This is a genomic window from Catenulispora sp. EB89 (assembly GCF_041261445.1).
GTDB lineage: Bacteria > Actinomycetota > Actinomycetes > Streptomycetales > Catenulisporaceae > Catenulispora.
On sequence record NZ_JBGCCU010000022.1, the window covers coordinates 1 to 57,463 of the forward strand.

45 protein-coding genes (1 of these 45 cut by a window edge) are annotated in these 57,463 nt (G+C 71.4%); 24 read left to right on the plus strand and 21 right to left on the minus strand.

Annotation, left to right across the window (positions count from 1 at the left end):
* Positions 1-205: 205 nt before the first annotated feature.
* Complete coding sequence (locus ABH920_RS35665; RefSeq protein WP_370353669.1) at positions 206-2,116, plus strand: hypothetical protein; 1,911 nt, start codon at positions 206-208, stop codon at positions 2,114-2,116.
* A 130-nt stretch (positions 2,117-2,246) separates the two neighbouring features.
* Here the strand turns inward: ABH920_RS35665 and ABH920_RS35670 are convergent, their stop codons facing one another.
* A complete protein-coding gene (locus ABH920_RS35670) occupies positions 2,247-4,862 on the minus strand; it encodes a PQQ-dependent sugar dehydrogenase (RefSeq protein ID WP_370353670.1) in 2,616 nt (871 codons plus the stop codon).
* A gap of 271 nt (positions 4,863-5,133) precedes the next feature.
* Here ABH920_RS35670 and ABH920_RS35675 point away from each other — a divergent pair, with 271 nt between their 5' ends.
* Genes ABH920_RS35675 through ABH920_RS35705 form a run of 7 tightly spaced genes read left to right on the plus strand, consistent with a single transcriptional unit; the run spans position 5,134 to position 12,132 of the window.
* Positions 5,134-6,330 (plus strand): inositol-3-phosphate synthase, encoded by a 1,197-nt coding sequence (locus ABH920_RS35675; RefSeq protein ID WP_370353671.1) that lies wholly within the window; start codon positions 5,134-5,136, stop codon positions 6,328-6,330.
* Positions 6,330-7,223 carry an SCO3242 family prenyltransferase gene (locus ABH920_RS35680; protein WP_370353672.1) on the plus strand — a complete coding sequence of 298 codons (894 nt, stop codon included), beginning with the start codon at positions 6,330-6,332 and terminating at the stop codon, positions 7,221-7,223. Before ABH920_RS35675 ends, ABH920_RS35680 begins: the two co-directional genes overlap by 1 nt.
* The gene (locus ABH920_RS35685) at positions 7,220-8,062 is read left to right on the plus strand and encodes a sugar phosphate isomerase/epimerase family protein (RefSeq protein WP_370353673.1); all 843 of its coding nucleotides are present in this window, start codon (positions 7,220-7,222) and stop codon (positions 8,060-8,062) included. The genes ABH920_RS35680 and ABH920_RS35685 overlap by 4 nt, the downstream gene beginning before the upstream one ends.
* The gene (locus ABH920_RS35690) at positions 8,059-8,682 is read left to right on the plus strand and encodes an EboA domain-containing protein (RefSeq protein ID WP_370353674.1); all 624 of its coding nucleotides are present in this window, start codon (positions 8,059-8,061) and stop codon (positions 8,680-8,682) included. Before ABH920_RS35685 ends, ABH920_RS35690 begins: the two co-directional genes overlap by 4 nt.
* A gap of 50 nt (positions 8,683-8,732) precedes the next feature.
* The gene (locus tag ABH920_RS35695) at positions 8,733-9,593 is read left to right on the plus strand and encodes a TatD family hydrolase (RefSeq protein WP_370353675.1); all 861 of its coding nucleotides are present in this window, start codon (positions 8,733-8,735) and stop codon (positions 9,591-9,593) included.
* A 2-nt stretch (positions 9,594-9,595) separates the two neighbouring features.
* Positions 9,596-10,765 (plus strand): metabolite traffic protein EboE, encoded by a 1,170-nt coding sequence (eboE, locus tag ABH920_RS35700; RefSeq protein WP_370353676.1) that lies wholly within the window; start codon positions 9,596-9,598, stop codon positions 10,763-10,765.
* Positions 10,762-12,132 (plus strand): alkaline phosphatase family protein, encoded by a 1,371-nt coding sequence (locus tag ABH920_RS35705; protein ID WP_370353677.1) that lies wholly within the window; start codon positions 10,762-10,764, stop codon positions 12,130-12,132. Before eboE ends, ABH920_RS35705 begins: the two co-directional genes overlap by 4 nt.
* 60 nt (positions 12,133-12,192) lie before the next feature.
* Here the strand turns inward: ABH920_RS35705 and ABH920_RS35710 are convergent, their stop codons facing one another.
* Positions 12,193-13,359, minus strand: coding sequence for a glycoside hydrolase family 105 protein (locus tag ABH920_RS35710; protein ID WP_370353678.1), 1,167 nt, complete (start codon positions 13,357-13,359; stop codon positions 12,193-12,195).
* A 399-nt stretch (positions 13,360-13,758) separates the two neighbouring features.
* Between ABH920_RS35710 and ABH920_RS35715 the strand changes: the two genes are divergently transcribed.
* Positions 13,759-14,481, plus strand: coding sequence for a hypothetical protein (locus ABH920_RS35715; RefSeq protein WP_370353679.1), 723 nt, complete (start codon positions 13,759-13,761; stop codon positions 14,479-14,481).
* A gap of 111 nt (positions 14,482-14,592) precedes the next feature.
* Here ABH920_RS35715 and ABH920_RS35720 read toward each other — a convergent pair whose 3' ends face one another.
* Positions 14,593-15,420 carry an SAM-dependent methyltransferase gene (locus ABH920_RS35720; RefSeq protein WP_370353680.1) on the minus strand — a complete coding sequence of 276 codons (828 nt, stop codon included), beginning with the start codon at positions 15,418-15,420 and terminating at the stop codon, positions 14,593-14,595.
* A 122-nt stretch (positions 15,421-15,542) separates the two neighbouring features.
* Between ABH920_RS35720 and ABH920_RS35725 the strand changes: the two genes are divergently transcribed.
* Positions 15,543-16,439: a helix-turn-helix domain-containing protein gene (locus ABH920_RS35725; RefSeq protein WP_370353681.1), complete on the plus strand. Its 897-nt coding sequence runs from the start codon at positions 15,543-15,545 to the stop codon at positions 16,437-16,439.
* 33 nt (positions 16,440-16,472) lie between these two features.
* Here the strand turns inward: ABH920_RS35725 and ABH920_RS35730 are convergent, their stop codons facing one another.
* Positions 16,473-17,474, minus strand: coding sequence for an aldo/keto reductase (locus tag ABH920_RS35730; RefSeq protein ID WP_370353682.1), 1,002 nt, complete (start codon positions 17,472-17,474; stop codon positions 16,473-16,475).
* 52 nt (positions 17,475-17,526) lie between these two features.
* Positions 17,527-18,504, minus strand: a complete 978-nt coding sequence (locus ABH920_RS35735; RefSeq protein ID WP_370353683.1) for an aldo/keto reductase — start codon at positions 18,502-18,504, stop codon at positions 17,527-17,529.
* A 188-nt stretch (positions 18,505-18,692) separates the two neighbouring features.
* Between ABH920_RS35735 and ABH920_RS35740 the strand changes: the two genes are divergently transcribed.
* From ABH920_RS35740 to ABH920_RS35750, 3 genes are all read left to right on the plus strand, one after another.
* Positions 18,693-20,948 (plus strand): hypothetical protein, encoded by a 2,256-nt coding sequence (locus ABH920_RS35740; RefSeq protein ID WP_370353684.1) that lies wholly within the window; start codon positions 18,693-18,695, stop codon positions 20,946-20,948.
* 277 nt (positions 20,949-21,225) lie between these two features.
* Entirely contained in the window at positions 21,226-22,152 is a 927-nt protein-coding gene (locus ABH920_RS35745) for a hypothetical protein (protein ID WP_370353685.1), read from the plus strand.
* A 192-nt stretch (positions 22,153-22,344) separates the two neighbouring features.
* Positions 22,345-22,896, plus strand: coding sequence for an RICIN domain-containing protein (locus tag ABH920_RS35750; RefSeq protein ID WP_370353686.1), 552 nt, complete (start codon positions 22,345-22,347; stop codon positions 22,894-22,896).
* Positions 22,897-23,049: 153 nt separating this feature from the next.
* Here the strand turns inward: ABH920_RS35750 and ABH920_RS35755 are convergent, their stop codons facing one another.
* Positions 23,050-23,889, minus strand: coding sequence for an SDR family NAD(P)-dependent oxidoreductase (locus tag ABH920_RS35755; protein ID WP_370353687.1), 840 nt, complete (start codon positions 23,887-23,889; stop codon positions 23,050-23,052).
* Positions 23,890-23,945: 56 nt separating this feature from the next.
* On the minus strand, positions 23,946-24,800 hold the full coding sequence (locus tag ABH920_RS35760) for a MaoC/PaaZ C-terminal domain-containing protein (protein ID WP_370353688.1): 855 nt from the start codon (positions 24,798-24,800) through the stop codon (positions 23,946-23,948).
* Between the two features lie 99 nt (positions 24,801-24,899).
* Between ABH920_RS35760 and ABH920_RS35765 the strand changes: the two genes are divergently transcribed.
* A complete protein-coding gene (locus ABH920_RS35765; RefSeq protein ID WP_370353689.1) occupies positions 24,900-25,373 on the plus strand; it encodes an SCP2 sterol-binding domain-containing protein in 474 nt (157 codons plus the stop codon).
* A 101-nt stretch (positions 25,374-25,474) separates the two neighbouring features.
* Here ABH920_RS35765 and ABH920_RS35770 read toward each other — a convergent pair whose 3' ends face one another.
* The 3 genes from ABH920_RS35770 to ABH920_RS35780 form a co-directional block, all read right to left on the minus strand.
* Complete coding sequence (locus ABH920_RS35770) at positions 25,475-26,863, minus strand: FAD-binding oxidoreductase (protein WP_370353690.1); 1,389 nt, start codon at positions 26,861-26,863, stop codon at positions 25,475-25,477.
* A 9-nt stretch (positions 26,864-26,872) separates the two neighbouring features.
* Positions 26,873-27,238 carry a VOC family protein gene (locus tag ABH920_RS35775; protein WP_370353691.1) on the minus strand — a complete coding sequence of 122 codons (366 nt, stop codon included), beginning with the start codon at positions 27,236-27,238 and terminating at the stop codon, positions 26,873-26,875.
* Positions 27,239-27,351: 113 nt separating this feature from the next.
* Complete coding sequence (locus ABH920_RS35780; protein WP_370353692.1) at positions 27,352-28,887, minus strand: MFS transporter; 1,536 nt, start codon at positions 28,885-28,887, stop codon at positions 27,352-27,354.
* Between the two features lie 138 nt (positions 28,888-29,025).
* Between ABH920_RS35780 and ABH920_RS35785 the strand changes: the two genes are divergently transcribed.
* Genes ABH920_RS35785 through ABH920_RS35795 form a run of 3 tightly spaced genes read left to right on the plus strand, consistent with a single transcriptional unit; the run spans position 29,026 to position 31,356 of the window.
* Complete coding sequence (locus ABH920_RS35785; RefSeq protein WP_370353693.1) at positions 29,026-29,706, plus strand: TetR/AcrR family transcriptional regulator; 681 nt, start codon at positions 29,026-29,028, stop codon at positions 29,704-29,706.
* Positions 29,707-29,749: 43 nt separating this feature from the next.
* Positions 29,750-30,400, plus strand: coding sequence for a hypothetical protein (locus ABH920_RS35790; protein ID WP_370353694.1), 651 nt, complete (start codon positions 29,750-29,752; stop codon positions 30,398-30,400).
* Positions 30,401-30,402: 2 nt separating this feature from the next.
* Positions 30,403-31,356, plus strand: coding sequence for a DUF2797 domain-containing protein (locus ABH920_RS35795; RefSeq protein WP_370353695.1), 954 nt, complete (start codon positions 30,403-30,405; stop codon positions 31,354-31,356).
* Positions 31,357-31,362: 6 nt separating this feature from the next.
* Here ABH920_RS35795 and ABH920_RS35800 read toward each other — a convergent pair whose 3' ends face one another.
* From ABH920_RS35800 to ABH920_RS35810, 3 genes are read right to left on the minus strand one after another with little or no spacing between them, the layout of a single operon-like run.
* Entirely contained in the window at positions 31,363-32,196 is an 834-nt protein-coding gene (locus tag ABH920_RS35800; RefSeq protein ID WP_370353696.1) for an isocitrate lyase/phosphoenolpyruvate mutase family protein, read from the minus strand.
* Positions 32,197-32,206: 10 nt separating this feature from the next.
* Positions 32,207-32,791 (minus strand): AAA family ATPase, encoded by a 585-nt coding sequence (locus ABH920_RS35805; protein ID WP_370353697.1) that lies wholly within the window; start codon positions 32,789-32,791, stop codon positions 32,207-32,209.
* Positions 32,792-32,817: 26 nt separating this feature from the next.
* Positions 32,818-33,741 carry an esterase/lipase family protein gene (locus tag ABH920_RS35810; protein WP_370353698.1) on the minus strand — a complete coding sequence of 308 codons (924 nt, stop codon included), beginning with the start codon at positions 33,739-33,741 and terminating at the stop codon, positions 32,818-32,820.
* A gap of 195 nt (positions 33,742-33,936) precedes the next feature.
* Here ABH920_RS35810 and ABH920_RS35815 point away from each other — a divergent pair, with 195 nt between their 5' ends.
* Together ABH920_RS35815 and ABH920_RS35820 are read left to right on the plus strand one after the other, a co-directional pair.
* The gene (locus tag ABH920_RS35815) at positions 33,937-35,562 is read left to right on the plus strand and encodes an AMP-binding protein (RefSeq protein WP_370353699.1); all 1,626 of its coding nucleotides are present in this window, start codon (positions 33,937-33,939) and stop codon (positions 35,560-35,562) included.
* Between the two features lie 145 nt (positions 35,563-35,707).
* On the plus strand, positions 35,708-37,396 hold the full coding sequence (locus ABH920_RS35820; protein WP_370353700.1) for an AMP-binding protein: 1,689 nt from the start codon (positions 35,708-35,710) through the stop codon (positions 37,394-37,396).
* Positions 37,397-37,538: 142 nt separating this feature from the next.
* On the opposite strand, the gene ABH920_RS35825 is transcribed toward ABH920_RS35820, so the two are convergent.
* From ABH920_RS35825 to ABH920_RS35840, 4 genes are all read right to left on the minus strand, one after another.
* On the minus strand, positions 37,539-40,538 hold the full coding sequence (locus ABH920_RS35825) for an ABC transporter permease (protein WP_370353701.1): 3,000 nt from the start codon (positions 40,536-40,538) through the stop codon (positions 37,539-37,541).
* A gap of 613 nt (positions 40,539-41,151) precedes the next feature.
* Positions 41,152-42,765, minus strand: coding sequence for a beta-N-acetylhexosaminidase (locus tag ABH920_RS35830; RefSeq protein ID WP_370353702.1), 1,614 nt, complete (start codon positions 42,763-42,765; stop codon positions 41,152-41,154).
* Positions 42,762-44,009: an MFS transporter gene (locus tag ABH920_RS35835; protein ID WP_370353703.1), complete on the minus strand. Its 1,248-nt coding sequence runs from the start codon at positions 44,007-44,009 to the stop codon at positions 42,762-42,764. Before ABH920_RS35835 ends, ABH920_RS35830 begins: the two co-directional genes overlap by 4 nt.
* A 74-nt stretch (positions 44,010-44,083) precedes the next feature.
* Positions 44,084-44,563, minus strand: coding sequence for an Rrf2 family transcriptional regulator (locus ABH920_RS35840; protein WP_370353704.1), 480 nt, complete (start codon positions 44,561-44,563; stop codon positions 44,084-44,086).
* Between the two features lie 166 nt (positions 44,564-44,729).
* On the opposite strand from ABH920_RS35840, the gene ABH920_RS35845 reads away from it, so the two are divergent.
* The gene (locus ABH920_RS35845) at positions 44,730-45,476 is read left to right on the plus strand and encodes an ABC transporter ATP-binding protein (protein ID WP_370353705.1); all 747 of its coding nucleotides are present in this window, start codon (positions 44,730-44,732) and stop codon (positions 45,474-45,476) included.
* A gap of 96 nt (positions 45,477-45,572) precedes the next feature.
* Here ABH920_RS35845 and ABH920_RS35850 read toward each other — a convergent pair whose 3' ends face one another.
* Complete coding sequence (locus ABH920_RS35850; RefSeq protein ID WP_370353706.1) at positions 45,573-46,370, minus strand: VOC family protein; 798 nt, start codon at positions 46,368-46,370, stop codon at positions 45,573-45,575.
* 148 nt (positions 46,371-46,518) lie between these two features.
* Here ABH920_RS35850 and ABH920_RS35855 point away from each other — a divergent pair, with 148 nt between their 5' ends.
* Positions 46,519-49,824 (plus strand): FAD-binding and (Fe-S)-binding domain-containing protein, encoded by a 3,306-nt coding sequence (locus ABH920_RS35855; RefSeq protein ID WP_370353707.1) that lies wholly within the window; start codon positions 46,519-46,521, stop codon positions 49,822-49,824.
* A gap of 114 nt (positions 49,825-49,938) precedes the next feature.
* Here ABH920_RS35855 and ABH920_RS35860 read toward each other — a convergent pair whose 3' ends face one another.
* Both ABH920_RS35860 and ABH920_RS35865 read right to left on the minus strand, forming a co-directional pair.
* Positions 49,939-51,024 (minus strand): hypothetical protein, encoded by a 1,086-nt coding sequence (locus ABH920_RS35860; protein WP_370353708.1) that lies wholly within the window; start codon positions 51,022-51,024, stop codon positions 49,939-49,941.
* A gap of 90 nt (positions 51,025-51,114) precedes the next feature.
* Complete coding sequence (locus ABH920_RS35865) at positions 51,115-51,966, minus strand: alpha/beta fold hydrolase (RefSeq protein ID WP_370353709.1); 852 nt, start codon at positions 51,964-51,966, stop codon at positions 51,115-51,117.
* Between the two features lie 165 nt (positions 51,967-52,131).
* On the opposite strand from ABH920_RS35865, the gene ABH920_RS35870 reads away from it, so the two are divergent.
* A complete protein-coding gene (locus tag ABH920_RS35870) occupies positions 52,132-52,794 on the plus strand; it encodes a hypothetical protein (RefSeq protein ID WP_370353710.1) in 663 nt (220 codons plus the stop codon).
* Between the two features lie 236 nt (positions 52,795-53,030).
* Here the strand turns inward: ABH920_RS35870 and ABH920_RS35875 are convergent, their stop codons facing one another.
* A complete protein-coding gene (locus ABH920_RS35875; protein WP_370353711.1) occupies positions 53,031-53,321 on the minus strand; it encodes an SHOCT domain-containing protein in 291 nt (96 codons plus the stop codon).
* 322 nt (positions 53,322-53,643) lie between these two features.
* On the opposite strand from ABH920_RS35875, the gene ABH920_RS35880 reads away from it, so the two are divergent.
* Both ABH920_RS35880 and murJ read left to right on the plus strand, forming a co-directional pair.
* Positions 53,644-55,593, plus strand: coding sequence for a serine/threonine-protein kinase (locus ABH920_RS35880; protein ID WP_370353712.1), 1,950 nt, complete (start codon positions 53,644-53,646; stop codon positions 55,591-55,593).
* A gap of 100 nt (positions 55,594-55,693) precedes the next feature.
* Positions 55,694-57,463 carry the 5' portion of a murein biosynthesis integral membrane protein MurJ gene (murJ, locus tag ABH920_RS35885; RefSeq protein WP_370353713.1) on the plus strand. It continues 294 nt past the right edge of the window, so the window shows 1,770 of its 2,064 coding nt (coding positions 1-1,770); it begins with the start codon at positions 55,694-55,696; its stop codon lies beyond the right edge, outside the window.

The following is a 57,463-nucleotide window of genomic DNA, read 5'->3' on the forward strand; positions in this document are numbered from 1 at the left end:
ACCAGCTCACCAGTCCACTCACCCTGCATAACAGCAGTCTGACCCCGCCGACCAAACGACGAGGTCAGAACGCATGATTTTCATCGGCCTTCTAGCCGTCCCCGGCATCCGGCCGTTGACTCGGCCGTTGACTCGATGGACTCGTACTCGATATATATCGAGCATCGAGCTATCGAGGTGGGCTCGGACACGGGGAGGCTTTCGCATGCAGACATTGCTGGCGTACGCGTTCGACGAGGGAGCGAGGGCGGCTGAGGATGCTGCCGCGGGCTTGAAGCGCGTCGCCGAGCACTACGATCCGCTGTGGCCGGCTCCTGTATGGCGCCGCGGCCGCGCCGCCGGCCGCACCGGTCTCTACGTCTTCGACGAAGCCGAGTCGCGGTGGCGCTGGCCGTCCTGGGCCGAGCGCGCCGACCTGTGTGTCGCGACGCTCTACCTGCCGCTCGGCTATGAGCGCGTCGTCGGCGACCTGGAGCCTTCGGATGCTGCGTTGCCGCTGGCCGCCGCGTTGGGCGCGCGGCCGAACGCGGTCCTGGAACTGACGCCGCCCTTCGTCATCGCGGTGCTCGATCCGGAAAGTGCTGAGCTCTCGCTGCACACCGACGCCGTCGGCGTGGGGCGCCTGTACGAGCTGCGCTTTCCCGGCGGCTGGGTGTGGTCGAACCGCCCGGCGGCCGCGGTGCGCTTCGCCGGCGTGTACGCCGAGCCGGACCGCGCGGGCTGGCGCACGTTCGCCGCCTCCGGCTGGTTCATGGGTGACAGCACGCCGCTCGACAAGGTGACCGCGGTGCCCGGCGGGGCCGTGGTGCGCTACCGGCCCGACGCCGATGGCCGGCAGATCACGCGCCTGGACGCGGTCGCGGCCTGGGCCGAGGCCGGTCGTGGCGACGCGCTGCGGCCGGACCGGGTCGAGGCGGCCGCCGAGGCGCTGCGCGGGTTCGGGCGCTCGCTGGCGCGGATGCACGACGGCAGCGTCAGCATCGGCCTGTCCGGAGGCCGCGACTCCCGGCTCGTCGCCGCCGCGATGCTCGCTGCCGGTGTGGACGTCAGGTTGCAGACCAACGGCGCTGAACCGGGGGAGGCCGACGTCGCAGAACACTTGGTTTCCCTGCTTCCGCCGGACCTGCGGCCGGAGCACACTGTGAACCGGCCGAAGCCCGGGGCCGCCGGTCAGGTGCACGTGGTGGCCGACGACACTGAACTCGTTCCCAACGTGGTGCGCTGGCATCGAGCACAGGACGGCTTGCGCCCCGCGACGTCGCTGGCCACCGCCGCGCCCTCGGGGCTGACGCGCGCCGACTACATCGCGGTCAGCGGCGCCGCCGGCGAGATTGCCCGCGGCTACTTCTATCCGCCGGACCATCAGGAGATCGCCGCGCTGCCGACCGCGCAGCGGCTGGACGCGTACGCGGCCAAGCTCTCCAAACGGATCCTGCGCCGACCCGGCATATCGGCGGCGGCATTGCAGACCTCTGAGTCAGCCGTCCGGGCGGATCTGCTCGCCGCCATGTCCGCCGGGCTCGCCGACGCGCGCATGCTCGACTACTTCTACGCGGCCGAACGCACTCGGAAGTGGGGCACGGTCCCGGAGCGTATCGGCACCGTCGTTCCGCTGCTGGTCCCGGAGTTCGTGCAAGCCGGTTTCGGCCTGACCGCCGCGCAACGCGAGCAGGACGCGCTGCACACCACTCTCATCGCGCATCTGGTGCCGCAATGGGCGAATCAGGCCTTTTACCAGCCGCCGCCCGGCGCGGTCGAGGCGCCGTTGCGGCCACGGCTCGGCCACGCGCCGGACCGGGAGCGCGTCGGCCGGATCCTGGCCGCGGGCGGCGCCTGGACCGACGCCTACGACCTGGCCGCGGTGCTGGCGACCTGGCGCCGGATGCTGGACGGCACCGGCGACCACAACGACGAGCAGCTCGTTCAGCGGGCGTTGTGGGCGGCGGTGTTCGAGGACTACATCGCCGAGATCAACGGCACGGCCCGGCCGGCGCCGCAGTCACCGGTCGACGTGCCGCTGGCAGCCCCGAAACGGCCCTTCGAGCCGGTGGTGAAGGTGCGGAGGGTGTCTTCGCGCTGGCTGCGGAAGGCGTCGATCCGGGTCGCACCGAAATAGCGACTCCTGCCGAACCGTCAGGGTATTGCGAACAGGGTAATGCGAGCAGGGTATTGCGAGGGCTTCGATCGGCGCAGCACAACCGGCGCCCGCACGCGGCGGACGCCGGTTGTGCTCGCTCAAGCAAGCGTCACTGTGTGGTGAGCGACGTGTCGTCGAGGATGAAGTTGGTCGTGCCTCCGTTCTTGTCGGTCTCGGCGCCGATGAACTTCAGCGCGATGCTCTGTCCGGCGTAGGCGGACAGGTCCGCGGTGTGCTGCGTGTAGCCCGAGGCCTTGTTCAGGTTGGAGAAGGTGCCGAGCGTGCCGAGCACCGTGCCGGCCGAGTTCACGGCCTGCACCGTGAAGGTGTCGGGCTTGGCGGTCGTGGTCTTCTCGGTCGTGTCGATGTGCAGCCAGTAGGACAGCGTCGCCTTGCAGCCCGAGGGCACCGCGACGGTCTGCGAGATGGTGTCGGTGTCCTTGCTCCCGTTCCCGTCGAACCACGCCACGTACGAACCCGAGTGAGCCGGTTCCGCCGAGGTGGCCTTGGTGATCGGGCTGAGGTTCAGCGTCGAGGTCTGGGTCCAGCCGGTCGCCCCGGACTCGAAGCCCGGGTTCGTCAGCAACTGCGCCGCCGAGCACGTGCTCGGCGTGAACGTCGCGGTGTAGGTCGTGTCGGCGGTCGGGGTGACGGCGTGCGTCTGCGCGCCGCCGTCGGACCAGGACGCGAAGGTCTGCGCCGTGCCCGAGGCGTCGGTCTGGTTCGGCGCGGTCAGGTGCAGCTGGTAGCCGGCCCACGAGGTGACGGTCGCCGGGGTGGTGACGGTGCCGCCGGGATCCACGTCGTCTTCGGCGATCCCGATCTTCAGCCCGGACGGCTGCGAGGCGAGGCTGATGTGCACCAGCTGCGGGTTGAAGTCCTGTTCGATCGTCTGCGTCACGCCGTTGGCGTCGGTCCCGGACAGGCAGACCAGCAGCCGGCTGTTGCCCTTGATCGCCGAGAACTGCTCCGCCGGCGGTGCGACGAACGACGTCGCCCCGTCGCCGGCCACCGGGTCCAGCACCGGGTGCACGTGGTTGATGTGGAACAGCCACACCTGCCAGGTCAGCGCCGAGGCGGGCAGGGCGGTGCCGTTGCCGGCGACCGCGGAACCGGCCGGGGTGTAGGTCTGGCCGACGGTGAAGGTGCTGGTCGGGGTCGGCGAGGTGATGGTCAGCGCCGGTGGCGCGTCGTCGGTGCGGACCGTGCCGGTCGCCGGCGCCGACGTGCCGCCGGCGCTGTTGGTCACCGTCAGCTTCGGGGTGAAGTCGCCGACCGTGGTGTAGGTGTGGGTGGTCGTCGGTGTCGTGGTGGTCGCCGTGGCGCCGTCGCCGAAGTCCCACTTGTAGGTGAGCGCGCGGCCGTTGGGGTCGCTGCTCGCCGATCCGTCGAAGGACACGGTGAACGGCGGCTTGCCCGCGGTGGTGGCGTGGGTCGAGCAGTAGTTCAGCAGCCCGGTGGCCCCGTTGGTGGTGAACGAGGCGTTCGGCGTCGTCGTCCCGGACGTCACCTTGTGGACGGTGCCGCCGATCAGGTCGGTGTAGTACAGCGCCTGCTGGGTGCCGGTCCCGCCCGGGTTCTGCGGTCCGAACCACATCGAGATCCCGGCCGCCCCGGCCGAGAACGTCTTCAGCCCGGTGCCGCTGGTCCCGGCGGCGTTGATCAGGTACTGGTTCTTCTTCACGTAGTCGCTGAACAGGTAGTCACCGTTGTAGGACGGGTTCCAGGCTCCGTTCGGAACGAACGCGCCGCCGGTGATGGACCCGCGACCGCCGCCCATGTTGTCGGGGTAGGAGAAGTACGGGTCGACGTACTTCGGGTTCGACGGGTTGCACGGGCCCTCGCAGTTCGGCCAGCCGTAGTTCCCGCCGGCCTTGAGCAGGTCGATCTCCTCGGTGGTGTTCTCGCCGACGTCGTCCACGAAGATCCGGGTCCCGGAGGCGTTCGGGTCCTGGGCGATCCGGAACGGGTTGCGGAAGCCGTAGGCGTAGATCTCCTGGCACTTGCCGGAGGTGATGGGTCCGGCGTCGCAGCGGGCCGTGCCCGAGCCGCTGAACGGGTTCCCGGCCGGGATCGAGCCGTCCGGCTTGATCCGCAGGATCTTGCCGTTGAGCTTGGTCAGGTCCTGCGCGGCCTGGTTCGAGGGGTCGCAGCCCTCCAGGCAGTGCCCGTCGCCGACCGAGACGTACAGGTCGCCGTCCTTGCCGAAGACCAGGTCGCCGCCGTTGTGGAAGCCGTCGCCCTGGATGCCGTCGACGAGCACCTTCTCGCTGCCGGCCACGACGTGGTCCGTGGCGTCCAGGGTGAACCGCGAGACGCGGTTGAAGCAGCTGCCGTTCGTGCTGTGGCTGTAGTACACGTAGATGAAGTCGTTCGTGGCGAACGCCGGATCGACCGCGACGCCGAGCATCCCGCGCTCGTCCTGGCCGGGCTGCTTGGCGCAGATGAAGCCGGAGCCGTCGAGCGCGAGGGTCTGGGCGCCGGCGGTGCTGTAGGCGTAGAGCTGGCCCGGCTTCGTGGTGACGAGCATGCGGCCGTCGGGGGTGAAACTCAGCCCGACCGGCAGCGTGACGGTGGCGACGACGGTGTCGGAGAAGCCGGTCGGCGGCGTCGCGGCCGCGTTCCCGGCGACCGCGTACACCCCGAGCAGCGTCAAGGCCGCAGCCAGCGCCGATCGCAGGAGCAGGCCTGCCGTCCGTGGTCTTCTGAGCCCTGGTCTTTGCACGTTCCGATCTCCTCACCCGGTGGGTTCCGACGAGTTAGGAAAGATTACTAACGAGAAACGCTGGGGAATATATGAGATACGTGCCAGTCGGTCAAGGGTCTGATTCGTCCGCGATCACAGCAATTCAGGACATGGACCCCACATGGAGGCCGGCACTACCGTGCGATCTGGTTCGCAGGACGTTGACGCACCTGCGGGGCGGCACTACCGTGCCATCGGGTTAGGAAAGTTACCTAACTATCAAGCGGAGGGTTGTCGAAGGGTGGCGGCGATGACGTTCTCGGATTCGGACGAGATCCCGGCGGCGACCGGGGTCTGGCTGGTGGGTGCCCGGGGCTCGGTCGCGGTGACCGCGATCGCCGGGGCCGCAGCGCTGCGGGCCGGGCTGCTGGAGCCGATCGGCTGTGTGACGGCGGCGCCGGAGTTCGCCGCGGCCGGGTTGCCCGACTACGCGGACCTGGTGTTCGGCGGCCACGACGTCAGCGACGTCAGCGTCCTGAAACAGGCCGCGGAGCTCGCCGCCGACGGTGTGCTCCCGGCCGGGATCCTGGCGGCGGTCGCCGACGGGCTGCGCGCGGCCGACGCCGCGATCCGCTCCGTGCCGCCGCCCGCCGACGACCCCCGGCCGGTCCGCGAGCGCATCAGGAGCCTGATCGCCGACCTCGAGGAGTTCCGGACCGTCCGGCGGCTGCGCCGGGTCGTGGTCGTCAACGTGGCCTCGACCGAGCCGCCGACCGCGGAACAGCCCTGGCAGCACAGCCTGGCCGAGTTGGAGGCCGCGCTGGACCGGGACGAGGCGGAGCTCGCGCCGAGCACGCAGTACGCCTACGCCGCGCTGCGTGCCGGCTGTTCCTATGTGGACTTCACGCCGTCGACCGGCGCGCGGCTGCCCGCCCTGGACGAGTTGGCCCGGTCGGCCGGCGTCCCCTACGCCGGCAGCGATGCGAAGACCGGCGAGACGCTGCTGGTCTCCGCGCTCGCGCCGATGTTCACCTCGCGTGCCCTGCGCGTCCGCTCGTGGTCCGGGACCAACCTGCTCGGCGGCGGCGACGGCGCGACCCTCGACGACGCCGGAGCCGCGGCGAGCAAGACCGTCTCGAAACGCCGCGGCCTGGACCGGCTGCTCGGCGCGCCGGTCGAAGGCCGCACGCACATCGACAACGTCCCCACGCTGGGCGGATGGAAGACCGCCTGGGACCACATCGGGTTCGAGGGCTTCGGCGGCGTCCGGATGACGATGCAGCTCACCTGGCAGGGCTGCGACTCGGCGCTGGCCGCGCCGCTGGTGCTGGACCTGGCGCGGCTGCTGGCCCGAGCCCACGACGGCGGTGCGGTCGGCGCGTTCGCCCCGGCCGCGTTCTTCTTCAAGGACCCGGTCCCGGCCGGCCCCGGGGCGGACGTCGAGTACGGGCTGGCGCGCCAGTACGAGGCGCTGCTGGCCTGGGCCGCCTCGGTGGCGGGCTCCTGATGGCCGAGGCACCCGATATCAGGGCACTGGCCGAACTGCTCCGGGCCCCGGCGGCGTTCAGCGTGCCCGGCGACGTGTTCGCCGGAGCCGCCGCGGCCGGGCGGCCGATCGGCGCGCGCGCCTGCGGCACGGCGGCCGCCTCCGTGTGCCTGTACTGGGCCGGGATGGCACTCAACGACCACGCCGACCGGTTCGTCGACGTCTTCGAACGCCCGGAACGGCCGCTGCCCTCCGGCCGCGTCCGGCCCGGGACCGCTCTGGCCATCGCCGGGGGCCTGACCGCCGCCGGACTCGGCATCGCGGCGCTGTCCGGGGGAGTGCGGACCCTGACGGTCGCCGCCCCGCTGGCCGCAGCCGTGTGGGGATACGACCTCGGGTTCAAGGACGGGTCCTGCGGTCCGGCCGCGATGGCCGCCGCCCGGAGCCTGGACGTGCTCATGGGTGCGGGTGTCGGAGCGCTGCGCGCCGCGGCACCGGCCGCGGCCGTCGTCGGCGTGCACACCCTGGCCGTCACCGTGCTCAGCCGCAGCGAGGTGCACGGCGCGTCCCGGCGCGTCGCCGCGACCACGGCGGCCTTGAGCGGCACGGCGGCCGGCGGCGCGCTGGCCGTGCTCGGTCGCGGTCGCGGCCGACGCTCCGCGCCGCGACCTCAGCGCGCCTTCGCCACGGCGCTCGCCGGCCTGTACGCGTGGCGGGTCGGCGGCGCGCAGGCCGCGGTCGCCCGGGACGGCCGCGCCGACGTCGTCCGCAAGGCCGTCGGCGCGGGAATCATGAGCCTGATGCCGTTGCAGGCGTCCCTCATCGCGGGCCGCGGCGAACCCCTCGCCGCGCTCCCGGTCGCGGCGGCCGGCCCGCTCGCGCGCCGCCTGGCCCGCAAGGTGTCCCCGACATGACCCGCTTCGGCTACGGCACCAACGGCTTCGCCGACCACCGGCTCGATGACGCCCTGGCGATCATGGCCGACCTCGGCTACGACGGCGTCGCGCTGACCCTGGACCACCAGCACCTGGACCCCTACGCCGCCGACCTCGCCGCGCGGGTCTCGGCGCTGGCCCGGCTCCTGGACCGGCTGGGGCTCGACGTCGTCATCGAGACCGGCGCGCGCTACCTGCTCGATCCGTGGCGCAAACACCAGCCGACGCTGGTGTCGGAGGAGCCCGGAGGGCGGGCGGTGCGCATCGATCTGCTGACCCGCGCGGTGCGGATCGCCGCCGATCTCGGGGCGCAGGCCGTGTCGTTCTGGAGCGGGACCGCATCAGTGGACTGCGACCGCGCGACGGCTCTCGACCGGGTGGCGGCGGGCTGCGAGACGGTGCTCGCCGCGGCCCAGAAGGCGGGCGTCGTCCTCGGCTTCGAACCGGAACCGGGCATGGCCGTCGACACCCTCGACCGGTTCGCCGAGCTGCGGGAGGTCCTCGGACGCCCCGACGGGTTCGGTGTGACGCTGGACATCGGGCACTGCCGGTGCCTGGAGCCGGTCCAGGTGGCCGACTGCGTCGCGTGGGTCGCGGACTGCCTGGTCAACGTGCAGATCGACGACATGCGCCGAGGCGTGCACGAGCACCTGGAGTTCGGCCAGGGGGAGATCGACTTCCCGCCGGTGCTGCGGGCGTTGTCAGAGGCCGGATACACCGGCCTGGTCTCCGTCGAGCTGCCGCGCCATTCCCACGCCGCCGTGCGCGTGGCGGCCGAATCGCTGACGTTTCTCCGGAAGGCGGCGGAATCCGCATGACAGGCCCGATCTCAGTGCCCGATCTCGAAGCCGCCTTCCAGGCCGGAGCGCCGGACCGGGCGTGGAAATGGCTTGCCGACGCACGTCGGCAGGTCGCCCGGGACCGGGGTGCACTCGAGCTGCTGTTCCCCGCCGCCGCGCGGGCCTGCGGTCGCGCGCGGCTGCCGTCGTTGTTGCCGTCGCCGGATCGCTGGCGCACCGACGACGTGGCCCGCGTGCTCGTGCTGGCGTCGATGGCGTGGCGGGACCCCGACCGGCTGCACGGCCTCTACGACCACGGCGACGCCGACGAGAAGCGCGCGATCCTGCTGGCCCTGGACTTCATCGAGGTCGGCGACGGCGGACTGGCGATCGTCGAGGACGCGCTGCGGACCAACGACACCAGGCTCATCACCGCCGCGCTCGGCCGCTACGGCGCCCGGCATCTGTCGGCGTCCGCCTATCGGCAGGCGATCCTCAAAGCCGTGTTCTGCGGCATCCCGCTGGCCGCGGTGTCCGGGCTGGACGACCGTGCCGACGCGGAGTTGGCGCGGATGCTGGGGGACTTCGTCCGGGAGCGGTCCGTGGCCGGGCGCACCGTTCCCGACGACGTGTGGTCGATCCTCGCGCGATTCCCGTGAATTCCCCGACTCCCCTGATCCGCCTGATCCGCCTGACTTAGGAGCCGCTGATGCGCATCTTCGATCCGCACGTCCACATGACCTCGCGGACCACCGACGACTACCAGGCGATGGCGGCGGCCGGCATCCGGGCGCTGGTCGAGCCCGCGTTCTGGCTCGGTCAGCCGCGGACCTCGGTCGGCAGCTTCGTCGACTACTTCGACGCCCTGCTGGGCTGGGAGCCGTTCCGCGCGGCGGGTTTCGGCGTGCGGCACCACTGCGCGCTGGCGCTGAATCCCAAGGAGGCCAACGATCCCCGCTGCCGGGAGGTGCTCGACGTGCTCGACCGCTACCTGGCCAAGGACCGGGTGGTCGCGGTCGGGGAGGTCGGCTACGACTCGATGACGCCGCAGGAGGACGAGGTGTTCGCGATCCAGCTCGACCAGGCGCGGCGGCACGACCTGCCGGTGCTCGTGCACACGCCGCACCGGGACAAACGGGAAGGGACGCTGCGGAGCCTGGACGTCGTGCGCGAGTCGGGGCTGCCGGCGGGCCGGGTGCTGCTCGACCATCTCAATGAGCTGACGGTTGCGCCGGTGCTGGAGGCGGGGTGCTGGGCCGGGTTCTCGATCTATCCGGACACCAAGATGGACGAGCGCCGGATGGTCGCGGTCCTGCGCGAACACGGGACCGAGCGGATCCTGGTGAACTCCGCCGCCGACTGGGGACGCAGCGATCCGCTCAAGACCGTCCGCACCGCCGAGGCGATGCTTGCCGCCGGGTTCGACGACAAGGACGTGGACCGGGTGCTGTGGCGCAATCCGGTCGAGTTCTACGGCCAAAGCGGCCGGCTGGTGCTCGACGAGGCGCCGGGTCCGTTGGCCGAGAGCTTCCGGGGCAGTTCGGTGCGACGTGGAGAGGCGGGGGAGTAGCGGTGCGCTTGCGTCATGCGGACGGCACGGCCGTGCATCTCGGGTACTGCGCGAACGTGCACCCCGTCGAGGACGTCGCCGGGGTCCTGGAACAGCTCGCGGTCTACGCCGAGCCCGTGCGGCTCGCGCTCGGGGCCGACCGGCTGGGGATCGGGCTGTGGCTGGCCCGCGAGGTCGCCGCCGGACTGGCCGCCGATCCCGGCGCGACCGCCCGGCTGGCCGCCGAGCTCGCCGCGCGCGGCCTGGAGGTCGTGACGCTCAACGGCTTCCCCTACTCGGGGTTCGGGGACGCGGCGGTGAAGTACCGCGTCTACCAGCCGGACTGGTCTGACCGCCGCCGTGCCGAGTACACCGCCGACCTGGCCACGGTCCTGGCCGGGCTGCTGCCCGGCGACGCGGCCCGGGGCTCGATCTCGACGCTGCCGCTGGCGTGGCGGGAGCCGTGGCCGGACTCGGCGCGGGACGCGGCCCGGCGGCACGTGGACCTGGTCGCGGACCACCTCGCGGATCTGGCCGCGCGCACCGGCGCGGTGATCCGGGTCGGATTCGAGGCGGAGCCGGGCTGTGTCATCGAGCGGACGGAGCAGGCGGTGGCGGCGCTCGCCGGGTTTGATCCCGCGTACTTCGGCGTGTGCGTCGACACCGCTCATCTGGCGGTCGCGCACGAGGATCCCGCCCTGGCGCTGAAGATGCTTGCCGCTGCCGGGATCCCGGTGGTGAAGCTCCAGGCGTCGGCGGCGCTGGAGGCGTCGCAGCCCTCTGATCCGGCGACGCTGACTGCCTTGGCGCGCTTCGCCGAGCCGCGCTATCTGCACCAGACCCGGGAATCGGTGGCCGGCGGACTGCGCGGCACCGACGACCTCGACGAGGCGTTGCGCGGCGACAGCCTGCCCGGGGCCGCTCCGTGGCGGGTGCACTTCCACGTTCCGCTGCACGCCGAGATCGCCCCACCGCTGGCCGGGACGCACGAGGTGCTGATCAGAACACTGACGGAGTTGTTCGGCGGCGACACGGCGGTGACCGACCACGTCGAAGTCGAGACGTACACCTGGCAGGTGCTGCCCGCCGGCTCGCGCCCTGGAAACGACCTGGAGCTGGCGCTGGGGATCGCCTCGGAGGTGGCGTGGGCGCGGACCGAGCTCGTGCGGGCCGGGCTGGAGGCGGAGTCGTGACGCTGGTGGTGCTCGACGTCGTGGGGCTGACGCCCCGGCTGCTCCGGCACACGCCGGCGCTGCGGTCGGTGGCCGACACCGGGTTCCAGGCCCGGCTGACGCCGTCGTTCCCGGCGGTGACGTGCAGCGTGCAGGCCGGGATGCTGACCGGGGCGGAGCCGGCGGAGCACGGGATCGTGGGCAACGGCTGGTACTTCCGTGACCTCGGCGAGCCGTTGCTGTGGCGGCAGCACAACCGGCTCGTCGGCGGCGAGCTGTTCTGGGACGTGCTGCGCCGGGAGCAGCCCGGGGCGACCGTGGCGAACGTCTGCTGGTGGTACGCGATGGGCGCCGCGACGGACTGGACGGTGACGCCGCGGCCGGTCTACCGCGCGGACGGACGCAAGGACCCGGATTTCTACGCCCGGCCGCCCGAGCTGCACGACGAGCTCACCCGGCGGCTCGGGGACTTCCCGCTGTTCCACTACTGGGGGCCGACCGCGTCGATCAAGTCCACGCGCTGGATCGTGGCGGCGGCGGGGCGGATCCTCATGGCGCACCGGCCCGACGTGCTGCTGGTGTACGTCCCGCACCTGGACTACGACCTTCAGCGCTTTGGGCCCGACGATCCCCGGGCCGTCGCCGCCGCGCGCGAGGTCGACGCGGCTGTCAGACCGCTGATCGAGGCCTGCCGCGCGCGGGGGGACGACCTGCTGTGCGTCTCCGAGTACGGCATCACGCCGGCCTCCAGGCCGGTGCACGTCAACCGGGCCCTGCGCGCCGCCGGGCTGCTGGAGGTGCACACGCAGGACGGTATGGAGTACTTGGATCCGTGGGCGTCCCGCGCGTTCGCGGTCGCCGATCACCAGGTCGCGCACATCTACGTCGCCGACCCCGCAGATTTGGCACGGGCCCGCGCCGTCGTCGCGGAGCTCGACGGCGTCGACGAGGTGCACGGCGCGGTGGGCAAGGAGAAGCTGCGGATCGACCACGCGCGCGCCGGCGAGCTCATCGCCGTCGCCGAGCCCGACGCCTGGTTCACGTACTACTACTGGCAGCACGACGACCGGGCTCCGGATTTCGCGCAGACGGTCGAGATCCACCGCAAGCCCGGCTACGACCCGATGGAACTCCTCTTCGACCCGGCGAACCCGAACGCGGCCCGGATGCGCGCCGCGAAGGCGCTGGCCCGCAAGAAGGCGGGGCTGCGGTACCGGATGGATGTCGTCGGGCTCGACGCCTCGGCGGTGCGCGGGTCGCACGGCCGGTTGCCGGACAGCGCGGAGGACGGTCCGGTGCTGTTGTGTTCGCGGCCTGAGTTCGAGCGGGAAGGGTTCGCGGCGAGTGATGTGAAGGGGTTGATGTTGGGGCTGGCTTCGCGGCGGTGACGCGCACCCCCGACCGGTACCGAGCCACTGCTCGGTACCGGTCGGAGGTTTCGGCATGTATCAGGATCCTGTGGGTGTCCGTAGCTGCTCGTTCATGATCAGGAACGAGCCCAGACCGTGGAAGTCGTTCGTGGCCTGGGTCCGGCCGATGTAGTACGCGTAGTTCCCGACGTTCGTCCCGATCGAGATGGTCGTCAGGTTCGTCAAGCCGTTGCTCCCGATCGAGAGCCGCGCGAGCACGCCGTGGTACGCCTTTTGAGCCAGCGCGGCGTAGTGCGAGTCGATGTAGCCCTGTTGCGCGCCTCGCGAGAGCGTGTAGGCGTTCATGCTGGAACACGAGGTCTCGGTCCAGTTCCCGGCGCCGGTGGGCTTGTCGATGACCTGGAACCAGCGTCCGGTCGCCGGGTCCTGGTACTGCTGCAGCCCGGCGGCGAAGCGGTTCAGGTCGGTGAGCAGTGTGGCGCGGCCCGGCTGGTTGGTCGGGACGTCGTCCAGGGCGGTCACCACCGCCATGCCGTACCAGCCGTTCGCGCGGCACCACTGCTCCGGCGACAGGCCGGTCGTCGGGTTCGCCCAGCTCGCGGTCTTGGACTCGTCGTAGGCGTGCTGGAGCAGGCCGTCGGGCTGCTGGAGGTGGTTGGCGTAGACGGTCAGCTGCTTGACCGCCTCGGCGTCGCTGCTCGGGTCGTTGAACTCCTTGCCGTACTCGGCGAGGAAGGGCACGACCATGTACAGGCCGTCGTCCCACAGCTGGTGCGCGCGGGAGGAGGTGTCGGCGTGCCAGAACCCGCCGTCGGCGGTGCGCGGGTAGCTGTCCAGGCGGTGGCGGATCGTGGCCGCCGCGACCGCGTACCGGGACTGGCCGGTCTCGTGGTGCAGGATGATCAGCAGCCGCCCGGCGAGCATGCTGTCCAGGCTGTTGAAGCTCTGGTTGATGGTGCCGTTCGCGGAGACGAAGCGGTCGACCCAGCTCTTCAGATACGTCAGATACGCCGCATCATGGGTGCGCAGGTAGACCTGGTACTGGCCGTACAGGTAGAGGCCGACGGGGTACGACCAGCCGCCGATGGTGGCCGGGGTGAAGCGCTGCATCGTGGACTTGACCACCGCGACCGACCAGTCGGTGGTCGCCGCGGCCCGGGCCGGCAGCGCACCGGCCGCGGCCAGGACGGTGGCGAGCAGCATGAGCAGGGACTGTCGCAGAACACGGACTCTGGATCTTCGCATATCAGGACCCTTCCGACACGTCGACGGAATCGCCATACGATATACGATGTATCGGCTCGGGGAATTCCTGTCAAGGATCCTTACACGTTCTTCCGCGAAGGCTCACGCCGAAGTGACGATCGAAACGGCGGAGCGGGGCGGCGAATCGAGGCCGTGACGTGGGTCGGCGAGGCGGGTCGGGCGAACCCGCCGTAGGGCGTGTTTGAGAAGTGGGGTCACAGCCAGTCGTTGATGGCGGTGGTCTGCACGGTGGCCCTCTTCAGCCGAGGCTTTGTTTTTACGTGGCCGACTGCGTGGTTCCACCGATGTGGGGCGACCGGCGGGATGCGAAACTCGTGGGGCTCATGGCACGCAGGATTCTGCGTCATCGAAAGAAGCGCTCACATCACGGAGTCCTTAGTGCACACCAAGAACATCGGGCTCGCCGCCGCGGCGTTCACCGTCGCGTTCGGCACCGCGGCGTGTGGGACGTCCGGCAGCACGGCGGCGACGTCGCATCCGAAGCCGGCGGCGACCCCGACCACGGCTCGCAGCGCCGGCCCCTTCGACGGCAACCAGCTGAAGGCCGCGCTGCTGGACGCGTCGAACTGGGGAAGCGGCTGGACCGACATCGTCGACGGGCCGCTCGTCAAGACCAGCGGGTTCGGAACGATCGCCCAGATCCCGTCCGAGCCGTGCACGGTCGCGTTCGGCACGGGCGCCGCACGGAACGGCGCGGTGGCGTCCGTGGAGGACATCGTCGACTCGCACACGGGCGACATAGCGTTGCAGAACATCTACCAGTACGGCCCCGGCGACGCGGCCACCATGATGACCGACATCGCCAAGAAGATGGACAGCTGCGGGACCTTCAAGTACACGGACGACAACAAGGCCACCACCACGGACGTAACCCGCGAGCAGCCGGTCCCCGGGCTCGGCGACCAGGCGATCAAGATCGTCGTCACGTCCGTCAGCCTGCAGAACCCCGAGAATTTCGAAACCCAGCTGTGGGTGCGGTACGGCGACGTCGTCATTGACGTGAGGTACGACTCGTCCGTCTCCGCCCACGCGGACGGCTACGACCTGGCTGGCAAGGCCAAGGCCATCGAGGCCAAGCTCGGGAAGACGGCCACCGGCTGAGCACTCGACTTCTCGGACCCGGTCTGGATTTCGGGCTGGCCAAGTCCCCACGCGCCACACCGAGATCATCCCGGCGCGGCGCGATCAACGCGACAGGGTTCTAAGACACTACTAGTCCCGCTTGCGCGCCGTCCCGCCCCACACCCCGACATCGGCGGGCTCGCCGAACGGGTTGGGATCCGGCCGCCACAGCTGGATCGGCACGATGCCGGGCTCCAGCACGTCCAAGCCGTCGAACAGCCCGACGATCTGCTCGGGCTCGCGCAGGTAGTACGGCGCGCCGCCGCTCTCGTTGTAGAGCGCGGTGGCCTTCGCGTTCGCCTCGTTGGTGACGGCGCTCTCGTTCAGCGCCAGATAGCTGCCCGGCGGCAGCGCCTGCATCAGGGTATTGACGATCGCCCTGGCCTGCGCGTCGTCGTCGGCGTTCGACACGTGCCCGAGCACCTGCATCAGGATCAGCGCGACCGGCTCGTCGAAGTCCAGCGTCTGGCGCGCCTCGCGGATGATCGTGTCGGGGTCGAGCAGATCCGCCTCGATGTAGGCGGTGGCCCCTCGCGGGTCGCTGATCAGCAGCGCGTTGGCGTGCGCCAGGATCAGCGGATCGTTGTCGACGTAGACGATGCGCGCCTCGGGGTCGACCCGCTGGGCGACCTCGTGGGTGTTGTCGGCGGTCGGCAGCCCGGTGCCGATGTCCAGGAACTGGCGGATGCCGACTTCGCCGGCGAGGTGCCGGATGACGCGCCCGAGGAAGTACCGGGAGAGCCGGGCCAGGTCGAAGATCCCCGGGTAGACGGCGGCGAACTGGTCGCCGGCCTCGCGGTCCACCGCGTAGTGGTCCTTGCCGCCGAGCCAGTAGTTCCAGACCCGGGCCGAATGCGGCACGGTGGTGTCGATCCTGGGTATGTCCTGTGCCTCAGGGATCTCGGGCTCGCCGGTCATCGTGGCTTCTTTCTATCTCCGGGCTCTGACACTCTTATTCCTAACACAGTTTCCCGGCACCGTGCGTGTTCATGGGTTGAGGGGTTGTGGGTACAGTGGTGGGTGCAGGGAAGGGGACGCAGATGGCGGCCGATCGTGGCGAGCAGGCCCTTGACAACAGCCTGGGAAACCCGACGGTCCCCCGGATCCTGTTGGGGGCCCAGTTGCGCCGTCTGCGCACGGCCGCGGGCATCAGCAGGGCTTCGGCGGGCTATGCGATAAGGGGCTCCGATTCGAAGATCAGCCGCATGGAGTTGGGGCGGATCAGCTTCAAGCCGCGTGATGTCAGGGATCTGCTGACTTTGTACGGGGTCTGCGACGAAGCCGAGCGCGCCATGCTGTTGGAGCTGATGGACCAGGCGAACGCGCAGAGCTGGTGGCACGAGTTCGCCGACGTCGTCCCCGGCTGGTTCGAGGCCTACCTCGGCCTGGAGGACGCCGCCTCGGTCATCCGCTGCTACCAGACCCGCCTGGTCCCCGACCTGTTGCAGACCGAGGACTACGCCCGCTCGGTGATCCGGCTGGGGAACCCGCTGGCCGATCCGGTCGAGGTCGAGCGCCGGGTGGCGCTGCGGATGAACCGGGCGCGGGTGCTGCGGCGGCCGCGTCCGCCCAAGGTGTGGGCGGTGCTCGACGAGGCCGTGTTGCGCCACCCGCCCGGTGGGCGCGGCGAGCCGATGCGGGCGCAGGTGGAGTACCTGCTGGAGCTGTCCCGGCTGCCGCACGTCACGGTGCAGGTGGTGCCGTCCCGTCGCAGTCCGCGGTACGCCGACGCGGGCGCCGGGCCTTTCAGCATCCTGCGTTTCCCGGAGGCGGCGCTGCCGGACATCGTCTATCTCGAGCAGCTCACCAGCGCCACCTACCTGGACAAGGCCGACGACCTCGACGTCTACGCGACGGTGATGGATCAGTTGTGCCTGGACGCGATCGCGGCCCCGGACACGATCGCGCTCTTCGACGACGTGATCAAGGGGCCGTGACGGCGCGCCATCGGCGCCGGCGGTGCTCGCGACTCAGTAGCCTGACGGCGTGCCGTAGTACGTGGGCTTGCGCGGCGTGTAGTGCTCTTCGAGCGCCGCGACCTCATCGTCGGTGAGCCGCAGATCCAAAGCGGCGGCGGCGTCGGTGAAGTGGTGCGGCTTGGTCGCCCCGACGATCGGCGCGGCCACGACCGGATTGCGCAGCACCCAGGCCAGCGCGACCTGGGCCATCGGGACGTCGCGCGCCTCGGCGATCTTCTGGACCGCGTCGATGGTGCCCTGGTCGCTGTCCAGGAACAGGGGCGTGCCGATCGAGTCGGTCTTGGGGCTGCTCTGGCCGCGGGTCGTGGACGTCTCGCCCCAGGGCCGGGTCACCAGGCCGCCGGCCAGCGGCGACCACGGGATCGAGCCGACGCCCTGGTCGGCGAGCAGCGGGAACATCTCGCGCTCCTCCTCGCGCATGATCAGGCTGTACTGGTCCTGCATGGAGATGAACCTGGTCCAGCCGTGCAGCTCGGCGGTGTACTGCATCTTCGAGAACTGCCACGCCCACATGCTGGAGGCGCCGAGGTAGCGGGCCTTGCCGGCCTTGACGACGTCGTGCAGGGCCTCCATGGTCTCCTCGACCGGCACGTCCGGGTCGAAGCGGTGGATCTGGTAGAGGTCGATGTAGTCGGTGTCCAGACGCTTGAGCGAGGCGTCGACCTGCTCGAACACCGCGCGCCGGGACAGGCCGCGGCCGCCGGGGCCCTCGCCCATCGGGGCGAAGAGCTTGGTGGCCAGGACGACGTCCTCGCGCTTGGTGTAGCGGCGGATCGCCTGGCCGGTGATCTCCTCGCTGGAGCCGCGGCCGTAGACGTTGGCGGTGTCCCAGAAGGTGATGCCCAGCTCCACGGCCTGCCGGAAGATCGGGTCGGCCTGGTCCGCGTCGAGCATCCAGGGGCCCCGGCGGTCTTCGCCGGCGGCGAAGCTCATGCAGCCCAGGGCGATGCGGCTGACTTGGAGGCCGGAGGTTCCCAGGCGGGTGTAGTCCATGGGGTTCCTTTGCTGTCGCGGGGGTGTGGTCTGTGCTGATTCGCCGGGCGGCTCAGCGGTTGATGAGCTTCTGCATGGCCTCCGGGTAGCGGTCCCCGGTGAGCTCGAACGCCGCGGCGGCGTTCTGGATCTCGGCCAGGTCCTCGCCAGTGAGCGTGACGCTGGCCCCGCCGACGTTCTCCTCCAGCCGCTCGATGCGCCGGGTGCCGGGGATCGGCACCGCGTGCGGCTGCACCGCCAGGATCCAGGCGATCGCGACCTGCCCGGGCGTCGCGCCGTGGCGCTCGGCGACCTGCCGCAGGAGCTCGACGAGGCCCTGGCTGGCCTGGATCGTCTCGTCGGCGAAGCGCGGGAAGATCGTCCGCCGGTCGCCCGCCCCGGACACATCGGCGGACGAGGTGATGCTTCCGGTGAGGAACCCCTTGCCCAGCGGGCTGAAGGGCACGAACCCGATGCCGAGCTCGGCCAGCACCGGCAGGATCTCCTGCTCCGGCTCCCGCCACCACAGCGAGTACTCGCTCTGCAGCGCGGTGACCGGCTGCACGGCGTGCGCGCGCCGCAGCACCTCCACCCCGACCTCGGACAGGCCGAAATGCCCGACCTTGCCGGCCGCGATGAGCTCCTTGACGGTCCCGGCGACGTCCTCGATCGGCACATCGGGGTCGACCCGGTGCTGGTAGAGCAGGTCGATGTGGTCGGTCCGCAGCCGGCGCAGGGAGCCGTCGACGACCTCGCGGATGTGCTCGGGCCGGCTGTTCAGCGCGTTCAGCCCCGCCGGCCGCCCGTCCGAGACCTCGAACCCGAACTTGGTCGCGATCTTCACCTGGTCCCGCACCGGTTCCAGTGCCTCACCGACGAACTCCTCGTTCGCTCGCGCCCCGTACACCTCAGCGGTGTCGAAGAAGGTCACGCCCAGATCGACGGCACGCCGGATCAGCGGCAGCGCGTCCTCCCGCGTGTGCAGGCTCATGCACCCCAGCCCCACCGCGGAGACCTCCAGCCCGCCGCTGCCCAGGAGTCGCTTGTCCATGTCGTTGCCCGCCTTCCCAGTTTGATCATTTTGATCGCATTTCGATCTCACTGCCATCGAACACGTCCGGCGCGTCGCGTGGGAGGCCCTGGCACTACCTGGCACGCCGTACCTGTCAGGGCGGCGGGGTGGGACGACGGCAGTTGTACCGGCATTGACGTCGGGAGGTACTGCCTAAAGTGCTGTGGATGATCAGGCTTGGCAAGATCCGTCGGCGGGACAGGACGGTGGACGGCGCGGAGGCGGCGACGCCGGCCGGTCGTGTGCCGAACCTCGACAAGCAACACACCGTCCCCTACACGGACGCCCGCGCGTTCCTCGCCGGGCTGTCCGATCGTGAGATGGGCGCGGGGATCCGGGCTGCGAAGCTGCCCCTCGCGGTCGCTGTCACCGATCATGTGCTCGCCGCCGCAGCTTCTCCTGCCTCTCCTGCCACTACTGCTTCTTCCGCTTCTTCCGAGGCCGAGGCCGAGGCCGAAGCCGCTGTCGCGCTCGCGGAGGCGGCGACGGCGGGTCGGACCGTCGTCGGGTCCGACACGATCATCAGGGCTCTGCTCCGCCTCGCGAATCCCGAGGTCGACAGGACTCTGTTCCTCGCCTCGGCGTCGCGGGTCGTCTGGCCGGCGCGGTACGCGATCGTGGCGGACCGGCGAGGACGGGATGGGCGGCCGGTCATCGACACGCTTCTGTTCACACTGCTCGTGACCGCGCTCGATGCGCTGGTGGACGCGGAGCCGAAGGGCGGCGTTCCGCTCGGCGAGCTGGTGGATGCCGCGGCCGTCGCCGAGGATGTGCGGCTGGCGCGTGCCGCCCTGGACGCGGCGGTGCGGCTGGGCCGTCCGTGGGCCGCGCAGTACGCCTTGGCGACTGTGCTCGAGAACGGATTGCGGGGCGAGGTGTGGCCCGGCGTGCGCGCGGCCGTCGAGCAGCACGCCAGAGGTAAGGCGAGCTCCGCGCAGATGAATTGGCAGCAGGTCTTCCGGATGGGTGAAGGTGCCGACCCGGTCCGGCGCGGTGGACTGACACCCATGCGCTACGGCACGAGGGACTTCTTCCAGGCGTTGCGTGAGGAGGACAGGACCCGATTCCAGCGCCTGACGCCGGATTGGGACGCTGTGCTCCGTCGAGTACAGGACCTTCCGGACTCGACCCGCGACATCCGGGGCTACCACGGCGACTCCGGTGTGGATGCGGCTGCCATGCGCGAAGACATGCCCGCCGAAGTGCGCGCCGTCCTCGAGGACTGCTACCCCCGCGCGCTGTGGCTGCGGCCGCGGCCCGACATCAAGGCCCTGCGTCGGGCGCTGGCCGCCGTGGACCGGCTGCCGGCGATCGACCGCCACGCGGCGCTCGCCGAGCTCGTGCGGCGCGGCCTGGTGACCGGGGCGCTGACCGCGGCCGAGGTGGTCGCGACGGTGCGGCCGGCCGCCGAGACGCTGGCGCTGCTGGTACCGGGCGACACGGCTGCGCACCACTGCTTCGACGGGGGACGGTACGCGATTCCGGAGCGCGGGCTGGCGTGGGTGGCGGACCGGATACGCGCGGAGGCGACGGCGGTGCTGTCGGTGCTGGGGGAGGAGCCGGCGGCGTGGGGCGCGCTGTGGGGCCGGGTTGTGAGCTGGGGTGGGACGCTGCCGGAGTTGGTGGCTTCGGCGGCTTCGGCGACGGCGGTGACCGGCGGCGGGTCGTCGGCACCTGACCGCCAGCCCCAGGCAGCGGCACCGCCTTCGGCGACCCGCCACGCACGCACCGTCGACCCGATCGTGGCCCTGGTGTCCCTGGCACCGCCGGCCGCGCTCGCGGACATCCTGCGGGCGGTGCCCGACGAGCCGTACATCGCCGGCGCCGTGGCTCAGATGCTCGATCGCAGTCCTCTGGCGCCGATCCTGATCAGGTTCGCGTTCGGCCCGCAGGGCACGTCGGACATGCGACGCAGCCTGGCGCACAACACCGCGACCGACGAGAGCACGCTGTGGCGCCTCTTGCTCCGCGATCCTGTCGAGACGAGGGTCCTCGCCGAGGTCTTCATCCGCCGGGGCGCCACCGATGACCTGCGGCTGGCAGCGCTCCTGCGCTCGCACGCCGCCGGTGGCCTGCACCCGGTACTGGCCGCCCACCTGCGAAAGACCGCCCCCGGCGCCGACACCGTCGCGCCGGCCCTCGTCACCGGCGACCCGGAGCAGATCCACGCGGCCCTGGCCCCCGTCATCAAAACCGTCGACCCAGGCCACCGCGCCCTCGCCTACGCGGCGCTCGCCGCGGCCGCCGGCCCGGAAGCCGTGTGGGCGCTGGAGCTGGCGCGGGTCGGGACGCTGGCGAAGGCCGAGCCGGCGGTGCAGGCGTCGGTCGCGGCCGGTGACGGTGCTCCGTTGGTCGCGGTGGTCGAGGATGTGCGGGCTCTGATGGCGGCCAAGCGGCGCGCACTCGTCTCGGGATCGGGCTGAGGCCGAGCCGGCGGTGCAGGCGTCGGTTCCGGCCGGCGATGGTGCTCCGTTGATCGCGGTGGTCGAGGATGCGCGGGCTCTGATGGCGGCCAAGCGGCGCGAACTTGTCTCGGGATCGGGCTCGGGATCGGGCTGATTGTCGCAACAGGCAAGTGGCGAAACTCGCGCGGCTTCGCCATCGGCGCCCCGGTATCCTCGTGTGGTCATGCGAACGTTCAAATGGCGCCGACTCGGCGCTCGGCGAAGGTCCCAGGGGGTACACGTGCGACTGGCACGGATGGTGCGAAGCGCGGCGGTCCTGGCGGTCGCCGCACCGCTCGCGGCGTGCGGGGGTTCGGGGTCGCCGGTGGCGCAGGAGCCTGCGACCGGAACATCCGGCGCCGCGGATTCGGCGACGAGCTCTCTGCCCGCCTTCCTCACATCCACGGCACCGGTGAGCACAACGGACAGCGCGTCGTCGTCAGGCGGCCAGGCGGTCGTGGTGCTCGCACCTGCGCAGCCGGTCTCCGACGCCGTCCTGAACCAGATCGTCGCCTTGCTGCGGGTGCGCACGGCCCGGATGGCCGGCGGCTCCGACACCATCACCAGCGCGAACGGCCAGATCACGGTGACCGGCACCGCCGACCAGGCCGCGCAGCTGAAGGCACTGGCGGGCCAGGGCACGCTCCTGTTCCGGCCGGTGCTCGGCGTCAAGACACCGCTGCCGACCCCGTCCGGCGCGGCCGAGAAGAAGGCCGAAGACGCCTTCGGCGCCCTGGACTGCACCTGGAGCGACCCGACCAAACCGCTCGCCGCCCCCGCCGACTACCTCGCGGCGTGCGCGCAGAGCTCGGGCGCCGGGGTCGGAATCCAGAAGTACCTGATGGGCCCGGCGGCCCTGTCCGGCAAGGACGTCAGCAAGGTCCAGACAAGCCAGTCCAACGGCGCATGGGAGGTCGACATCACCCTCGACGACGCCGGAGCCTCGGCGATGGCCGCCCTGACCGCCACGGCGGCGTCCGGGCAGGACTCCGACGGCACCAACCGCTTCGCCGTCGTCCTGGACGACGTCGTCTACGAGGCGCCAACCGTCACCTCGACGATCAGCGACGGCCAACTCCAACTCTCCGTGACCAACCAGACCTTCGCGAACCAGGACGCCGCGGTGTGGAGCGTCGGCGCGATGCCTCTGCGGCTGGTGTCGAGCAGCGTCAGCGGAGGGTGAGGCGCGAAGGGCCGCCCGATCTCAACGCCGCGGTCGGTACGGACCGTTGACCTACCAGGCCGATCCGCTCGTAAAGGCTCAACGGCAAGCCGCATTTTCTCTGGAGTGCCATTGAGTCTGGCTAGGCTCGTCGGTGGCTAAGCGCGAGAACAAACCTGACGGCGCTTCGCAACGACCATGAAGAGGCTTTCCTTGAAGAAGACAAACCGGCTGGTGGCCGCCCTCGCGGCAGTGCTGTTCGCCCTCGGCATCGGGATTTTGACGACATCCCAGGCCTCCGCAACGATCAAGTCCAGCTCTCACCAGGCCGCGTTCGACGGTAACCCTTACGGGTATGAGATCAGGAACGCCTGGAACGAGTGCCTCGGAATCCTCAACGAGAGCAAGGCCAATGGCGCGGCGGCGGTCCAGTGGCCATGCGACGGCCAACCCGACCAAGCCTGGCAGATGTACTGCCAACCAAACAGTGGTGGTTGCGAGTACGTCAACCAGAACTCCAACAAGTGCCTTGGGGTCCTCAACGAGAGCACCGCGAACGGCGCGGCCATCATCCAGTGGGACTGTTGGAACGGCCCCGACCAGAATTGGCGATGGATTCACTTTCCGAATGGCGGCAATATTCAAAACTACAACACCAACTTCCAAAAGTGCCTCGGAATAGAAGGCGACAATCCTGCCGAAGGCACGCCGGCGATCCAGTGGGACTGCAACGGCAACAATGACCAGCAGTGGCACCAGACTTAGAGCCCGTCGTCTTTCCGGACGGTCGGTGTGACTGATTACGGTTTTTGAGTGATCGGCTGTATCCAGTGCATAGAAGCAGGGCCTCCCGCGCAGCTCCTGGTTGTCGAGACCGGAGTGCGAAGGAGGCCCTGTGTCGAGCTGACGAACGAAGAACTAGGACATCATCCCGATCCACTGCCCGCCGGTGACGTTCAGCACCTGCCCCGAAACGTAGTTCGACCACGGCGAGCACAGGTAGAACACCCCGCCGGCGGCCTCCTCCGGCGTTCCCGGCCGGCCCAGCGGGATCAGGAAGCTGGTGGCGCCGACCATCGCCTCGGGAATCCCCAGCTGGACCGTCTCGCCGCCGATCTCCATGGTGTTGTCGTCGGTCTTGGCGGCGGTGAGGCGGGTCTCGATGTGGCCGAAGGCCACCGCGTTCACGTTGACCTTGAACTGGCCCCATTCCTTGGCCAGGGTCTTGGTCAGGCCCACTACGGCCGACTTCGCCGCCGAGTAGTTCGCCTGGCCGGCGTTGCCCATGGTGCCGCTGACCGAGGAGACGTTCACGATCTTGCGGAAGACCTCGATGCCCTGCTCGCGTTCCTTTTTCGCCGGGTCGCGGAAGTAGGGGGCGGCTGCTCGGATCGTGCGGAAGGGGACGACGGTGTGGATGTCCAGCATGCGCTGGAACCAGTCGTCGCTCATGGTGTGGATCGGCTTGTCGAGGGTGTAGCCCGCGTTGTTGACCAGGATGTCGATCTTGCCGAAGGTGTCCGCGGCCTTCGCCACCAGGGCTTCCGGGACGCCTTCGGCGGTCAGGTCGCCGGCGAACACCGCGGTGTCGGTGCCGTGGGCCTTGGCGATCTCGGCCGCGGTCTCGGCGGCGATGTCGCCGTCGAGGTCGTTGATCAGGACGCTGGCGCCCTGGGCGGCCAGCAGGTCGGCGGTGGCGCGGCCGATGCCGCGCGCCGATCCGGTGACGATCGCGACCTTGCCGTCCAGGACTCCCATGTACTGCTCCTTGGTAGATGACGTGATGGTTGTGTGCTGAGAAAGCTCGGTGCCGGTCAGGGCTTGCGGAAGAGCGCCAGGCCGTCCTTGATCACGACCTGGTCGGCGTCGGAGGACGTCTCGAAGGCAAAGCCCTGCGACCCGCCCCGCGATCCCGCCGTCGCCCACACCCGGGTGCTGATGTCCTGCCCGGGCAGCACCGGCCTGGCGAAGCGTACGGCCAGCCGCTCCAGGTTGCGAGGGTCGGCCTCGGCGACGCCGATTACGGCATGCGAGGCGAACGCCATCGTGCACAGCCCGTGGTTGATGATGCCGGGCAGGCCGACCGCCCGGGCGAAGTCCGGGTCCAGGTGGATCGGGTTGTGGTCGCCGGACGGCTCGGCGTAGCGGACCGTCTGGTCCTCGTCCACGTGCTGCTTCGCCTCGCCGACCGGGGCTTCGGCGCGCAGCGCCTCGTCCAGGGCGTGCGGCGGGGCCTGCTCGCCGGCGCTCTGCTCGTCCTGGGCGCCGCGGAAGAACGTGGACATCCACTGCTCGTTGACCAGGTCGCCGTCGGCGGTGCGGGTCTCGGACTTCACCGCGACCACCACGCCGGCCGAGGTCTGGCGCACGCCCAGCGGTGCCGAGCGCGTCACCAGCTCCAGGCCCGGGGTGATCGGGCGGTAGTAGAAGAAGTCCTGCTCGCCGTGGACCAGCATCATCAGCAGTTCCGGCGGGGCCACCGCCAGTACCGCCTCGGCGCTGGAGTCGAAGGCCGGGACCACCGCGAAGACCGGCGGGGCCAGGTCGCCCGCGCGGTGTTCGGCGATCGGGTCGTTGGTCGCCGCGGCGTAGGCGGCGATCCGTTCCCGCTCGACCGTGAAGTGCTTCTGCTCGGTCCAGACGCCGAGCGCCTCCAGGTTGAAGCTCATTGCCGTTGCCCCCTTGCGGTCGCCGCGTTGCCGGAGAACACTGTGACGCAACTGAACGTACCGTAGAATGATGTAACGATCCAGAGGGGAACCTTCACCATGACCGACACCTCCGGGACCGCCGGCCTGCCCGTCGAGTTCGCCGGCGCCGACCCGAACCAGCTGGCCGGCATGGTCGGCCAGCTCTCCGACGCCGAGCTGCGCGAGGTGCTGGCCGACCCCGCCCTGCGCGGCCAGGTGCTCGACGAGATCTTCCGCCGGATGGGCGACCACTTCCGCGCCGACAAGGCCAAGGGCCAGACCGTCGCGGTGCACTTCGTCATCACCGGCGGCCCGGACGGCGCCAAGGACACCTACCAGGCCTCCATCAAGGACGGCGTCTGCACCACGTCCAAGGAGCTCACCGAGCACCCGCGGGCCACCATCACCGCCGACGGCGTGCCGTTCCTGCGCCTGGTCACCGGTGGTGCCGGCGGCGTCGAGCTGTTCCTGAAGGGCAAGCTGAAGGTCGGCGGCGACATGATGTTCGCCGCGTCCGTGGCGGGGTGGTTCGCGATTCCGGGCGGCAAGTAGTCGATCATTGATAAGCGCGACGGCGCGCGGAGGGCCTCGGGGGGCCGTCCGCGCGCCGTCCGCGCGCCGTCGAGCAGACAGAGACGGCGCGCGTCAGCCGGCTACACCGCCGGCTTGATGTTGGCGTTGTGCCGGAACACGTTCTCCGGGTCGTACTCGGCCTTGATCTTCGCCAGCCGCCGGTACTTGTCCGCCCCGTAGGCGGCCACGATCCGCTCCTGGTCGGGCTCCACCATGAAGTTCACGTAGCTCCCGGTGTCGCGGGCGAACGGCAGCAGCGCCGCCCAGAACTCCTTGACCCACGCGGTGTCTGCCGCCAGCAGCTCCGGGGTCGGGGCGACGCAGGCGAAGTTCACCATGAAGCCGGGACGCCGGAGCCCGCCGAACGCGGTCGCGTCGTCGGCGACGTCGGTGTAGGCGCCGTCCATCGTGAAGACCGGGGCGAAGGACAGGGGAGAGCTCTTCTTCCCGGAGAACTCGGCCAGGACCTCGACGACGTCATCGGTGAGCTCGTCCAGATACAGTGCCCGCTCGTAGGCCAGGATCCCGGGAGGCGCGGCGTCGTCGAGCATGGACTGCAACGCCGTGTAGGGCATCGGCGTGACGACGTCGAACAGCGGCGGCAGCTCCCTGCGCAGGGCGTCGACGACGTCGGCGTGATCCTCGGCCGTCCCGAAGCCCGCGATGATCACCGCGTGTCCGGGCGCCAGGTGGTGCTCCTGCGGGACGAATGGCGCGGGCGGGGCGTTCAGTCCGACGGCGAGCAGAGCGCCCATGTCCCTCGGCAGCTTCGCGACCGCCTCCCGTATCGTCCGAAGCGCCTGGACGCCCTGCTCTGCGGGCCAGAACAACAGCCCCATCTGCACCATCGGCCCGACCGGATGCAGCGCGAACCGGAATTCGGTGACGACACCGAAGTTGCTCCCGGCGCCCCGGAGCGCCCAGAACAACTCCGGGCGCGACTCCAGGGACGCCTCGACGACCCGGCCGTCGGCCAGCACCACCTGCGCCGACACGAGATTGTCCATCGACAGGCCGTGGCCCGGAGTCAGCCAGCCGAAGCCCCCGCCGAGCGTCAGCCCGCCGACGCCGGTGTGGCTGACCGTCCCGGCCGGCACCGCGAGGCCGTGCTCCTGCGTGGCGGCGTCCAGGTCGGCCAGCAGCGCGCCGCCCTGGCAGTACGCCGTTCGTGTGACCGGGTCGACCCGCACCGCCCGCATCCCGCTCAGATCGACGGTGAGCGAGTCCGGCCAGACCGCGTTGCCCGCGAAGTTGTGGCCGCCTCCGCGTACTGACACGTCCAGACCGCGGGCGCGCGCCGCCGTCAGCGCCGCGGCGACGTCCTCCGCGCTCTCACACCGGGCCACCAGCGCGGGCCGGTGGTCGATCGCACCGTTCCAGACCGCGCGAACCGTGTCGTAATCGGGGTCGTCGGCGGTGACGACCCGCCCTGAGAATCCCTGGATCACGCTGCTGATGTGATCGGACATCTTGTGTCCTTACTCTTGGAGCACTGCCAGCCAGTTCCCCGCGGGGTCCTTGAACCACGCGATCTGCGGACCGCCGCGCCGGCTGATGCCGTCCTCGTCGACGCCCGGCAGCATCTCGAAGCGCACGCCGCGGTCGCCGAGGCTCTTCACCGCGGCCTCGATGTCGTCGACGGGGAAGTTCAGGATGGTGAAGGTGGCCGGGACGTGGTCCGTGCCCTTGGGGTAGACCAGGATCTCGGTGTCGCCGCCGACGTGCAGGCGGAGCATGCCGTGGGCCTCGGTGACGGGGACGCCGAGCGTCTCGCCGTAGAACTTCTTGGCGGCGGGGATGTCGTTCACGGAGAAGCCGCTGAAGGCTTTCGTGTTCTCGAACATGATGTGACCGTACTCGCCGCGGGCCCCCGGTGCCCGTCCTGGAACGGCGCGGGGCCCGGCATCAGATCGTCTCTGATGCCGGGCCCCGCACTGTGTGGTCCGCTACCGCGGCCTCACGCGTCCGCGTGCACCGGCAGGATCGCGACGTGGTCGGTCTCCTCGGCGAGCTCGATCGCGTGCTCGTCGACCACCGGCATCGCGTTCTTGCCCGGGAGCAGGAACACCGTCGCGATCGCGGCCAGCACGCCCAGCCCCGCGCCGACCAGCAGCGCCGTGCCGAAGCCGCCGGACAGTGCCTGCGCTGGGTTGTCACCGGTGCCGAACAGGTGCGTGGTGCGGGCCGAGGCCACCGCGGCCAGGACCGCCAGGCCCAGGGCGCCGCCGATCTGCTGCGCGGTGTTCAGCAGGCCCGAGGCCAGGCCGGACTCCGCCTCCGAGGCGCCGGCGGTGCCGGCCACGGTCAGCGCCACCCAGGCCATGCCGCCGCCCAGGCCGATGACGATCTGCGGCAGCAGCAGGTCGGTGACGTAGCTGCCGTTCGCCGGCATCCCGCTGACCCACAGCAGCCCGGCGGCCATCACGACCATGCCGGCGATGGTGGTGGCCTTGATCCCGAGCCGGGCCACCAGCTGCCCGGCGGCGGTGGCGGCGATCATGATCGACACCGCGATCGGCACCAGGGACAGGCCCGACTTCAGCGGCGAGTAGCCCAGGACCTGCTGGGTGTACAGGGTCATGAAGAAGAACGCCGGCATCAGGCCCATGACCTGCAGCATCGAGGCGACGTTCGCCCCGCGCAGCACCGGCCGCCTGAAGATCGACAACGGCACCAGCGGCTGCTTGGTCCGCGACTCGATCACCACGAAGGCCACCAGCAGCAGCACGCCGACCGCGCCCAAGCCCAGCGTCTCCGGCGAGGTCCAGCCCACCTTCTGTGCGTTGACCAGCACGAACACGATGCCGGCCAGACCCGCGGTGACGGTGAAGGCGCCGGCCAGGTCGAAGCCGTTGCGCTCGCCGCTGGGCGCGCCCACCGGCAGGATGCGCGGCGCGAGCAGCGCCGCGGCGACGCCGATCGGCACGTTCACCCAGAAGCAGGCCTGCCAGCCGAACCAGTCGGTCAGCATGCCGCCCAGGATCAGGCCGACGGCACCGCCGGCCCCGGCCACCGCGCCCCAGACGCCGAGGGCCTTGTTGCGCTCGGCCTTCTCCTCGTCGGTGGCGTCCGGGAAGGAGATCAGCAGCAGGGACAGGGCGGCCGGGGAGACCACGGCGGCGGCGAAGCCCTGGACGGCGCGGGCGCCGATCAGGAAGCCGGGGTCCGGGGACAGCGAGCCGGCCAGCGAGGCGACGGAGAACAGGATCAGGCCGCCCATGAACATCCGGCGGCGGCCCAGGAAGTCGGCCAGCCGCCCGCCCAGGAGCAGGAAGCCGCCGAACATCAGGGTGTAGGCGTTGGTGACCCAGGACAGGTCGGCCTGCTGGAAGCCCAGGCCCTTGACCAGGGACGGCAGGGCGACGCCGACGATGCCGGCGTCCAGGATCAGGACGAACTGGGTGACCGCGAGCAGCGCCAGGGCCGCCCCGCGGTTGATCGCACGGCCGCCGTGCGGCGGGGCCGCGGCTGCGGTGGGTGCAGCAGCTGACATTGGAGGCATCCCCTAAAAGCGGAAGGTGAAATACGGTTCCGGTTAACGAGTGAGACAGTAGCGGAACCGTCCCTCCGGTTGTCAAGTGGAACCGGAGGTCATCTTCCGGTTATCTGGGAATCGGTGTACCGTTCAACCATGGTCCTGTCCCAGAAGCCGCCCACGAGCCGACCGCTGCGCGCCGACGCCCGCCGCAACCGGGAAGCGATCGTCGCCGCCGCCGACGACCTGTTCCGCGTCGACGGCATGTCGCTGCAGATGGACGAGGTGGCACAGCGCGCGGGCCTGGGGGTCGGCACCGTCTACCGGCACTTCCCGACCAAGGAGGCGCTGACCGTCGAGCTGGTCCAGTGCCGGGTGGAGAGCACGATCGGCCGCGCCGAGCAGACCATGCAGGACTGCGACCCGGCCGGCGCCCTGCGCCGCTTCATCCGGGACATGGCGGCGGTGATGGCCGAGGACATCGGGCTGCGCGAGTCGTTCCAGATGCAGGTGCTGGCCGACAACCAGCTCGACGAGTGCGTGTACTACCGGCAGGACCTGCACGAGCGGAAGCTGGCGATGGTGAAGCGGGCGCAGGAGGCCGGCGTGGTGCGCGGCGACCTGGCGCTGGAGGACTTCGACGCCCTGATGTGCGGGATGGGGCAGGCGATCGTGGCCGGCGGGAACGCCGAGCTGATGGCCGATGTGCTGCTGGAGGGGATGCGGGTGCCTCGGGAGCCGGTCGCGGACGGCGCGGGCGCTGCGGACATCGCCGGTATCGCCGGTATCGCCGATATCAAGCACGGCGCGGCCTGCGCGGACGGCGCGGGGCAGTAGCCCCGGCGTCGCTTGTCGGACCCGTCGTCTAAGGTCCTTGACCATGGCGAATTATGTGGCAGGCGCCCAGGGCCCGGTCACGGCCGACGACTTCGAGCTGGCGGTGCTGACCCTGACGCAGGCGGTGTCCGGGGCGTCCGAGGAACAGTGGCGGCGCCCGACGCGGGGACAGGTCACGTACGCCGGTGCCCGCCTGAACGACCTCCTCGACCTCCTCTTCCCGCTCGTCGTGCATTTGGCGGCGCGCGGCCGGGTCCGGGACGCGACGCCGCCGCAGACCGACCTGGCGCCGATCGATCTCAAGCTGGCGCCGCGCGTCGGCGATCGCGGCGTCGACGGCACGCTGGAGGCGTTCGACGCGCTGACCACGATGCTGGCGCTGCTGCTGCGCAATTCCAGCCCTGACACCCGCGGCTACCACTCCTTCGGCAACGCCGATGTGGAGGGGTTCGCGGCGGCGGGCTGCCTGCACGTGCTCACGTACGGCTACGAGATCACGCGGGCGATGCAGGTCCTGTTCGAGCCGGATCGCGGCCTCGTGGAGCGGGTGCTGTTCCGGCTGTTCCGTGACGTCCCGGAAATCGCAGAGCCCTGGCCCACGTTGCTCTGGCTGACCTCCCGCGACAAGCTGCCGGGGATGCCGTGGCAGCAATACGAGTGGCCGTACTACACCGCGCCTCGTACACAATGGTAGACGTGCAACCGAATCCGAACCCTGTCTCAGTCCCCGCACCTTCGCCGTCACCTGACCGCCTGTGTACTGGCCTGAGCTGGTTCGAGGAGAAGCCCGCCCTGACATCCGTCGAGGGCGGCGATCTGCGTCTCAAAGCCCTGAGCCCCGGCACGCGGCTGGCGCTGTCCTGGTCCGGCCGCCGCCGCTGCATCGGCTGGACCGCGCCCGGCACCGGACGCACCCCGTGCGCCGAGGACGCCGAGATCGACGGCGCGGCCACCCTCGCGCAGTGCCCGGCGTGCCAGAACCGCGACCACGGCCTGGCCGTCGCACGCGACCGGATCACCGACGACGGCCGCTCCTACCAGCTCTACCTGGCGTGGTTCGCGCCCGGCATGCTGAAGATCGGCATCACCGGCGTGCAGCGCGGCGTGGCCCGGCTGTTGGAGCAGGGCGCCATCGGCTACACGGTGATCGCCACCGGAACCCTCCCGGCCGCGCGGCGCGCCGAACTCACGGTGTCGGCCTCGGGCCTGGCCAAGGAGCGCTACCGCTCGCGCGCGAAGGTCGAGGCGTGGTGGGGCCTGCCGGAGACCGAGGGGCTGCGCTCGGCGCTCACCGAGGGGCGTACCAAAGCCCTGCGAATGCTTGCCGACCACACCCTCGACGCCTTCCCCGACGGTCCGCTGGTCGACAACACGACGTTCTTCGGGCTCGGCGACGGCGCCCCGGCGACCTACCGCGAGGTCGAGGCGCTGGACGACAGCGGCAGCCTGGCCGGCGAGGTGCGTGCGGTGATCGGCAAGCACCTGTTCCTGGCCGTGGACGGCGGCACGCCGCTGCTGCTGGACACGCGGCTGCTGGCCGGCCGGCACACCGTCCCGGTCGCGGACGACACCGACGGGATCGGCGTCGCCGGCGTGCGGACGGCGGTGCGTCGGCGGCCGTTGCTGTACGACACGCCGACGCTCTTCTAGGGACCGCTATTCGGCGGCGAAGTACCCCTCGATGTCCGCGTGCGGCAGCACCCCACCCCGCCCGAACTCGAACGTCCCGCGCTCCGCGATCTCCCTCGCCGCGCCGATCGCGGCGGACATCGCGGCGCGCGACAGGTTCGACCCGAGGCTGATCCGGCGCACGCCCCACTCGCCGAGCTGATCGACGGTCGCGTTCAGGCGGGCGCCGCCGGCGATGACGTTGACCGGCTTGCCGACCTCAGAGGTCACCGCGCGGATCTGCTCCTCGGTGGTGAGGCCCGGGGCGAACAGCACGTCGGCGCCGGCGGCCTCGAAGGCCTGGAGGCGCGCGATGGTGTCCTTCAGATCCGTGTTGCCGTAAAGGAAGTTCTCGGCGCGCGCCGTGACCGTGTAGGGGAACGGGAGCGCCCGGGCCGCCTCGATCGCCGCCGTCAGGCGTTCCACGGCCGCTTCCAGCGGGATGATCCCGTCGCCGACCGCGTCCTCGACCGAGCCGCCGACCAGGCCCGCCTCGGCGGAGCGGCGGATGGTCTCGGCGACGTCGTCGGGCGTGGTCCCGTAGCCGTCCTCCAGGTCCGCCGCGACCGGCAGGTGCGTGGCGGCGACCAGGGTGCCGGCGTTGGCCAGGTTCTCCTCGCGCGTGATGCCGCCGTCCGGCCGGGCCAGCGTGTGTGCGATGCCGGCGCTGGTGGTGGCCAGGGCCTTGAAGCCGAGCGCGGTGAAGATCCGCGCAGTGCCGGCGTCCCAGGCGTTGGCGATCACGAACACGTCGGGCCCGGCGTGCAGTGCGGCGAAGGTCTCGGCGCGGCGGTACTGGTCTTCGGGGGTCAGCAGGCTCATACCGCGAACCCTACGCGGCGGATCCTTCGGCGAGCGCCGAAATCTGCGCGGCCAGTGACGCGTGCCGGTCCGGCGAGTTGTCGATCTCGTGGTGCGGAACCGGCGGGGGAGTGTCGGGGCGGATGGCGGCGGCCCAGGCCTCGAACGCCGCCAGCTTCGCGGCGTCCTCGTCCCGGCCGCGCGCCACGATCCGCGACCGCAGCACCGCCACGTCGCAGCGCACCCACACCAGGCGTACGGTGCCGCCGCCGAGTTCGGCGCACCAGCGCTCCCGGCGTGCCGGATCGCGGATCTGCGAGGTGAACGGCGCCACCAGCAGCACCGGGCAGCCGTGGGAGCGGATCTCCCGTGCGGTCGCGGTCATCCCGCCGTATTCGTGCGTTTTGACGTGCTCGTCGTACCAGGCGCCCTCGCGCTCGCCGAAGGGACGCCCGGCCGCCGCGAGCACTTCCGAGGCGAAGCCCCGGTACATGGTGTCCTTGTCCAGGATGGCCGGGACCGGGGCCAGGCGCTCGGCCAGCAGCGCGGCCACCGTCGACTTCCCGACCCCGGGTGCTCCGGCGACTACCCACACATCAGCCACTGGATCAGCCACACGCCGAGCCTAGATGCACTGACCACCTAGATCAGTGACCGCACCACCCCGGTCACCAGATCCGCGCACGTCGTCGGCGTCGCGTGCGCCGGGTCCAGCGCGTTCGCCGCCTCGTGGAACGCCACGCCGTCCACCGTCCCGATCAGCACGTGGTCCGACACGTCCAGCGGGCACAGGTCCTGCACCAGCACGTTGTGCACGTCCGGGCCGGCCAGGAACTGGTTCGTGTACGGCGTCACCAGCTCGTCGAACCGCGACACGATCGTCGTGTACCGCACCCCGGGCACGGTGTCCCCGCCGGCGTCGAGCCGCCGGTTGAACGCCGACCCCACGAACTGCTCCACGCACGCCGGGCACGCCGTCCCGATCACCCGCGTCGCGCCCGGGATCTGCTGGGCGACGGTGAACAAGCCCGAGGCGGTCCCGCCGTGGTTCGTCGGCGCGATCCCGACCAGCGTGTGCACCTTCGGCGCGCCGCCGAGGAACTTCAGGTAGTACCGCGGCAGCGCTCCGCCGCCCTGCGAGTGGCCGAGGATGTCGACCTGGCTCGCGCCGGTCGCCGCGAGCACCCGGTCGACGTAGGCCGCCAGCTGGAGCCCGGACTGCTCGATCGGCGCGATCCCGTGGACCAGGGGAATCCCTTCGTACTGGCCGTAGTCGAGCTCGAACACGCAGTATCCGAGATGCGCGAAGTAGGGCCCGCCGAGCAGCCACTGTTCGGTCGGGTTCAGAAAGGTCCCGTGCAGCAGCACCAGGGGCCGAGGATGCTCGGCGCTCGGCCGGCAGGAGAAGTCGTTGACACCGGAGGAGAAGGCTGGCGCCTCGGCCGCGTGCGCGGGGGCCGCGGCGAACGCTGCCGGGCCGGTGAGCAGGGCGGCGGCGAGCAGCCGGGCCGCGCGCCGCCGCAGCGGGCGTCGCAGGGTTCGAGGACGGGGGAAAACCGGTCGCATGTGTCCTTTCTAGGCCCGTCCCGCGCTTCCGTACATTCTCAACACCATGACATTCACCCGTCTGGCCCCGGGGGTGCCGGCGGGCGGGTCGGGTATTGACGCGGGCTCCAATTTACCGGAGGGTAACTTTCAGCGAGCGGCAGTTCTTCGCCGGCCGTTCCCTCCCGGTTATCGCGACGAAAGCAGGTACCGACCATGCCCGGCCCGGCAGGCGCGACCATCGACGGCGGCGGCTCCCACCTGGCGGTGGCCGCGACCCTGGTACGGGCCGGCGTGATCCGTCCCGGACCCCCGCACCGCAGCGTCGGGCAGCTGCGCGCGCTGGCCTCCTGGGGCGCGACGATCGCCGGCGGCTTCCGGGCCGCCGCCGCGCGCACCCCGAACGCCGAGGCGGTCGTCGACGAGCGCGTCGTGCTCACCTACAAGCAGCTCACCACCCGCGCCACCCGCCTGGCCAACGGCCTGCAGGAGCGCGGCGTCGGCCCCGGGGACAAGGTCGCGCTGCTGTGCCGCAACCACGCCGGCATGGTGATCTGCTTCATCGCTTGCGCCGAGCTCGGCGTGGACGCGGTCCTGCTGAACACCGGCCTGTCCGCCGGCCAGATGACCCAGGTCGTCACCGAGCAGCAGCCCAAGGCGGTGATCGCGGACTCGGAGTTCGACGGCGTGCTCACCGCCTGCCCGCCCGACGTGCTGCGGATCAACGCCTGGCCCGAGGAGGGCGCGGCGGTCGCGCTGACCCTGGACCAGATCATCGACGGCGCGCCGGCCACGCACCGCAAGCCGCCGGCCCGGCCCGGCCGGATCATCGTCCTCACCTCGGGCACCACCGGCGCCCCCAAAGGCGCGCGCCGCCCCAACCCGCCGGGCATCGGCGCGGCGGCCTCGATCCTGAGCCGGATCCCGCTGCACGCCGGCGAGCGGATCCTGGTGCCGGCGCCGATGTTCCACTCCTGGGGCCTGGCCGCGCTCCAGATCAGCATGCCGCTGCGGGCCACGCTGATCATGCAGCGCCGCTTCGATCCGGAGGCCACGCTCAAGGCGATCCAGACCAAGCGCCCCACGGCGATGTTCGCGGTGCCGGTGATGGTGCAGCGGATGCTGGACCTCGGCGAGGACGTGATCAAGAAGTACGACACCTCCTCGCTGCGCATCGTGGCGCTGTCCGGCTCGGCGATCCCGGCCGCGGCGGTGACGAAGTTCCTGGACACCTTCGGGCCAGTGCTCTACAACTTCTACGGCTCCACCGAGGTCTCCTGGGCCTCCATCGCCGACCCCAAGGACCTGCGCCAGGCCCCGACCACGGCCGGCCGGCCGCCGCTGGGCTCCAAGATCGTGATCCGCGACGTGGCCACCGGCAAGCCCGTCCCGACCGGCACCGTGGGCCGCATCTTCGTGTGGAACGACATGCTCTTCGAGGGCTACACCAACGGCGCCAACAAGGAGACCGCCGACGGCTACATGGCCACCGGCGACCGCGGCTACGTCGACGCCCACGGCCTGCTGTTCGTCTCCGGCCGCGACGACGACATGATCGTCTCCGGCGGCGAGAACGTCTTCCCGCGCGAGGTCGAGGAGCTGATCGCGGCCCAGCCCGGGGTGCGCGAGTGCGCCGTGGTCGGGGTGCCGGACGCCGAGTGGGGCCAGCGCTTCGCCGCCTACATCGCGCTCCTGCCCGGCGCCTCGATGACCGAGGACGAGGTCAAGGCATTGGTGAAGGCCGGCCTGGCGCGCTTCTCGGTGCCGCGCGAAGTGCACTTCGTGGACGAACTGCCGCGCAACGCCACCGGCAAGGTCGTGAACCGGCTGCTGGCCGACTGAATCGTGATCCTCCGACCGTGAATGAAGCGCGGGCTTCGGGATAACGGCTGCCGATCTTGTCCACGGCCGCTACCGGAACGGAACCGGAAAACTGCGAACCCCACAAACGCACAGCCATCCGTCACCCCGACAGGAGGGCACCGCCATGTCCGCCAGCCGCGCCGAGCCCAGCGAGATCGCCGGCCCCAAAGGCACCGGCCTTCGGGTGTCGCGCATCCTGACGCGTTCCGGGGTCCTGCGCCCCGCGCGTCCGGACCGCACCGTCCGCCAACTGCTGAGCCTGGCCCGCTGGGGCGCCACCGTCGCCGGCGGCTACCGGGCCGCCGCGGCCCGCTCACCGCACCGGATCGCGGTGATCGACGAGCGGCGCTCGGTGACCTTCCGCGAGGTGCACCGGCGTGCCGTCCGGCTGGCCAACGGCCTGGAGCGGCTCGGCGCCGCCCCGGGCAGCCGGGTGGCCGTGCTGTGCCGGAACCACGCCTGGTTCGTCGAGGCGGTGCTGGCCGCCGCCGAACTCGGCGCGGACGTGGTCCTGGTCAACACCGGCCTGTCCGTGCGGGCCACCGCCGAGGTGCTGCGCGCGCACGAGCCGGCCGTGGTGATCGCCGACGCCGAGTTCGCCGACCACGTCGCCTCGGCCCGGCTCGGCGTGCCGTTCCTGGTGGCCTGGCCGGACGCCACCGGCCCGGGCACCGGACGGCCGTTCGGCCCGCCCGCGCACCGGATGGCCGCCACCGCCACCGTCGACGACGTCATCGACACCGCCTCGGACGCCAAGCGCCGCCCGCCCCAGCGACCGGGCCGGATCATCGTCCTGACCTCCGGCACCACCGGCGCGCCGAAGGGCGCGCAGCGCGCGAACCCGCCGGGGCTGTCCGCCGCGGCCGGGCTGATCTCGCGGATCCCGCTGCGCTCCTGCGAATCAGTGCTCGTGGCCACGCCGCTGTTCCACATGTGGGGCCTGGCCGCGCTGCAGATCGGGATGGCGCTGCGCGACACGCTGGTGTTGCAGCGTCGCTTCGAGCCCAAGGCGACGCTGCAGGCGATCGAGGAGCGGCGGTGCGCGGTGGTGTTCGGCGTGCCGGTGGTCCTGCAGCGGATCATGGAGCTGCCGCCGGAGCTGCGGGACTCGTACGACACCTCGTCGCTGCGGATCGTGGCGACGTCGGGCTCGGCGATACCGACGCCGGTGGTCACCTCGTTCATGGACGTCTTCGGCGACGTCCTCTACAACTTCTACGGCTCCACCGAGGTCTCCTGGGCCGCCATCGCCGAACCCGCCGACCTGCGCATCGCGCCGAACACCGCCGGGCGTCCGCCGCTGGACTCCCGGCTGAAGGTGCTCGACGACCGCGGCGAGGTGGTGCCGCGCGGCGTCACCGGCCGGATCTTCGTCTGGAACACGCTGCTGTTCGAGGGCTACACCAGCGGCGGCACCAAGGAGCACCGCGCCGGGTACATGGCGACCAACGACCGGGGCCATCTGGACTCCTCCGGCCGGCTGTTCGTCCACGGCCGGGACGCGGACATGATCGTGTGCGCGGGGGAGCAGCTGTTCCCGCGCGAGGTCGAGGACCTGCTCGCCTCGGTGCAGGACATCCGGGAGGCCGCGGTGGTCGGGGTGCCCGACGCCGACCAGGGGCAGCGCTTCGCCGCGTACGTCGTGGTCCGGCCCGGCGCCGAGATGACGGCGCCGCAGGTGCGCGGGGTCGTGGCGCGCTACCTGCCGGGAAACGCGGTGCCGCGCGACGTCGTGTTCGTCGACGCGCTGCCGCGCAACGCCACCGGCAAGGTGGTGGTGCGGGATCTGCCGCCGTCGTTGGCGGGGGCCTGACGGACCGCCGATCGGCGGTTCCGATCTTCCCCTCCGGTCACCCCTCGCGCACCCCTGATTCCCCTTAGTGCCCGAGCCGGATGGCGCGCCCGCCAGGCGCGCGCCATCCGGCCGCTCTCCAATTGCCCGCGCCGGGGCCCGGCTATCCCCGTCGTCGCCGAATCTCTACCTTCGAGCGTGTCACCAGGGCCGCTCCGATCCCGGCGAGCATCGGAACGATCACGATCGTGCCGATGAGGAACCACCACGGGATCGCGAGGTAGCTCTGCGCGTGGACGCTCGGCGCGGCGCCGAAGCCGCCGAAGCGTGAGCCTGTCGTTCCTTCGAACGCGGACTGGACGAAGCTGTGCGACCGGGCCTCGACGATCGCCACGGCCGGGACGAGCCCGGTCGCCGAGCCCAGGACGGCGCCCATGGCGGCGGTGATCGTGGCCTGCGATCCGGCGAGGGTACGGCGCACGCGCGGGCGCGCGCCGACCGCGGCCAGGGTCTCCAGGTCGGCCTGGCCGTCGGTGATGGCCAGGCCGGTGGAGATCGCGGCCGCGCCGAGGGTCACGAACGCCGCGACGGCGGCCAGCGCCAGCATCGTGGTGTCGTTGCCGCCCTGGTAGCCGCGCTCGACCTTGAGCAGCGCGGTGGTGCCCAGAGTCTCGGCCGCGGCGTTGGCGCGCTCTTCCTCGGCCTTGGTCGGCATGCGGGTGGTGTCGAACAGGATCATCGACGGGGCGTACTTCACGTGGTAGCGGTCGGCCGCCGACTGCGGGATCAGGGCCCGGACCCCGTTGACGGCGCTGCCGTCCTTGGTCCTGGCGACCGCTGCGGGCAGGGTCAGCGGGGCCGGGGCCGGTCCGCTGCAGAAGAGGGCGAACTGCTGGCGGATGGGGTCGGGCAGGTCCGCGCCGGCCGGCGGGCAGCTGCGCTGCAGGGCGATGGTGGCGGTCGCCGCGCCGGTGGCGGAGCCCGTCGACGAGACCGTGCCGTTGAGGTCGTAGGGGGTGAACACGACCATGCCGCCGGCCGCGAGGGTCTGCTCGGCCTGCGGGTCGACGGTGCCGGTGAGGGCGCGCAGGGTGGCGGCGTCGCCCGGGACGACCTGGCCGCCGCTGAAGGCGGCCACGCAGCGCGGGTCGGACTGGATCATCGACTCGGCGTCCTGGCCGGAGGGGAAGGGGAGGGAGCCGTCTGTGTTGTTGAAGAAGGGGCAGTCGTTCGCGAGGGTGCGCTTGACGACGATGCTGATCGGGACGAAGCCGTTGTAGTTCTGGGTGGGGATCACGGCCGCGGAGCGGACCGGGAGGGTGGCGCTGATCGCGGCGATGGCTTTGGCGGGGTCGATCGGCGGGGTGGCGGGATTGGTGGGATTGCCGGGATTGTTCGGGTCGCCGGAGTTCGGGAAAATCGGGCCTGATCCGAACGGTTCGGCGCCCTGGAGTTGCCGCTGCGCGGCTGCTCCGAACATCAGCGCCACCTGGCCGGGACGCAGGTCACTGTGATACTGCGCTTTGCCGCGGGCGTCGGTGCTGGTGAGCATGGTGGCCACGGCGGTGGATCCGGCCACCGCGGCCAGGATCGCGGCGACGGCCGGGGCGGTGCGGCCCCGGTTGCGTGCGCTGTCGCGCAGGGCCATGCGGCCGGTGAGCGGGAGCAGGCGGCCGAGCTTGCCAGTGAGGGCCACCAGCAGCGGGGTGCAGGCGACGACGCCGAGTTCGGACACCGCGATGCCGGCGACCAGCGGGAGGGTGTGGATGCCGGGCTGGAAGACCGCGTAGGCGGTGGCCGCGATGCCGGCGGCCAGGACGACCACGCCGAGCGTCGCCAGCTTCCACGGCACGCCCCGGGCTCCGCGTCGGCCGCCGGTCAGGGCCTGGAGGACCTGCTGGCGTCCGGTGATGACGGCGGGGATCAGGGCCGCGATCAGGCCGGTCACCACGCCGATCAGCGCGGCCAGGGCGAGGTCGCCGGGCGCGATGCGGAACGCGCCCGGCTCGCGGTGCGTGAGGGTGACCGCCTCGGGCAGGGCCAGGCGTCCCAGCCCGATCCCGGCCAGCGCGCCGACGATGCCGCCGACCGCGCCGAGCACCAGGCCGTCGGCCAGCACGATGGCGCGCACCATGCGCTGGTCGGCCCCGGCGGCGCCCATCAGCCCGAAGTCGCGGCGGCGCTTGCGGGCCCCCACGGCGAAGGCCGGGCCGGCCAGGAGCACCACTTCCAGCAGGGCCATGACCACGCCGACGGCGCCGACCGCGAGCAGCGCCTGCGCCAGCCGGCTGCTGCCGGCCGAGGCGGCGCGGTAGTGCTGGAGCAGCGGCACGGCGGAGTCCGGCGGCGGGTTCTCGGCGACCAGCAGGGACTCGGCGGAGTAGCCGGTCTGGTTCAGCTTCTGGACCTGGGCCCAGCTCAGGCCGCCGGGGACCTGCGCGAGCCACTTGGCCGGGCCGGCGTCGTTCGGGCCGCTGGGCAGCGTGCCGGGGTAGGCGACGATCTCCTCGGCGTCCAGGTGCGCGGGGTCGTCGTACTCGCCGACGATGGTGAGCTGGTGCTCCGGCAGGCGACCGCTGCGGTCGGGTACCTCGTCGGGGCTCAGGAACTCGGCGCTGAGATGGTCGCCGACGCGCTTGTCGAGGCCGGAGAGCAGGGAGGTGGAGAGCGTGACCTCGCCCTTGGCGCCTGGCGCGCGACCGGACTTCTTGACGTAGAGCCCATCAAGCAGCGGGTTCCCGAGGTCACGCTCGGCGGCCTGCACCGAGTACGCCCCCTGCGGCGAGCTCACGCGCATCTCCTGCGGCGCTGGCATCGGCACGACGCGCGACCCCGCCGGCAGCGCCCCGGCATCGATCGGCGAGGCGATCTGCGCGCCCTGCAAAGCGCCGGCCAGCATGCCGCCGGCCTGCGGCGAGATGGGCACACTGCCGTCCGGCAACTGCTCGATCGGCGCGGGCGCGACGAACGACACCAGCGCATCGGCCCGCCCGACGTCCCGCTGCACCCGCTCGACGGTGGTGAGCTTGGTGGTGTGGTAGAGCGTGTCGGCCGCACTCGCCCCGGCCACCGGCAGCGCCAACATCGCCGCGACCAGCACGGAGCGGCCCTTGTGGCGCAGGGCTTCGCGCCGCGCGATGCGGACGGCGACCTTCCAGATCATGGGGTCAAGGGATACCGGGTATGTTCGAGCTCTGCATCGTGCGGAATGCGTAGATCTTTTGGGCGGTCGGGGAATGCCTGGAGATAACTGGCCTCATGCGCGACTATTGGGGAAAGTGAGGGGTGCGGGGAAGGGGTGTTGTGGCGGCTGGGGCGCTGCGAAACCGCTGGTAGGTGGGGTGGTAGGCGGCTCATCGCGGGTGTGAGTTTGAGTCCGGGTCCGGCAAGCAGGCAAAAGTTAAGGCTGGCGGGTGAGCGCGGCGCGAAATCGGCAAGTTGGCAGGGATGGCAGCCGCCTGCGTCTGCTGGCTCGAGCCGGAGTCGGGACTGGCAGGCAAGTGGTGGCCGGAGGCTGGCGGGCGCGGCGCACATCTGCTGGCGGAGTTGCTGGCCAGCCTCGCTCAGACCGCGCTCGCGGGCGGGTCGGCGACTCGATCGGCGCGATGCTGCGCGCGAAGCTCGGTCGGCGCGCGTCGGTAGGACCGGCGGGCAGGTGTGTGCGGCGCGAATCCGCCAGCGGGCGCGGCGGCTAGAAGCTCGGGCGGGCCGTGGTTGGGGCAGGTAGGCAGGTGTGCGGCGCGAATTCCGCCGGCGAGCATGCTCGGCCGGCGAACTCAGCCCTGTCCCCAGGGGATCTCGGGCGACTTGTAGTAGGCGATCCCCAGCTTGTCCCACAGCGGCGCCTGGTCGGCGAGTCGTTGTGCGAACTTCGGCCAGTTGTGGGTGTTCGGTGTGGACCAGCCGATTTCGGCGATGGCGGGGAGGCGGGGGTAGGCCAGGGTCTCCGCGTCCTTGAGGCTCTTCACTGTCTCGCTCCACAGTGGTGCCTCGACGCCGAGTACTGATGAGGGTGTGATGCCAGGCAGCACTGTCACCGGGTCCCAGGCGTAGGCCTTCGACACCGGGGTGTAGCCGGCCCAATGCAGGCCGAGGGGGAAGCCGGGGGTTGGCTGCTGGTCCAGGTAGGCGTGGTTGCCGGGGGCCATGATCAGCTTTGTGCCCTGGTCCGCCGCCTGCGTCACGTACGGCTGGGGCTGCGCCGTGTTCCAGTACTCCAGCACCGTCTGGGGCAGCAGGGGCGCGGTGCCGGCCTCGGCCCAGGCGATCGGGGTGCGGCCGTGGGCGGCGACGAGGTTCTGCGCGCGTTGGACGAAGGCGTTGTACTGCGTCAGGTTCAGTGCCTGCGCTTCGTCGCCGCCCATGTGGAGGTAGGGGCCGGGGGTGGCGTCGGCGGCGGCGTTGGTCGCTGAATCGACAAATCTGTATGTTGATTCACTCGTCGTGCACAGTGCGTCGTAGCCGGGGGACGCCGACGTCACCGGGCCGTGGTGCCTGCCGTCGCAGGCCAGCGCCGGGTACGCGGACGCGGCCGCGCCGACGTGGCCGGGCATGTCGATCTCCGGGATCACCGTCATGTACCGCGACGCAGCGTAGTCGACGATCTCCTTCAGCTCCGCCGCCGTGTAGTACCCGCCGGGACCGCCGCCGACCTGCGTGGCGCCGCCGACCGTGGCCAGCTTCGGCCAGCCCGGCACGGTGAACCGCCAGCCCTGGTCGTCGGTGAGGTGCAGGTGGAACTTGTTGACCTTGTACAGTGCGGCGGCGTCGATGTAGGCCTTGACGTCGGCCACGCTGTAGAAGTGGCGCGCGACGTCCAGCATCACGCCGCGATACGCGAAGCGCGGGTGGTCGGTGATCGTGCCGGCTTGGAGCTTGGCGCCGATCAGGAGCTGGTGGATGGTCTGGACGCCGTGGAAGAGCCCTGCGTCGGTGGCAGCGGTGAGCGTGACCGAGGCCGGGGTGACGGCGAGGGCGTAGCCCTCCGTGCCCAGGGACGGATCGCCTCCGGTGGGCTGGAGGGCGAGTCGGATGGTGGCGTCGGTGCTTTGCGTGGTCTGCAAAATCCGCGGCGCCAGGCCGGTCTGCTGCTTGAGGTACGCCGCGAGGTCGGCCGCGACCGCCTCAGCACCGGGGGAGGAGTGGATTTCAGTAGCACCCGTGAGGGTGAACGTGCCGGCGGCCGCGGTGATGCTTGAAGGCTCGGGGACGACACGTTCGAGCGCCGTCGAGTCAACAGGGGGCGCAGGTGAAGAGGTCCCGGACGTAGTGCTATCGGCGCTGGTAGGAGCAGGAGAGGCCTTGGTGCCGCTGCAAGCGGACAGCGTGATCAAAGCGGCGGAAACGCTGATCACCGCCGCGATCCGGAGCGTATGGGGTCGGCCGGTCACCCCGCGAGGGTAGACCACCGCCGCGTCACCCCGAGCCACCCGAGCGCGACACACGCGACGATCGCCGCGACCGTGAACATCCACGCCGCACCGGACCCGACCAGCAGCCCACCCGAAGCCGTACCGATCCCGAGCCCGACGTAGATCGCCGACGCGTTCAGCGCCATGAGCAGCGGGGCCTCGGCCGGCGCGGCACTGAACAACCGGTGCTGTTGCGGCGGGGTCTGACACCACGTGGAAGCGCCCCACGCGACCGCCAGCAGCGTGACGAGCACAGGCGCGTGGACTCCAGTACCCGCCAGCAGAGCCAAAGCCGCCAGACTCACGGCCATCACCGCGTACCCGGCGGCCAACACCCGCGTCGGCCCGAGCCGGTCGGCGGCGACACCGGCCGCGAGGTTCCCGGCGATGGCGCCGACCCCGTACGCCGCCAGGATCCACGCGGTCGCGCCGTGCGAGATGCCCAACGCGTGCAGGGCCGGGATCGCGTAGGCGTAGACGGTGTAGGCAGCGGCCATCCCGAGCACCGTCAACGGAAGCACCGTGGCCACACCAGGGCGACGCAAAGCGGCCAGCCGCGCCGACAACGGCACCGGCGCCGATCCCGGCAGCTTCGGCATCAGCGCGGCCGCGGCGATCGCGGTCCCGAGACAGAGCCCTGCGACCAGCCAGAGCGCCGCACGCCAACCCATCACCGAACCCACCGCGTCGCCGAGCGGCACGCCCAGCGCCGTCGCGACCGTCAGCCCGCCGACGACGACCGACAGCGCGCGCCCCCGCATCTCCGGCCGCACCAGCGCGGCCGAGACGGCGCCGGCGGTCGGCGTGTAACCCGCCGCTCCGGCAGCGGCCAGAACCCGGCTCGCCAGCAGCAGCGGCAGGTTCGGCGCCAGCGCGGAGGCGGCGTTGGCGGCGGCCAGGACGGCCAGGGCGGCGACGAGCAGAACCCGGCGGGGGAAGCGTGCGGTAAGCGTGGCGACCACTGGGGAGGCGATCGCGTAGGCGGCGGCGAAGACGGTCACGGCCTGCCCGGCGCTCGCGGTGGAGGTGTGCAGGGACGTGGCGACGTCGGGGAGGAAGCCGGCGAGGACGAACGCGTCGGTGCCGACGGCGAAGGTGCCCAGCGCCAGGATCAGCGTGCGACCGAGTCCCCTTGGGGGTTGGGGTTGGCGTTGGCGTTCGGCTTGGAGGCGGTGGTCGCGTTCTCGGCCACGACCATCGAACGATATCGAGACACCAGACATCCCGAATTACCTTTCGTCAAAGCCCGGCCGCCGTGGCCGGGCATGTCGGATAAAGAAGAGAGAAGAGAGCTGAGTTAAAGCGCGATGTCCTGATAGAAGCGCCGCACCCGCGCCGGCGCCGTCCGCGACGCCTGCCCCATGACGTCGGCGACCGTCTGCGCGGCCAGCTCCCGCCGCCACGCCATCTCGGCGCGCCGCATGGCCTTCGCGATCCCGCAGGGCTCGCCGAACTCGGTCGCCTCGGCCAGCGTCCCGGCGCCCTGCTGCCGGATCTCGGTGCAGCGGAACGCCTCGTCCCGGCCCTCGACGGCGGCCACGACGTCCATGAGCGTGATCTGCTCCGGCGTCCGCGCGAGGCCGTAGCCGCCCCGCGCGCCGGGCGTCGAGGTCAGGATCCCTGCGCGTACCAGCGGCTGGAGGCGCTTCTTCAGGTACTCCGGCGGGAGATCGAAGATCTCTGCCAGCCGCCCCGTCGCCACCGGCGCGTGGTCCTCAAGCCAGGCCAGCGCGACCAGGCAGTGCAGGCCCCATTCGACGCCCTCGCCCATCTGCATAATCGGGATGTTACACGTCTCGATTGTCGGGCGCAGGTTCGAGCCAAGTCCGGACAGCTTCGAGGCGGTGCGCCAGGCCCTGCCGGTAGGTTGAACGTCGGGCAGCCGTCACGGGTCGGCGGCCCCGACCCTCGACAGAGGAAGCCACCAGGGAGGGCACAGCACGATGAACGGGGATTCGAAGACTGATCCGGTGCTGGAGCTGCGCGCCGTGACCCGGGTCCACGGCAGGGGGGCCGCCGAAGTCCACGCGCTGCGCGGTGTCGACCTGGCCGTGGCGCCCGGCGAGCTGGTGGCCGTGATGGGACCCTCGGGCTCGGGCAAGTCGACGCTGCTGTCGCTGGCCGGCGGCCTGGACATGCCGACGACCGGCGAGGTGCGCATCGAGGGCACCACCCTGGCCTCGCAGAGCAAGGCGCAGCTCGCCGCGATCCGCCGGCGCTCGGTCGGCTACGTCTTCCAGGACTACAACCTGATCCCGGCGCTGACCGCCGCCGAGAACGTGGCGCTGCCGCGCGAGCTGGACGGCCTGTCGGCGCGCAAGTCCCGCCAGGAGGCCCTGGCAGCCCTCGAAGAAGTCGGCCTGCGCGCCGAGGCCGACCGCTTCCCCGACGAGATGTCCGGCGGCCAGCAGCAGCGCGTCGCCATCGCCAGGGCGCTGATCGGCGCGCGCCGTCTGATCCTCACCGACGAGCCGACCGGGGCGCTGGATTCCGAGACCGGGGAGGCGGTGCTGCGGTTGTTGCGCAAGCGTTGTGACGAGGGTGCCGCCGGGGTTCTAGTCACGCACGAGTCGCGGCACGCGGGCTGGGCCGATCGCATCGTCTTCCTGCGGGACGGGCTGATCGTCGACGAGTCGGCGCCTTCGCGGCGCGCCGAAGACCTGTTGGTGTCGGGAGGCGCCGACGTCTGAGGTACCGCGGGGGGCGTGAAACGCCAGGGGTCCCGTCCGATGCGAGCTCACGCACCTGACGGGACCCAAGAAGACCTCAGAAGACCTCAGCAGACCTCAGCTGGCCGCGTCCTCAGCCGGCTGGTCCCCGCTCGGCTCGAACAGCGAGAAGTACCCGCCCTGCGGGTCCTGGCAGACTGCGAACCGTCCGGGCGGGATCGGCGTCGTGGGTACCACGACCTTGCCGCCGAGCTCGCCGACCTTCTTCACCGAGGCGTCGCAGTCGGCGACGCCGAAGTACACGGCCCAGTGCGGGGGCGTCTCCTTCGGGAAGTGCTCGTCGTCCATCACCATCAGGCCGGCCACGGTGCGGCCGTCGACCTGGAACTCGGTGTACTCCATTCCGTCCATCGGGGTGGTCACGGCGCCCCAGCCGAAGGTCGCGGTGTAGAACGCCTTGGCGGCGTCGGCGTCGCGGGTGTTCAGCTCGTCCCAGGTCAGGGTGCCGGGCTCGTTGACCAGGCCGGCCCCCTTCATCGACCGCGGCTGCCACAGGCCCAGGACGGCGCCGGTGGGGTCGGCGAACAGCGCCATGCGGCCGACGTCGGTGACGTCCATCGCGGGCATGATGGTCTGGGCGCCGGCGGCTTGGGCCTTGGCCATCGTGGCGTCGGCGTCGGTCACGGCCACGTAGGTGCTCCAGGCCACCGGCTGCTCGGCGGACATGGTCTTCATGACGCCGGCCACCTGTTCGCCGTTGAGCAGGAACAGGGTGTAGCCGCCGGCCTCGGGGTCCTCGGCGACCTGCGCGGTCCAGCCGAACAGGCCGCCGTAGAAGGTCGTGGCGCCGTCCAGGTCCGAGGTCCCCAGGTCCACCCAACACGGTGTTCCGGGGACGTACTCTGTCATCTTCATCGCGGAGCCTCCTTCAGCCGGGCCATGATCGCCCCTGACGGGGTTTGCGGGGGTTTTTCGTCTCCGAACGTACTCGCCCGGCACCGGTTCCGCCCCCGGAATGCGGCGGCTGCCGCCGGGCTGTGGGGCGGGGCGCTACGTTGGGAGCGTGCCTGACCGATCTTCCTTCGCGAAGCCTTCCGTGCCCGGCTCGAACCATGCCTCTGACCTGGCCGAACGCCGGTGGCGGCAGGCTCTGGCGGACGCCGGGCTGGACGTCGGGTTCGGCGCCCGGCGGCGTGCCGAGTACAGCGCCGACGCCTCCAACCACCGGCACGTGCCGCGCGGCGTGGGGTTCCCGCGCGACGCCGGACAGGTGGCGGCGGCGGTCCGGATCTGTGCGGAGCACGGGGTGCCGGTGACGCTGCGTGGCGGCGGCACGTCGGTGGCCGGGAACGCCGTCGGCGAGGGGTTGGTGCTGGACTGCTCGCGGTACTTCGGGCGGGTGTTGGAGCTGGATGCGGGCACGCGCAGCGCGCGGGTGGAGCCGGGGGTCGTGCTGGACGTGCTGCAGGCGCAGGCGGCGCCGCACGGGCTGCGGTTCGGACCGGATCCGTCGACGGCGTCGCGGTGCACGGTCGGCGGGATGATCGGGAACAACGCCTGCGGGGCTCGGTCGCTGGCGTTCGGGACGACCGCGGACAACGTGCTGGCGCTGGAGCTGCTGCTCGCGGACGGCACGCGCACGACCGCGCGGCGTGGGACGAGCGGGGTCGCAGCGCTCGACGAGCGGCTGCGGGCGCTGGTCGAGCGCTATGGCGAGGCCATTCGGCGCGAGCTGGGACGTTTCCCGCGGCAGGTGTCGGGCTACGCCTTGCAGCATCTGCTGCCGGAGAACGGGTTCGACGTCGCCAAGGCGCTCGTCGGCTCCGAGGGGACGCTCGCGGTGGTACTCGGGGCCGAGGTGCGGCTGGTGCCGGTGCTGCGCGAGCGGGTGCTGGTGGTGGCCGCGTATCCGGACATGGTCACGGCGGCGGCCGACGTGCCGCGGGTCCTGCCGCATCAGCCCTCGGCGATCGAGGGGCTGGGGGCGGAGCTGGCCGACGTGTGGGCGGCGCGGCGCAAGCGGCCGCTGCCGTCCTCGCTGCCGTCCGGCGGGGGATGGCTGTTCATCGAGACGACGGCGGACCAGGCGGCGGCGATTGTCGCGGACCTGGAGGGGGCGCACGCCACGCGAGTGGTCGTCGCGGACGGCGAGCAGCGGGAGCTGTGGCGGATCCGCGAGGACGGCGCGGGGCTGGCGACGCGGACGTCGGAGGGGGCCGAGGCGTGGCCGGGGTTCGAGGACGCCGCGGTGCCGCCGGAGCGGCTGGCGGACTACCTGCGCGGGTTCGAGGCGCTGATGCACAGCGCCGGGCGCAAGGGGACGGTGTTCGGGCACTTCGGGGAGGGGTGTCTGCACGTGCGGATCGACCACGACCTGCAGACCGTCTCCGGGCGGCAGCAGTTCGCGGAGTTCACGGCGGCGGCGACGGCGCTGGTGGTGACGCACGGCGGGTCGGTGTCGGGCGAGCACGGGGACGGGCAGGCGCGGTCGGCGCTGCTGGCGGCGATGTACAGCGCCGAGCTGCTGGAGGCGTTCGCCGAGTGCAAGGCGGCGTTCGACCCGGACGGGGTGCTGAACCCCGGGATCCTGGTGGCGCCGCGCGATTTCGCCGCCGATCTGCGCGCGCCGGGGGTGGTGCAGGCGGCGCCGCCGGAGTTGGCACTGCTGGCCGACGACGGGGACTTCGGGCGTGCGGTGCGGCGGTGCGTGGGGGTGGGCAAGTGCCGCAGCGCGGTCGGCGGGGTGATGTGCCCGTCGTTCCGGGCGACCGGGGACGAGAAGGACTCGACACGCGGGCGTGCCAGGGTGCTGCAGGAGATGTTGGACGGCCGAAGCGTGCGCGGCGGCTACCGGGCGCCGGAGGTGCTGGACGCGCTGGACCTGTGCCTGGGGTGCAAGGGGTGCAAGACGGACTGCCCGGTCGGGGTGGACATGGCGGCGTACAAGACGGAGGTGCTGTACCAGCACTACCGGGGGCGGCCGCGGCCGGCGGCGCACTACTCGCTGGGCTGGCTGCCGGTGTGGGCGCGGCTGGCCGGGTTCGCGCCGCGGGTGGTGAACCGGGTGCTGGGGTCGCGGCTGGCGCCGGTGCTGAAGCGGGCCGGGGGGATCGCGGCGGAGCGGGGGTTGCCGCGGTTCGCGGCGCGGTCTTTTTCGCGGCGGGTGGGGGATGCGGCGGCGGTTGCCCGGGCCGGGCGGCGGCCGGGCGGCGCGGGAACGGGGGCTGTGGCGGTGGCGGCGGGCGGTCCGGCGGGGTTCAAGCCGGGTGGTGGGGTGGGGCCGGATGTCGCGGGGCAGCTTGCGGGAGTGCCGGTTGATGTCGGACTGGGTGTGGATGGTGCGGGTGCGGCGGCGGGTTCTTTGGTCGGCGGGCCGGGCTCGGATGGCGCGGGGCAGCAGTCGGGTGTTGTCGGGCGGGGTGCGGGTGGCGCGGGTGTGGGTTCTTTGGCCGGCGGGCCGGGCTTGGATGGTGCCGGTGCGCCGGTGGGCTCGAAGGCGGGCGTCGGTGCGGTGGCGGCGGATTCCTTGGCTGCCGGCGGGCTGAACTCGTTTGGTCCTGGGTTGTCGGCCAGTGTTGCCCCGTCCGGCCAAGCCGGCACCTGGTCGGCATCCGCATTGTGGGAGCTGTCCGGCACACCGACGGTCGTGCTCTGGGCCGACACCTTCACGGAGAACTTCACCCCGTCGGTCGGCGAGGCGCTGATCGCCGTCCTGCGCTCGGCGGGCTTCCGCGTCCTGCTACCGCCGCGCACCGGCTGCTGCGGCCTCACGTGGATCTCGACCGGGCAGCTCGGCGTCGCGCGCCGGGTGCTGGCGCGGACGCTGGAGGCGATGGGCCCCGCCGTGGAGGCCGGGCTGCCGATCATCGTGCCGGAGCCCAGCTGCGCGGCGGCGTTGCGGGAGGAGCTGACCGAGTTGCTGCCGTCGCATCCGTTGGCGGCGCGCGCCGCGGAGCTGGTGACCGGCCCGGCGCAGTTCCTGGCGGTGCACGCGCCGGACTGGCGTCCGCCGGCCTCGCCGTGGAGCGGCCACAAGGCTCTGATCCAGATCCACTGCCACCAGTACGCGGGCGGCGCCACCGGCGAGGCGGAGGTGGACCTGCTGGCGCGCGCCGGGGTGGACGCGCGCGTGGTGTCCGGCTGTTGCGGGCTGGCCGGGGACTTCGGCGTCACCGACGGTCACTACGAGGTGTCGATGGCGGTCGCCGAGCTGAACCTGTTGCCGGCGATCCGCGCGGCCTCGGCCGACACGCTGCTCATCGCCGACGGGTTCAGCTGCCGGACCCAGGTCGAGCAGGCGGTGGCCGAGCGCCGGGTGTGGCATGTCGCGGAGGTGTTGGCGGCCGGGTTGCCGACTCCGGACGCGTGACGACCGCCGGCGCGCTTCTCACCGAGCGCTTCGGGCGGGGTGTCTTGGCTCGCAAGGCACAGGCTGGTTTGGCGGTGCGCGCAGAAGCCGTGCTGGAACGGCCGCGAGCGCGCCTCAGCCCGTGGGCCCGCCGCTCGGCGTGGCCTTCCCCAGCCCCGTCGCCGACTGGCTCGGCGTCGCAGCGCCGGAACTGCTCGGCGCCGTCGTCGGGTTCGGGTTGCTGGTCGGCGGCGTCGTCGGCGCGGTCGAGGATCCCGTGGGGCCGGTCGACGGGGTCGTCGAGGGCGTGCTCGGGGCGCTCGGCGTCGAGCCGGAGGTGGAGGGCGTCGACGGCGTCGTGCTCGGCGTCTGGCCGCCGGACCCCGACGAGCTCGGCGGCGAGTCCGGCTTCTGCGAAGGCGTCGTGTCCTCGTGCGTGCCGTTCCCGCCGGGGTTCTCCGGCGCGGGCTGGTTGTTCGAGCCGCCGCTGCGCCCGGGGTCGTTGGTGAACACGTTGCTGTGGTAGCCGGGGAACTCGCCCTTGCGCGCGACCTCCAGCGCCGTGACCGCGCCGGTACCGATCAGGAAGCTCGCCACGGCCGCCGCGATCAGCGGCTTGCGGCCCGGGAGGCGGTCCTTCCACGTGCGCGGCGGGTCGTCGGTGGTGATTCTCGGCAGCGGGACGGTCTGCGCGCTTGGGCCGATCGCGCCGTACATCGCGCCGTTGGTCGCGCCGTACGTTCCGCGGTCGAGCACGACCGTCTCGTCCAGCCCGTGGTCGGCGACCGCCCGATCCGTCAGCGGCCGGATCAGCAGCGTCTCGTCGACCCGCGTCAACGCCGCGGGCTCATCGATCCGCGGGTGCGCCTCGACCCGCGCGGCTCGCTCGGCGCGCGCGCCCCGAGCCCGCGACAGGATCGCCGTCTCCAGCTGCTCCGGATCCAGCGCCGGCATCGCCTTGCGGGCCACGGTCTTCCCGCGCTCCAGCGAGTGCCCGATCAACGCGCCGGCCGACGTCGCCACGGCGCTGGCGACCGCGGCGCCGGCGATCGTGCCGGCCACGCCGAGCTGCGAACCCACCGCGGCGGCCAGGGCGGCGGCGCAGGCACTGGCCGCGATCTTGGTGACCGACAGGTCGAGTCTGTGCCGCCCCTCGGGGGCGGTGCTGTCGGTGGCTTCGGTGCGGTCGGTGTCTCGGTTCTCATTCGTCGGCGTAGTCATACGCTCATCAGTTTTCCAAGCCGCACCACCGATTCTCGAATCAAGGCCCGGGTTTTGTGACCGGACTCACGCCTCGTGCGGAGTTTGTCCTCAATTCTCCACGGAGCGAACGCGCTCGACCACGGCGCGCGCCAACTCCACCGGCGCCTGATCCGGGATCCAGTGGCTGACGCCTTCCAGTTCCATGAAGCGGTACGGGCCCGAGACGTTCCGCGCGCAGCCCTCGGCGGCGGCGCGGCCGATCGCGATGTCCTGGGTGGACCACACGAACGTCGTCGGGATCCGCACGTTCCCCAGCGTCGCCGACTGCTTGGCGTCGATCGCGCGGTACCAGTTCAGCGCGGCGGTCAGCGTCGGACGCTGGCTCAGGGCCGCGTAGTGCGGCAGGACCGCCGATTCCGGCAGCGGGGAGAACAGGTCGTGCAGCGAGCGGGCGCTGTTCGCCAGCAGCACGTCCTCCGCCTTGTCCTCCATGCGGAACAGCTGCACGTACGCCGAGCGCTGCCGCTGGTCCTCGCCTTCGGGGGTGTCGGCGGCCAGGACCTTGTAGAAGCCGCGCAGGTGCGGCACCGAGACGGCGGTCAACGTCCTGAAACGGTCCGGGTGCGCCACCGCGGCGTGCCAGGCGACGATCGCGCCCCAGTCGTGCCCGACCAGGTGCGCGCTGGGCAGGTGCAGGGCGTCCAGCAGGCCGACCACGTCCTCGACGAGCCGGTCGACGTGGTATTCGGCGACCTCGGTCGGGCGCGCGCCGGGGGAGTAGCCGCGTTGGTCCAGGGCGATGGTGCGCAGGCCTTCGGCGGCCAGCAGCCTGCTGGTCGCCTGCCAACTGGCCGAGGTCTGCGGGAAGCCGTGCAGCAGGACCACCGGGGGGCCGGTCTGCGGGCCTTCTTCGGTGGCCGCGAACTCGTATGCGCCGATGGTGACGTGGTACGCGCGCATGTGCGCCCCCTGTGCTTTGCCGGCGGCCGGGCGACCGCCTCGCCTGCAGCGACGCTACCGAGCCCTCGCCGTGTCGTCCATGGGGCTGACAAGTGCGTGCCTTCTTGCCAGCGCGCAGGCGGGTATTGCGAGCCGACACGGCCAAGACCGGATACCGTCTACCTCATGTCTGAACCGACCGCCCCCACCGCCGCCGACGTCCGCTCGGCCGCCGACGCCCTCAAAGCCGCGATCGACGCCCACCTGGCCGCGGTGGAAGGCCGGTCGGACGAGAGCGACCCGGCCGTGCGCACAGCGTTCCTGGCCATGGCCGCCGCCGCCGAGTCCTACGACGACGCGCTGTACGACACGTACAACGAGGTCACGCCGTTCGAGATCCCGAGCCAGTACGCCGAGGTGGCCGCGGACCCGGACAACCCGGAGGCGATCAGCGTCCTGATCCGCCGCGACTACCAGATCGAGCACCCGGGGCGGCTGCTCGGCGCGGCCCGCGGCCTGGCCGCCGGCGCGGTCGACCCGGAGGTGGACATCAGCACGGTCGCGGGCTCGCTGGCGGCGCTGTTCGACGTGTTCGACCCCGACGAGATCCACAACCGCTCCGACGAACTAGGCCTGCTCCCGGGCGACGGCACCACCTGGGTCCTGGCCACCGACCCGGAGGCCGTCGCCGACGAGCAGTGGTTCGAGGACCCGTTCTCCGACGCCGACCCGGAGCGGATCGTCTGCCGCTTCGACGTGATCGGCGACGAGGAGGAGGACGACGAGTACTTCGACACGTTCGCCGAGGACGGGTCGGAGGACGAGATCGACGGGATCGAGGTCGTTTAGCACGGCGCCGATCTTCAAGACGCGACCCCTGAACCGCGAAGGCACTCGCACGGGAGTGACCGCGGGGCAGGGGTCGCGGCGTGCTGGCACACGTTCAGGACGCGCCGCTGTCTGCGGTGGATGACCTTTGGTGCCACATCCAGCCGACGGCGTAAGTGTTTAGCAATCCGCTTATAGAAAACTCGCAACTAAAAAGCCCCCGACGATAGTGGGCGGGGGCTTCATCAAAGACGCTCCTACCCGATTATTTGTGCCTTAAGCCGGTTGAACTCTTCGTCGGTGATCGTTCCTGCGGCGCGCAGTTCGCCAAGCTGGCGTAGACGCTCGACGGGGTCGGCGGCCGGTGCGGCTTGAGGTGCGCTGCCGTAGGCGACTTGCGGGTAGCTGGGCTGAGGCGCGTACACGACCTGCGCGGGAGCCTGAGCCTGCTGCCTTGCCAGCTTCAGAGACTCTCGGGTGTTCTTCGCGGTCTTCTTGGTGTTCCGCGCGATCCGCTCCTTGTCGCTGCGGAAGTCGATGAGTCCCATGCTGGACAGCGACATGGTCTTCCGTATCAGTCCCACAGGCGGGTCCTCTCTAAAGGTGCGGGAAAGCGGGCACTCATTGTAGTGTTCTGCTCCGAGACTTCGCATGCGTTATGCGGCGGCTGTCGCCAATCCCGCAAAGTCCTCTGAGGTCACCTCGGTTAGTGGGCGCCGAAGGCTATGAATGCCTGGCGCGCCGCTGGGAGGCCGGCTGTTTGCATGCCCGCATACGTCGGGAATCCGGGGACTGACCGCGCTACATCCCGGTTTGGTGACGATGTTTAGACCCACAAGAACTGTCCGCCCCGGACCCTAGACTTCGCACATGACCGGAGGGGACCAGGGCGGATACGTGATCGACGGGCGCTTTGAGCTGCTGCAGCGGCTCGGCGGCGGCGGTATGGGGTTGGTGTGGCGGGCACGCGACCTGATGCTTCAGCGCGAGGTGGCGTTGAAGGAGGTGCGGACGCCGGACGCGTCGGTGCACGGCAGTGACCCGGCCGAGCAGCGCGTCGTGCGCGAGCGCGTGCTGCGCGAGGCGCAGGCGCTGGCGCGGTTGCAGCATCCGAACGTCGTCACGATCTTCCACATCGTCGACTCCTCCGAGCTGGCGCATCCCTGGCTGGTGATGGAGCTGGTGAGCGGCGGGTCGCTGGACTCGCTGCTGGACGAGCGGCTGCTGACCGTGCCCGAGGCGCTGCGGATCGGGCGGGGCGTGCTGGGCGCGCTGCGGGCCGCGCACGCCGCCGGGATCCAGCACCGGGACGTGAAGCCGGCGAACGTGCTGCTGCGCGAGAACGGCACGCCGGTGCTCACCGACTTCGGTATCGCCGCGCTGGAGGCCTCGCCGGGGCTCACCGCGACCGGGATGCTGATCGGCTCGCCGGAGTACATGGCGCCCGAGCGCGTGCACGGCATGGAGGGCAACCCGTCCTCGGACCTGTGGTCGCTGGGGCTGATGCTGTACGTCGGCCTGGAGGGCCGCAACCCGCTCAGCCGCGAGACCACGATCGCGACCATCGCCGCGGTGTCCGAGGGCTACGTCCCGCCGCCGTTCCGCAGCGGCGCGATGGCGCCGGTGCTGACCGCGCTGCTGGTGCCGGACCCGTCGCGGCGGCCGTCGGCCGAGCAGCTGGACGCGATGCTGGCGCAGGTCGAGGCCGGGCAGAACGTGACCGCTTTCCAGGCGCCGATTCCGGGGCCGCGGATGCCGGGCAGCGGGATGGCCGGGGGGATGCACGGCGGGATGCCGGGCGGCATGCAGGGCGGCCAGGGCGGCATGTCGGGCACCGGCAACGTGCCCGCGCCGGGCTCCCACGGCTACCCGGCGGGCTACGCGGGCTCCCCGGGCTCCCCGGGCTCCCCGGGCTCCCCGGGCTCCCCGGGCTCCCCGGGCTCCCCGGGCTCCCCGGGCTACGACGCGTGGCCGCAGACCCAGCAGTTCGGCGGCACCGGCCAGTTCCCGGTCACCGACCAGATACCCGGTGGCCCGCCCGGCCGCCCGCCGATCAACCCCTACGGCAACGGCTCCTCCTACCCCGGCGGCATGAGCGCCGAGGAGGCGTCGAAGTACCGCTCGAAGGCCTTCCGGCTGTCGACCATCTCCACGGTCGCCGTCCTGGGCGTGATGGGCTTCTCGGTCTGGGCCACGACGCGCGCCGAGAGCCACGCCAACCAGCAGGCCGGCAACGGGGCGGCGAACAACGCCCCGACGTTCTCGATGCCGACGTTCCCGAGCGTGCAGGCCAACGGCTCCTCGCAGGCGAGCTCCGGGCCGACCTCGGCCCAGACCTCCTCGCAGGGCTCGGCCGACAGCGGCTCCTCGACCGCGACCCAGCACCTGCTGACCCCGGCCGGCGTGCGCGCGGTGATCGGCCAGATCTTCGCGGTCAGCGGCGGCAACCGCGTGGCGTCGATGACCGTGTACGACGACCACGCGAGCTTCGACGTGATCAAGAAGACGGACTCCACCGTCTACGACACCTACTCCTTCAACAACGGCCAGGCCTCCTTCTCCATGACCGGCAGCACCCTGGACGACGGCGAGCCGGCCATCGACCCGACGACGGTGGACTGGGACGCCCTGCCGGCGCTGCTCAAGGACGCCGACAGCACGCTGAACGTGAAGAACCCGAAGTACCACTACGTGATCGTCGAGTCCGACATCATCGATCACTCGGTGAGCATGAAGGTCTATGTCGGCGACGACTACCGGAGCGGGTATCTCATCGCGGATCTGAAGGGGAAGATCATTCAGCGGTATCCGCAGTCGTAGCTCGTCGCGGTTGTCGCGGGCTGTCGCCCGGTTGTGTGCCGTCTCCTTCACCGCGCTCCGTTGGTAGCTTGGCTCACTCAAGGTCCTGACAGGGGGAAGAGTGAGCGAGCCCGACCCACGCCAATACGCGCACGCCGCAGCCGTCAACGCCGGACGGTACGAAGTCCCGGCCGTCCCGGGCGACTGGGACACCGGGATGCTGCGCGTCATCACCGACTCGGACCGCCTCACCGAGTTGATGCCGTTGCGGCGCGGGCAGGTGCAGGGGCCGGCAGTGCGCGGGGCGGAGCAAGGGCAGGGGAGTGGGAGCGCGAACCGGCTGGACTTCGGGCTGGAGGACCTGTGGTGGCCGGCCGCTGCGGCTGAAGCCGACACGCCTGGAACCCTGAGCGAAGCCGCCGACGGCACAACCGCTCGACCTCTACCTCGGCGTGCCACAGCCAAAGCCACAGCCAAAACCAAAACCGCCAGCGGCGCCCGCTCCACCACCGCGATGGCGACCGCGACCGTCGTCTCCCGCGTCGGCGGCATGCTCGCCCAACTCCTGCAGGCTGCGGCGCTCGGGTCGGCGGCGCTGGCGACCGCCTTCACCGTCGGCAACACCCTGCCGAACATGATCTACTTCCTCATCATCGGCGGGGCTCTGAACGCCGTCTTCATGCCGCAGCTGGTCGCGGCCATGCGGCGCGACCCCGACGGCGGCGCCGCCTACGTCAACCGGCTGCTGACGCTGGTGTTCTGTGCGCTGCTCGTCGTGACCGCGGTGGCGACGGTCGCGGCGCCGTGGATCGTCGCGGCCACGGCCGGCGGGCTGAGCTCCGCGCACCGGGAGCTGGCCGTGTCGTTCGCGCGCTACTGCATGCCGCAGATCTTCTTCTACGGCGTCTTCGCGCTCGTGGGCCAGGTGCTCGGGGCGCGCGGCCGGTTCGGGCCGGCCGCGTGGGCGCCGGTGCTGAACAACCTCGTGGTGGTCGCGGTGTTCGCCGGGTTCATCGCGGTCGGCGGGGCGAAGACCGGCCCGGACGGCAACCTCACGCTCAGCGCTTCGCAGAGCATGTTCATCGGCGTCGGGACGACTGCCGGAGTCGTCGTGCAGGCGGCCGTCGTGGTGCTGTTCCTGGCCGGATCCGGCGTGCGCTACCGGCCCAGCTTCGACTGGCGCGGCGCGGGACTGCGACAGGCCGCCGCCCCGGCGAAGTGGACGCTGGCGTACATGCTGGTCGGGCAGGCGGTCAACCTCCTGGTGATACACCTGGCCAGCGGCGTGGACGAGAACCCGGTCTTCAAGAACGAGGCGGTCGGCTACGCCGCCTACTCCAAAGCCCAGCAGGTCTGGATCCTGCCGCAGTCGGTCATCACCGTGTCGCTGCTGACGATGCTGCTGCCGCGGATGAGCCGGGCCGCCGCCGACGACGACCCGGCCGCGGTCCGCCGTGACCTCTCGCTCGGACTGCGCGTCTCGGGCGCGGCGATCGTGCCGTGCGCCTTCGCGTTTCTGGCGCTGGGCCCGCAGTTCGCCGTGGTGCTGTTCGGCTACGGCAAGACCGACGTGACGCAGGCGTACGGGATCGGACACATGCTCGCCGCGTTCGGCCTCGGCCTGATCCCGTTCTCCGCGCAGTACGTGATCCTGCGCGGGTTCTACGCCTTCGGCGACACCCGGACCCCCTTCACCATCGGCCTGATCACCGGCACGGTGAACGCCGCGATCGCGATCGGCGCCACCGAGGCCCTGGGCGGTACGCGCTGGCAGGTCGTGGTGATGGCCGCCGGCTCCGGGCTGTCCTCGGCGATCGGGCTGGTCTGGTCGGTGCGGCGGCTGCGGTCCCGGCTGGCCGTGGCGCCCGTGGCATCCGTGGCGCGCGGGTCC

Coding starts and splice junctions, on each gene's coding strand:
- ABH920_RS35665 (WP_370353669.1), top strand. CDS start 206: ATGCAGACATTGCTGGCGTACGCGTTCGACGAGGGAGCGAGGGCGGCT.
- ABH920_RS35675 (WP_370353671.1), top strand. CDS start 5,134: ATGACGTTCTCGGATTCGGACGAGATCCCGGCGGCGACCGGGGTCTGG.
- ABH920_RS35680 (WP_370353672.1), top strand. CDS start 6,330: ATGGCCGAGGCACCCGATATCAGGGCACTGGCCGAACTGCTCCGGGCC.
- ABH920_RS35685 (WP_370353673.1), top strand. CDS start 7,220: ATGACCCGCTTCGGCTACGGCACCAACGGCTTCGCCGACCACCGGCTC.
- ABH920_RS35690 (WP_370353674.1), top strand. CDS start 8,059: ATGACAGGCCCGATCTCAGTGCCCGATCTCGAAGCCGCCTTCCAGGCC.
- ABH920_RS35695 (WP_370353675.1), top strand. CDS start 8,733: ATGCGCATCTTCGATCCGCACGTCCACATGACCTCGCGGACCACCGAC.
- ABH920_RS35710 (WP_370353678.1), bottom strand. CDS start 13,359: ATGCGAAGATCCAGAGTCCGTGTTCTGCGACAGTCCCTGCTCATGCTG.
- ABH920_RS35720 (WP_370353680.1), bottom strand. CDS start 15,420: ATGACCGGCGAGCCCGAGATCCCTGAGGCACAGGACATACCCAGGATC.
- ABH920_RS35725 (WP_370353681.1), top strand. CDS start 15,543: ATGGCGGCCGATCGTGGCGAGCAGGCCCTTGACAACAGCCTGGGAAAC.
- ABH920_RS35730 (WP_370353682.1), bottom strand. CDS start 17,474: ATGGACTACACCCGCCTGGGAACCTCCGGCCTCCAAGTCAGCCGCATC.
- ABH920_RS35735 (WP_370353683.1), bottom strand. CDS start 18,504: ATGGACAAGCGACTCCTGGGCAGCGGCGGGCTGGAGGTCTCCGCGGTG.
- ABH920_RS35740 (WP_370353684.1), top strand. CDS start 18,693: ATGATCAGGCTTGGCAAGATCCGTCGGCGGGACAGGACGGTGGACGGC.
- ABH920_RS35745 (WP_370353685.1), top strand. CDS start 21,226: ATGGTGCGAAGCGCGGCGGTCCTGGCGGTCGCCGCACCGCTCGCGGCG.
- ABH920_RS35755 (WP_370353687.1), bottom strand. CDS start 23,889: ATGGGAGTCCTGGACGGCAAGGTCGCGATCGTCACCGGATCGGCGCGC.
- ABH920_RS35760 (WP_370353688.1), bottom strand. CDS start 24,800: ATGAGCTTCAACCTGGAGGCGCTCGGCGTCTGGACCGAGCAGAAGCAC.
- ABH920_RS35765 (WP_370353689.1), top strand. CDS start 24,900: ATGACCGACACCTCCGGGACCGCCGGCCTGCCCGTCGAGTTCGCCGGC.
- ABH920_RS35770 (WP_370353690.1), bottom strand. CDS start 26,863: ATGTCCGATCACATCAGCAGCGTGATCCAGGGATTCTCAGGGCGGGTC.
- ABH920_RS35775 (WP_370353691.1), bottom strand. CDS start 27,238: ATGTTCGAGAACACGAAAGCCTTCAGCGGCTTCTCCGTGAACGACATC.
- ABH920_RS35780 (WP_370353692.1), bottom strand. CDS start 28,887: ATGTCAGCTGCTGCACCCACCGCAGCCGCGGCCCCGCCGCACGGCGGC.
- ABH920_RS35785 (WP_370353693.1), top strand. CDS start 29,026: ATGGTCCTGTCCCAGAAGCCGCCCACGAGCCGACCGCTGCGCGCCGAC.
- ABH920_RS35790 (WP_370353694.1), top strand. CDS start 29,750: ATGGCGAATTATGTGGCAGGCGCCCAGGGCCCGGTCACGGCCGACGAC.
- ABH920_RS35800 (WP_370353696.1), bottom strand. CDS start 32,196: ATGAGCCTGCTGACCCCCGAAGACCAGTACCGCCGCGCCGAGACCTTC.
- ABH920_RS35810 (WP_370353698.1), bottom strand. CDS start 33,741: ATGCGACCGGTTTTCCCCCGTCCTCGAACCCTGCGACGCCCGCTGCGG.
- ABH920_RS35815 (WP_370353699.1), top strand. CDS start 33,937: ATGCCCGGCCCGGCAGGCGCGACCATCGACGGCGGCGGCTCCCACCTG.
- ABH920_RS35820 (WP_370353700.1), top strand. CDS start 35,708: ATGTCCGCCAGCCGCGCCGAGCCCAGCGAGATCGCCGGCCCCAAAGGC.
- ABH920_RS35825 (WP_370353701.1), bottom strand. CDS start 40,538: ATGATCTGGAAGGTCGCCGTCCGCATCGCGCGGCGCGAAGCCCTGCGC.
- ABH920_RS35835 (WP_370353703.1), bottom strand. CDS start 44,009: ATGTCTGGTGTCTCGATATCGTTCGATGGTCGTGGCCGAGAACGCGAC.
- ABH920_RS35840 (WP_370353704.1), bottom strand. CDS start 44,563: ATGCAGATGGGCGAGGGCGTCGAATGGGGCCTGCACTGCCTGGTCGCG.
- ABH920_RS35845 (WP_370353705.1), top strand. CDS start 44,730: ATGAACGGGGATTCGAAGACTGATCCGGTGCTGGAGCTGCGCGCCGTG.
- ABH920_RS35850 (WP_370353706.1), bottom strand. CDS start 46,370: ATGAAGATGACAGAGTACGTCCCCGGAACACCGTGTTGGGTGGACCTG.
- ABH920_RS35860 (WP_370353708.1), bottom strand. CDS start 51,024: ATGACTACGCCGACGAATGAGAACCGAGACACCGACCGCACCGAAGCC.
- ABH920_RS35865 (WP_370353709.1), bottom strand. CDS start 51,966: ATGCGCGCGTACCACGTCACCATCGGCGCATACGAGTTCGCGGCCACC.
- ABH920_RS35870 (WP_370353710.1), top strand. CDS start 52,132: ATGTCTGAACCGACCGCCCCCACCGCCGCCGACGTCCGCTCGGCCGCC.
- ABH920_RS35875 (WP_370353711.1), bottom strand. CDS start 53,321: ATGGGACTCATCGACTTCCGCAGCGACAAGGAGCGGATCGCGCGGAAC.
- ABH920_RS35880 (WP_370353712.1), top strand. CDS start 53,644: ATGACCGGAGGGGACCAGGGCGGATACGTGATCGACGGGCGCTTTGAG.